A 57,297-nucleotide genomic window follows, 5' to 3' on the forward strand; every position below is an offset into this window, starting at 1 on the left:
GTCGAGCCCGGCGCGGCAAGCAGGCCGGACAGTGCTGCGATGCCCGCGATCGCAGCAAGGATGGCGCGCCGGGCAGCCGGCTGGCGACGGGCGGTGCTGATTGAACCCTTCATTGCAGATTTCCGTAGCTTAAGTGGGGTAGCGAATTTGTAGCATTGAAGCCGCGAGCGAATTTATTCCGGCTCTGGCTTATGCCGTTTCGCTAAAAGTTGGTCCGCTTTGCCTAGTTTTGCGCGCGCGTCAGCACAATCTGCGCGGCACGTTCGCCGCTCGCACAGGCGCCCGTCAACAGCGCCTGAGAGGTCCAGTCGCCGCAGTACACCACCGGCCGCGCTACGTTGCGCGCGGGGTCCTCCTGCCAGCGCCAGAACGCCTGCAGACGCGCGCCGTAGCCCGGCGCGAACACCGGCAGCTTGCGCGGTATCCACTGTGTCACAACCGCGCTCACATGGCGGTCGAAATCCGGAATGCGCGCGCGCAGTTCGTCGCGCAGCAGTACGTCGAGGTTGCCCGTCAAGCCGCGGCGCTCGGCTTCGTAGGCAGCTTCCGGCGTCAGTTGGCAATAAATTTGCGTGAGCGGGCGACCGCCCGCGGGCGACGCCGGCAACTGCTGGAACGTCGAAATGCGGCTGGGCGATCCCCGCGGCGCGAACTGCATCAGCGGCGCAAGCGGCTTCGAAAAGCCGTAATGGACGACGCCGAGCGTGTTGTACCGCACCGCCTCGAGCATCTCGCGCTCTTCGCGCTGCGGGTTGCAGATCAGCGCGCCCGCAAGCGAGCCCTCGGTTGCGCACACCACGTGGTCGGCGCTCAGCACCGTCCCGTCACGCAGCGTCACGGCGAACCGCTGTCCCCGTGCGCTCGCTCCCCCGGAAGCGGCCGTTGCGTCACCGCGGCCTGGCGCGCTGAGATCCTGCACTGCCTCGATCGAGATGACGGCCGCGTTCGTCCGCACATCCAGCTGCGCCGCGAGTGCCTGGCATACGCCGCCCATGCCGCCTCTGAGTGTGTAGACCGTGTCTTCGCCGATCAGATGCGGCACGGTACTCCGATAGAACAGCGCGGACAGCGTTTCCGGGTTGAAGCTGCGGGTGGAGCGAAACACCGGCTCGACCATGTTGGAAAGCGCCTGCGGTCCGATTGCGTCGCGCACGTATTGCGCAAGCGTCTGTAGATCGGCGGCCGGGTCAACGGCCATGGCGCTCATCGCCCAGTCCGGGTCGACGCGGCTGCGCTGCGCGCGCATCCTGAGCGCGTGCCCGACAAGCGCGACGCGCTCCAGCAAAGGTAGACCGGGCGTACCCAGCGAACGCACCGAAGGCATTAGCTCAATCGTATGGCTGCCGCCAGCCGAGACGCATTGCGCCGTCAGGTGGCGCAGCGGAATCAGCATGTCCTGAAGCGCCAGATCCGCGATCAACCGGTTGAATGCGCGTCCGAACGGATACACAAGACGCGCGCCGCTATTGAACGCAATATCGCCGACACGCCGGTCGCCCATGCGTCCGCCGACTACCTCGTTCGCCTCCAGCACGGTTACGCGCAGACCCGCGCGATCCAGGCGGTAAGCCGCAGTCAAGCCGGTGATGCCCGCACCAACGACGATCGCGCTGCCCCGCGCGCCGCGCGGCACGGTCCCGGCGCGCGACGCATGCTGATGCGCCGGCGCGGACGGGCGTGTCGCACTCGGGTCCGACCCAAGTGTTTGAATTGCTTTCATGAGCCTAAAAAAAGTATGGGGGTTTACACAATCCGTTTGAAGGGCATCGGCCGACTCACGCACCGCAACACCTCACGCGAGCGGCTTGCCGACCGAACGCGGCACGCGCAATTCGATCAGCCTGACGCCCGGCGCGGCCAGTGCGGCGTCGAGCGCGGGCGCGAACGCGGCCGTCTCGTCGACCGCCCAGCTCTTCACGCCGAATGCGCCCGCGAACGCGGCGAAATCGATGTTGCCGAGTTCGGTGCCCGCCGTGCGCCCGAAAAGCCGCCGCTGCGCGGCGTCGATGGCCCCGTACGCGCGGTTGTTCACGACCAGCACGAGCAGCGAGACGCCGAGCCGCACAGCCGTTTCCAGCTCTTCCGCGTGCATCATCAGGCAGCCGTCGCCGGCTATCGCGACAATCTGACGTCCGGGCTCCAGCACCAGCGCCGCGCCGATCGCGGCAGCAAGCCCGTAGCCCATCGCACCACTTTTCGGACCCAACTGGGTTCCCGGACGGTGGTGCGTTAGATAGCGTTGCGGCCAGATCGCATATGAGCCCGCGCCCGAAGTCACGATAGCGTTGTCAGCAAGCGCGGCGTCGAGCGTTGCATACACGGCGCGCAGATCGAGCGGGCCTTCGCAGTATCCGCTCGCGATATGCGCAAGCCGCTCTGCGCGCAACGTGCGCATCCACTCGTGACGGGCGTCGAACGCGTGCGAGTCGCACCACGGGACCACGTCCTCGCTCGCTTCCCGCCAGGAGTCGACTGCCGCGTTGCATTCCGCCAGCATCGCGATATCTGCCTGATAGACGGCGTTCAACTCACCCGCGTCGGCGTGTATATGGACGAGGCGCTGGGCGTGACCGCGCTGCTGAGCATCGGGTGCGATCAGCGCATAACCCTTGAAACCCTCGCCCAGTGTGTTCAGTTCACCGAGACGACCGTTCAGCACAATCAGCAGATCGGCTTCGCTCACGCGTTGCGCGAGCTGCGGGTCGATTCCGATGCCGATCTCGCCGACAAACACGGCGTCGTCATGATCCAGCAGATCCCGGCGCCGGTACGTTGTCGCGACCGGCACGAGATGCTGGCAGGCGAGTCTCGCGAGCGTTTTCAGCGATTCGGGCTGCCAGCCCGTTCCGCCCGCGATCATCAACGGACGCTGCGCCGTTTGCAGCATGGCGCGCAAACGCTCCATGTCGCCGCGCGCAATTGACGGCGCGAGCAATTGCGGCCTTGGCGGAATGACGGGCTTCGCGTGAGCGTGTGCCACGTCCTCCGGCAAAACCAGCACCACGGGTCCGCGCCGCCCGCTCATCGCCACATGCCACGCACGGGCGAACATCTCGCCGATGCGCTCGGGTGCGTCGATCAGACCCACCCATTTGGCAAGCGGACCGAACACGCGCTGGAAGTCGTCCGGATTGAGCATCGCCTCACGGCCGGAGATTGCCTGGCTCCCCTGCCCGACGATCAGGATCATCGGCGCACTATCCGTGTACGCCGTATGGACGGCCAGCGTGGTGTTCAACGCGCCGGGCGCGCGAGCGGCAAGACAGATGCCAGGCTGGTCGCGCAGTTGCCCGATCGCCTGGGCAGCGTAGGCCATGCCGGCCTCGTGGCGGAAACTCGCCAGCGCGATATGCGGCATGTGGAGGGCGAGTGCATCGACGATTTCGAGAATGCCTTCCCCGGGAATGAAGGTGACGGCGGGCACGCCGTAGGCGCCGAGCACTTCGGCGACGATCCGGGCACCGCTCACCCGGTCGGCATGACCGCCGGCTACGTGTCCTGACTGGCACGTGTCTGGGGGCTGCGATGAAGGCTGCACTGAACCTGTTGCCTGTTCACGACTCATGTGAATTGCGACTCCTCTGGCGGGACACGGTTCGCCGCGTCCTTGAACGCGACGAGCGCGGGGCCTCGTTTCATGTCTACTTCATTCGCGTCTGCTTCGGCGCAAGCCCGGCGCGACCGGGCCGCCCACGCTTCATCACCATTAGAACCGGTGAAAAATGCCCGCAGTAATTGCCACCTGCCGTTTGGTCGACGACGCACCGCCCGAACCGCTGGCATATTCGATATTAGCGTGCTGTGCATCGCCGGCTGCCAGCTGGAATATGCCGTCCAGGTAGAGCGCCGTGCGCTTGGACAGGAAGTAGTTGTTGATGAGCGAAAACTGGTGGTATTGCGGTTTGAAGTTGGTCGGTTGGATCGTGCCGGTGGTGTACACGTAGTCGAACGCGGCCTGATAGTCGGGCGCGAAGAAGTGACTCACATTGGCCTCGATGTTGGTGTAGCTCGCGCGGCCATGCGTGAGACCCAGTTGCGCGACGCCAAGATCATCATAACGGCTATGCGTGACGACAAGGCTCGCAAACGTCGTCTTCGTGAACGCATACTGGCCGCCCGCCCCGTAGATTTCCATACTGGACGGCGAGATCGCATACGAAAACGTCGGCGATTTGGCCGAAATCGACGCGAACAACGAGGTGTTCCACAGGCCTTCGCTCGAGGCCGATGCGGGGTGATTCATCCGCATGTAGGCCGCGGAGAGCTTCACAGGGCCTTGCGCGTAATTCACGCCTGCGCCGATCGCGCTCTGATTGCCGAAGCTCCCGGCCACGCCGCCGAAGCTGTACATCAAGCCCGCCTGCAAGCCCCGATACGACGGCGACACATACTTCACCGCGTTATTGGTGCGGAACTGGTAGTTGAAGTTGTTGTTATCGCCGATAGTCGCCGTGTAGCCGTTCCACATCAGCGGCGACGAATACTGCGCGAGCCAGTCCTGCGTCAGATCGTACTGGCGGCCGAAGGTCAAGGAGCCAAAGCGATCGTCGGTCAAACCTACGTATGCCTGACGGCCAAATTCGCGGCCCCCTTGCGCCGCCGAGCCGGTGTTCGGGTTGAAACCGCCTTCGAGCACGAAGATCGTCTTCGTGCCGCCACCGAGGTCCTCGACGCCCCGGACGCCCCAACGGCTCGGACCGTTCGCCGTGCCGATCGATGCGCCCTTCAGCGAGTTGTTGGAGTAGATCAGACCCGACATCACCACGCCATACAGCGTGACGCTGGAACTCGGCGCGCTCTGCGCGTGGGCGGCAGCCGCAAGGGAGAGGAGCAGCGCCGTAGTACAGATACGTTTCATCTCGAAGGTCCGTGGAGGGATCGATGGTTTGTGGGAAGTTCTGCTTCGTAGGATGTTGGGCACGTCCGTAACGCAACGCGCTTGCCACAGCGAAGACTAGAAAGGGCACAAACCAGTGACAACGCCCTCAAAATAGTTAGACCCGTTTTCCTTCAATTCTGAATCGCTTCACTAGAGCGCGACGCCTTACTCTGTTGTTCGCGCGCGCCGTGGCGAGCCGTTGCGATTCTTTGCAGGCCGGCATTCCGGCGGCCTGGCTCATTCAATAACATGGACTCCCCTGCAAAGGGACTTCGCCAGCGGCTTCAATTATTAGGCATTCGGAACTGTTTATTTTGACGCCGTGGGCCGAACGGAACGGCTCGATCAGAATGAGTTCGTTTCGACGGTGCGAAGACATCGCCGGTTGTCCCTCCCCACTCTCACATTGTCTTTCTATCAAGCAAATACGTTATGAAACTGCTCAGCGAGTGTGTTCAACGGTTCGGCAAACGCCGTGGCATGGCAACCGCGTTGTTGTCGATGGCACTCGGCCTTGGCACCATCCTGCCCACCGCCACACATGCACAAACCGTCTCCCCCGCACCCATTGTTGTGGGTATCGCCAACTTCGGCCCGCACCCGGCGCTGTCGCGCACCATTCAGGGCTTCAAGGACGAAATGCAAGCTCATGGCTACGTGGAAAATAAAACTGTGCGCTACGTTTACAGCGACGCGAACTTCACGCCGAGCCTGATTCCTCAGACCCTCGCGCAGATCGTCGCGCAGCACCCTTCCGTGATCCTGACCATCACGACGCCGGTTGCGCAGGCCGCCGTGCGCAACGTTAGCGACACGGGTACGCCGCTGGTGTTCTCGCAGGTGACGGACCCGGTGAAGGCAGGCATCGTGCCCGACTGGCAGCACGGCAGCGCCCGCATCAACGGCACCTCGAGCGTCACCGACTACAATGCCGTGCTCGATTTCGCGAAAAAGGTCTTTCCTATGGCGAAGAAATTTGGCGTGCTGTACAACTCCGGCGAAGTCAACGATGTCGCCGCCATTGCGAGTCTGAAGGAGGCTGCGGCAAAGGCAGGCCTCGATATGGTCGCGACCTCGGCGGATTCCTCCGTCGACGTGCCGCAACGCGCCGGCACGCTGCAAGGCATCGACTTCTTCTATGCGATCGGCTCCAGCCTGGTCCAGTCTTCGTTGCCAGCGGTCGCCTCGGTCACCGACCATATGCATGTGCCGATTCTCAGCGCCGAGCATGAACTGATCCGCAAGGGCGACATTATTGCCGTCGCCTATGCGCCGTCCTATGAATCGCAAGGGGCACACGCCGCGGATATGGCGCTGCAAATGATCAAGGGCGTCAAGCCGTCGGCGATGCCCGTATATCGCGCTGTGCCCGCCGACTACAAGGCTTTGATCAACCGCCGAAAGATGGCCGCGCTCAACCTGCCGATTCCCGCCGCGCTCGACGCGTGCAACTGCTTCGTCAACTGATTCATGACACTCCACTCGCTTCCCGACAACCAGGCCGCGAGCGACGCGCGCGAGCTCCGCCCGCGTCGTCGCACGATTCACGGCGTAAGCATCGGCATCCTGATGCTCGACACCGGCTTTCAGCGCTTGCCCGGCGACATCGGCCACGGCGCGACTTGGTCCTTTCCCGTTCAATACGGCCTCGTAACGGGGGTCACTGGCCCGCAGGTCATGGCGGCCACAAGCGGCGAAGAGAAGGCGGCTGTGCCTCTCATCGAACGCTTCGTCGAAGCTGCGCTGCAGCTCGTCGATCTCGGCGTGGACGGCATCACGACGAGTTGCGGCTTTCTCGTGGCCTTCCAGCAGGCGTTGACTGAACGCTGCGCCGTGCCAGTCGCTACCTCCGCGCTGCTGCAGATTCCGTCGGTCGCCATGCTGTTGCCGAAGCGGCAGCGCGTGGGCGTCCTCACCGCGCGCGCCGCTTCGCTGACGCCTCGACATCTGCTTGCCGCGAACGCGCCGACCGATCTGCCGGTGGCTGGTTTGCGCGAAGACAGCCAGTTCTTTCGCAACAATCTGGAGAATGCGCCGACGGTGAACTTCGACGAACAGGCCGCCGATCTGCTCGAATGCGCTGAGCGTTTGTTGTCCGCGCATCCGGAAACCGGCGCGATCATCAGCGAATGCAGCAACTTCGCGCCTTACTCTGCGTTGATCAGCGAACGGTTCGGCGTGCCGGTGTTCGATATCGTGACGATGGTCGAATGGTTTCAGGCGGGGTTGCGGCCCAAGCGCTTTCAGGCCTCGTTTCAGGCAGCCTTGTAGGCAACGAACTTCGAAAAGAAGTCAGCCGTGCGAGCGAGGACTCGCACGGCCTTCACGGCGGATCTCGAATCTGCCGGTTCTACAACATTGATCTCAAGCTCACGGTAGCGTCGGCGAGCAAGGCAGGATCAAGCGGCTTGGCGGACGCGATGAGCCGCTTCGCAGCGGCCATCTCACGACCAGCATTGATTGCTACGACCCCGCGCAAGCGCTGCGTTTCGTCGAACGCGAACAGGCAGAACGGACCCTGTTGCGCATCGCCACGCCCGATCACCGTGTGCAACGCCTCAATCGTGCCGAGCGTCTGGATATTGCAATCGAACTGATCGGACCACAGCCACGGCCACTCCGCGTACTCCTGCGTGTCGCCAAGCATGTTGGCCGCCGCAACCACAGGTTGATTCTCTGCGACCTGCCACGATTCGATGCGAACGTGCCGCCCGAGCAACGGGTTGAAATGCATCGTCACTTCACCGGCAGCGAAAATACGCGGGTCGGACGTGCGGCATTGCGTGTCCACAACGATGCCGCTTTTCACTTCAAGTCCCGCGTCGCCCGCGAGTTCGACATTCGGCAGCACGCCGATACCCACCACGACGAGATCGGCCGTAAGCGTGCCACGATCCGTTTCGATCAACGCCCGGCCATTCTCGTAGCCGATGGCTACCGGCGTCTCGCCGAGTCGCAGCACCACGCCGCACCGCGTATGAAGTTGCGCGACGAAGCGCGACGCCGCCTGCGGCAGCGACCGTTGCAGCAGCACAGGCGCCGGTTCGATTACCGTCGCCTCGCAGCCTGCTTGCCTCACGGCGGCGGCCACTTCGAGCCCGATAAAGCCGCCGCCGAGGATGGCAACCCGTCTGCCGGGCGCGAGCGCGGCGCGCAACGCCAGTGAGTCGGCCAGCGTCCGTACGTAGTACAGCGCAATTCGCTCATCCACTGTGCCCGAAAACTCACGCACGCGCGAGCCGGTTGCGAGCAGCAATCTGTCGTAGCCGAGCGCGCTACCGTCGGACAGTCGCACTGCGTTGCGAACCCGGTCAATCGACTCGACGGTCGTGGACAGCCGCAACTCGATATCCTGCGCGGCGTACCAGTCCGGCTCGCGAACGAACGCCTTCTGCTCGCCTCCTTCCACGATCAGCGCGTCTTTCGACAGCACAGGGCGATCATAGGGCGCATGCGGCTCCGCGCCGATCATCACGATGCGCGCGCCGGGATCGCGCTCGCGCAGCGTTTGCGCGGCGCGCCGCGCGGCATGTCCCGCCCCGACAATCACATGCCGCTCAGTCGACATGAACTTCCACCCGCGAATCGACGATACGGATCGGGAACGCGCGCACCGGTTCCGTGACCGGTGCGCAGCGCGGCGCGCCTGAACGAATGTCGATGAGCCCCTGATGCAGCGGACATTCGACGCAACCGTCTTCCACGTAGCCGTCCGACAGCCGCGCATGACCATGCGAACACAGATCGTTCAGCGCGAACACTTCGTCGCCGAGCCTGAATATCGCGATCTGCCGGTTGCCGGCCACGACCGCCGCCGGCTCGCCTTCGGTGAAATCGTCGAGCGTGCCGATGGCCTGCCAGTTCTCGAGTGCCTGTTCCATATTCGCTCCTTCAGATCGGCGTAGCGAGCAGCGTCTGCACGCGCGACGTGTCGTAGACCACGCGCTTGCTCTGATAGCGCAAACCTTCCGGCGTACGCACGACGCGGTCGTAATACTTGCCTGCCTGATACACGTCGGTTTCGCCGTTGGAGCGCGTTTGCACCACCACGTAGCTACTTTCCGTTTCGATCACGCCGTCCTTCTCGCTCATCACCGTCAGGCCTGATGTCATATGACGGTACGTGTGTTCCTCAAAAATATTCGCGTTGCGCAGCGACACCACGCGGTCGCGCAGCATGCGCTGGTTCGTGCAGTGAATGATGCCAATAGGCAAACCCATGTCAGCGTTTTCCTTCGGTACGATCTCGTACGTGCAGTCTTCGGTGAACAACGTGGGCCATGCTTCCAGCCGGTCGTTGTCCAGATTGCTGATGTACTGGCTCTGCAGCATATGCAACTCGAACCACAGTTTCATCGCTTCCATGTGCGTCCTCTGCTCAATAGCCCATCAATTTCTGATACCCGACCCAGAAGCGGCGGATCAGACTTTCAGTGATCACCGTGTCCTGCTGCTCCGGGTTGCCGCGCGACATTTCGATCACCGAAGTCGCATCGCCGTCGCGGATCGTGCCGCGTTGAACGAGTTCAGTCGCCTCGGTATCTTCCATGGAGATATACCCCGCCGGTCCCACCAGATTTGCCTGCTTGATGCGCAGCGCCCGCAGTTCCGGCGTGTCGTCCGCGTAGCCGAAAAAGTGGAAAATCAGCTCGAAATTGTTCGGGTCTTTCGGCAACAACTGGCGCGCCACCAGCGTGTTGTGGATCTGCTGGATCACGAGCTGCGGGAAGATCGGCTGGATATGGTTGGTCGTGTCTTCTTCGTACTCGGAAATATGACCAAGCACCGTGTCGTCTTCGAGCGAGAAGCCTTCGTCCATGGAACGGATGTTCTGCTGCTTGTAAGCCGCCGAGGTGTCCTCGCCCGTCTTGGTGACCGTGATGATGCTATGCAGGCCGTGTGTCGCGTCCGGAATGGAACGCGCTTTCATGCCGACACGGAAGATGTTGAAGGTCGTATGGAACAGATGAAGCATGCTCGCGTGATACGGGTCTTTCACGTTCTCGAAGTACAGCTTCCAGTTCGACTTCGAATACTGACGCGTGCAGCCGAGGTATTCGATCGGCTTGTGAAAGATGCGGTCGATCCACGGCCGCATTTCCGCGCCGAGATACTCGGGCAATGGCGCGACTTCGTCGCTGAACGTCGCGAACACAACACCGCGATAACTGTCCACACGCAGCTTGCGCAGGCTGTGGTTCTTAGGATCGAAGTCGGCCGGCATCCCGCTCATGCCTTTCTGCCCGCGGCGGAACGGCACGCCCAGCAAGTTGCCGCTGTTATCGAAGCTCCACTGGTGGTACACGCAGGTATGCGAGGTGGCGTTGCCGCGCGCCTGGCGACACACCGACGCGCCACGGTGCGCGCAGCGATTCACCCACGCCGAGAGCGAGCCATCGTCGCCGCGCGTGACGACAACCGGCGTGTCGCCCACGAAGGTGCTCTTGAAGTCGCCCGCATTCGGAATCTCCGCTTCGAGTGCGACGAAATTCCACGTCGGGCCGCGATAAATCCGTTCCTGCTCGCGCTCGTACACCGCTTGCGAGCTGAATACCTTGTACGGTACGCGCGAGCCGTCGTCGTGCGGAAACACGACATGATCGGACTCCATGTCCTTGACTATACGAACGGGCGTTTCGGCTATTTCCATGCTGATGACTCCGCTAGATTGCTGGGTGCTGCCTGTATGAGGGAACCGCCGTTGGCAGACTTGCTTTTTTGACGTCTGTTGAATTATTTTTGGAGATCCAAAATGGCGGGGCTATCCGCTTCTGGCAGTTGCCTGGTGAACTGTCCGATTCAGGCAGCTTTTTGAACGAAGTCCGTTTCGCGCAGCACGAGGTCTCTTATCTTTCCGTCATGAGCCGTACCGACTTCCGCCCCCATGCGCTCCGAGACCATCGCCTGTTCGAGTCGAAAGACCTGGACGAGACGCGCGAACTGATCTCCCGCGTGATGCAGCCGCATTCGCTCGTGCCGTTCGGCGACGGCGGCGGCCATTCCCACATGGATTTCGTGAAGCTCGGCCGGCTTGGCATTGGTACGATCGGCTTCGGCAGCGGCATGCAGGTAGATGTCGAAGCGGTGGACGGCTATTACCTGCTGATGTTCTGCGTGTCCGGCTATGCAGAGGTCAAGGCCTCCGGCCGCACCATTCATGTCGACGACAGGCAGGGCGTGATCCGCGCGCCTGGCGAGCCGTTCAGCGCGAAACTTTCGCCACAATGCGAGCAGCTCGTGCTGCGCATCGATCCCGTCGCGCTACCGGCAGACGTCGCGCTCGGTACCGAACGCAACGGCGCACTGATGCATTTTGCGAGCGGCGCGATGCGCGCCTGGCAAGAGCAGTTGAAGCTGATTGCCAGTTCGCCGGATCTGCTGGCCAGTGCGTGCGGCAACGCCCACGTAGGCGAACATGTCGAATCGCTGCTGGTCAATCTGCTCGCGGCGGGCTCCACCGAGTGGGACGCCTCGTTTTCATCCTCGCCGCGTAAAACGGCAACGCCCGGCTTCGTGCGCCGCGCGGAAGACCTAATGATCGCTAGCCTCGGCTCGCCGATGCAACTGGCCGATCTCGCCGAAGCGGCCGGCGTGCCGGTACGCACGCTATGCGACGGCTTCATGCGCTTTCGCCAGACCAGCCCGATGCAGTATCTGCGGCAGGTCCGGTTGGAGCGCGCGCGAGAGACCATTCTGGCGACGTCGGCGGAAGTACGGATTGCGCACATTGCACTGGACTGTGGCTTCACCCACTTCGGCCGCTTCGCGCAGAGTTACAAGGAACGCTTCGGCGAGTCGCCTTCGCAGACTGGGCGGCTGAGGTAGTCGGGTGGGTCAGTCGACAGGGTTAGTCGGTGCCCCTGGTGCGCTCCGAGCCGCGCAACTGCCGCGCGTCTTTCGGCGCGAAGCCGTAAAAGTCGCGGAACGAGGTCGTAAAGCTCGTTTGATGCTGGTATCCAACCGCCGCCGCCACCTGCCCCACCGATTGCCGTTCGTCCACCAGCAATCGCAGCGCCTCCTGCATGCGACCGCGCAGGCTGTACTCAAAGACCGTCACGCCATGCAGCAACTTGAATGCGCGCTTGAGCTTCGACGCGTTGGTGCCCACCGCGCGCGCAAGATCGGGAATGGTCATGTTCTTCTGCAAGTCCGCGTCGATCAGCGTGCGAGCACGTTCCATTAGCATCAGGTCGCGCGAGGACAGGATCACATCCTGCGCGCCGTCGCGCAAACTGTCGATCCATGCGCCCACGCTTGCGTACAGGATCTCCGTGCATTTCGCCTCGACGAACAGCAGGTCGCGCACACCTTCATGCGGGCTGGCGAGTAGTTGTTCAATGGCTTGCACCGCGTCCAACGCGAGGCGCATCTGGACGTTATAGAGTTCGTCGTCCTTAACGGCGGCGAGGCGCGCGCGGATCGTTTCGCCTTCCACGCCGAGTGCCTCGATGAGCCGCGCGAAATAGCGCGACGACACGTACAGGCCCAGCGCGCGACGCGGTCCTTGCGGACAGGTGATCTGATAGCGCAGCCCCGCGCCCTGGTAGCAGAGAATGAAGTTTGGCGCCCCGACCTGCACGGAGTCGCCATCCTGGCCGCCACCCACGCCGACGCTGGCGGGACCGGTCACGAGGTAGTGGAACTCGACGAAACCTTCGGGCGGCACGCTTTCCGTGCGGGCGCACGCGTGGTCACACTCGGACACCGCTACGAAAATCTCGTCCCGAATCGAGATCATCTTCCACGTGCCTTCGTCGACGTCGCCCGGCACCTCAACGCTGCGGCCGTACAGCCCCATGGCAGGGGCGCGGACACAGCGCGGATCGTCGTGCAGGCGGCGGTATGCTTCGGTGAGCGATGCACCTGGTTGCGCCAGCGCGGTACGAAACAGCCCGCAGCGCGCGTCGTCGCCCGGCTCGCTCGTCGGCTGCTTAGGCCTGGCGGCGGCCGAAAGAGCAGGCAACGGGGGAAGTCGGTCCATGAGAGCGGCGGCGCGGTCGCAACGTTGTACAGGATATCTTCGATTCTAGCGAGCCCACCCGCGCCGCCAATAATCGCATGGCGCCCGTGCAACAGCGCCTGCGGTTCCACATCTGAAAAAGAGCGGATTGCCTACGTTATGCACCCGATTGCCTGGCCTGCTGCACGCGCGTAGGCGTCACCGCCCGTCCGCAGTGCCTCAGCGCAAACCGTAGGCGTTTGCGGCGAGGTGTTCGCTGACATATCCGAGTCGCACATCTCGCGCGACCTTTTCCCGCTCGCGCTCGTGCGCGGCGCCGATACCCGCGCCGCCTGGCAAGTCCAGACACAGGCGCCGCCCGCGCGGCACGGTTTGCAGTCCCATCGCGGCCATCGGCGTGCCATCGTCGAGCGTGACCGCGCCGGGCGCGCCGGGACCGCCGCCGTCGCGGCCACGTGCCGCGTGGACGATGCGGTCGTACATGCCGAAGAACTGGAACGGCGCGCCATCCACGCTGGCGATTTCAAGGCGTTGGCCGAGCCCGCCGCGCCAGCGTCCAGGGCCGCCGCTATCGGGCCGCAATTCCTTGCGCCAGATCACGACCGGATACATGGATTCGACGATCTCGCAGGCAATCGCCCGCACGCCGCTCGGAAACGCGGTGCCCGACATGCCGTCGTCGCCGGCGCGGGCGCCCGAACCGCCACTATTGAAAAAGAGCGTCTCGAACGCGCGCGGCTGATCCAGCGCGGTCGCATCCGGTAACGCCTCGCCTGCCGCCATCCACGCCGCCGCGCCGCCGCGGAGTTGCGCGCCCCATACGCACGACGCGCCTTCGGCTGGCACGCGTTCAGGCAGCACGCCCGCCAACGCACCGAATACGACGTCCGGCAGGAACTGCCCGATGATGTGACGCGCGCACACCGGCCACGGACGCTGCACGTTGAGGATCGAACCTTCCGGTGCGGTGATGTCGAGCGGCTCCAGTGAGCCCGCGTTGTTCGGCACCTCCGGCGCGACCGCCGCGCGTACACCGAACGCTGCATACGCGCGCGTATAGTTCAGCACGACGTTGATGCCGCGATGGCTGGTGGGGGAAGTTCCGGCGAAATCGACGCCGACCCGACCGTTGCGCACCTCGAGTGTCGCGACGAGATCGACCGGTGTGTCAAATCCGTCGATCCGCATCGCGTACGGATAACGCCCTTCCGGCAGCTTTGCGATAGCCTGCTGCATTGCTGCGCGCGAACAGTCGATTATCGCGTCGGACACGTGAACCATGTCAGTCTGGCCGAACTCGTCGAGCATCGCCACGAGGCGCGCTGCGCTCGCCTCGTTGGCACTGACATACGAGAGGATGTCGCCTTCTACTTCGTCAGGCGTGCGCACGTTCGCGCGAATGATCTCGATCAGGTCGCTGTTGATGACGCCCGCGCGGGCTAGCGGTAGACGTGGAATGCACAGCCCCTCCTCGAAAACCGAGCGGCCGTCCGGCCCTTGTCCGATCCCGCCGATATCGACCTGATGGCACGTGCACGCGAAAAAGCCGATGACGTGTTCGCCGCGAAATACCGGCGAGACGACTGTCACGTCATGCAAGTGACCCGATGCGAGCCACGGATCGTTGGTGATGAAATGGTCGCCGGGACGCATCGTGTCGACCGGAAACACCTGCACGAAATGGCCGACGGCAGCCGCCATCGAATTGACGTGGCCCGGCGTGCCGGTGACCGCCTGCGCGACCAGACGCGCGCGCGAGTCGAATACGCCGGCGGACAGGTCGCCGGCTTCGCGCACGGTCGGGCTGAACGCGGTGCGCATCAGCAGCCGCGCCTGCTCTTCCACGACAGCGATGAGCCGGTTCCAGATCACTTGCAAACGGATAGGGTCGAGCATGTCCTGCCCGATGTCGCGCGGTGCGTTCATACGCTTTCCTTCACGGTGGCTTGGCGTTCGAGCAACAGATGGCCGGTCGCATCGACGCGTGCGCTGAAATTGGGCGGTACGCTCACTGTCGTCTCGCGATCAACGATAACGGCCGGGCCGCGCACAAACGCGCCCCGCGCGAGGTCGTCGCGACGATAGAAGCGCGAGGCGACACGCTCGCGCAGCGACTGGTCGAGCACGAGGCGTTCAGCGGTGGGAGTGGGTTCGGTTGCGGCTGTGGCGCTCGATGCATCGGGCGTTCGCTTCGCACTTGCGTGACTGGGCAATGCTGTGCGGCGCGGCGCGCTGAGGCGCATGCTCCAGCCGAGCATTTCAATCGGCGCGCGCGGCACAAGCCGCCCGAAGCGAGCCAGATACGCTGCTTCAAACCGTTCGCGCAACAACGCATGTGCACCGGCGTCGAGCCGCGCGGCGCCCAGCGCGACCTGCAATTCATGACCCTGACCGCGATATCGCATCGATACGGTGACTTTGGCGCTGCACATGCCAACTGGCACGACCTTGCCGACGATCGTCGCGGCCTCTGCTTCTAGCGTATCGAGCAGCGCATTGATCGCAGCGACGTCGACCTGTGCGAGCGGCTCGATACGGCTCCGGACAGCGTCGAACGCCACCGGTGCGAGCAGAAAGCCAAACGCGGAACCGACGCCCGCCGCAGTGGGAATCACCACACGACCAATACCCAGTTTGTCCGCTAGCCGCGCCGCATGGAGCGGCGCCGAGCCGCCGAACGCAATCAATGTGCGGCCCGCGACCGACTTGCCGAGTTCGATCGCATGTTCGCGCGCCGCGCAGGCCATGGCCTCGTCGGCGATTTCGCTGACGGCGTAGGCAGCGGCATCCGCGTCGACGTTGAGTGGCCCGGCGATGTCCGCCTCCAGCGCACGGCGCGCGGCATCCTGATCGAGCGCGAGCGTGCCGGCGGCGAACCAGGCGGGATCGAGCCGGCCTGCGAACAGATGCGCATCGGTGAGCGTGGGGCGCTCGCCGCCCTGGCCATAGCATGCAGGGCCAGGCACCGAGCCTGCGCTCACCGGCCCCACCTGCACGCGGCCGAGCGAATCGACGCGCGCAATCGAGCCACCGCCAGCGCCGATCTCGCACAACTCGACCACCGGAATGCGCAGCGGAATGCCACTGCCCGGTTTGAAGCGATAAAGCCGCGCCACTTCGAGTGAGCGCGACATATGCGGGCGGCCGTCGTCGATGAAACACAGCTTCGCCGTGGTGCCGCCGATGTCGAGCGACAACACCTGCGACAGGCCCAGTGTCTCGCTCACCTGCGCGGCCATCAGTGCGCCGCCCGCCGGGCCCGATTCGAGCAGCCGTACGGGTAGACGGCAGGCGGTTTCGACATCGCACAGACTGCCGTCGGACGTCATCAGCAAAAGCGGCGCGCGAATCAACATACTGGCAAGCGCGTCCGCGAGTCTCTCCAGATAGGACTGCATCAATGGACGGACATATGCATTCACGACGGTGGTCGAGAAGCGCTCGAATTCACGAACTTCCGGCGACACGTCAGACGACAGGCTGATCGACAGCCGGGGCAGCCGCCGCGCGAGCCAGCGCGCTGCCTGCTGCTCGTGGCAGGGGTTGCGATAGCCATGCATGAAGCCGATGGCGATGCTTTCAATCGAGCGAGCGTCGAGCGACTGCGCAATCGCCCCCAGCGCCCTCATATCAAGCGCCTGCAGTTCTTCGCCTTGAGCGCTCATCCGGCCGGCAATCGTGAAACGCAGGTCGCGGTCAATCAGTGGCTCGGGTTGTCGCACGCGCAGATCGTAGTGATCGGCGCGCGCCTCAAAGCCAGTTTCGATGACGTCGCGGAAACCTTCTGTGGTGAGCAGCGCCGTGCGCGCGCCACGCCGCTCGATGACCGCATTCGTGGCAAGCGTCGTGCCGTGAATAATCGCGCCGAGATCGGCAGCGGCGACGCCGCTCTCGCGCAGCAAATGGGCGATGCCTTCGAGCACTGCGCGCTCGGGCGCATCGGGCGTGGTGAGGCGTTTATGGGTAGTACGGTGGCCGCCGGCTTCGAGCACGAAGTCCGTGAACGTGCCGCCTATGTCGACACCGAGGCGCGGTTTCAGCAATGACGCGCCTGCTTCTGCAGATTGAATCATGACGTTTTTCAGGCAAGTGACGGGCGCGTTTCGATGCGCAACCAGAGCCTGAACGATACCTGGAACAAGTCACGGCGGCGTTGGATATCGGAAGCCTATTGTTCGATACTGGCCGGGAGCGGCGCTCAGATCACGACGCTAGCGTTAGACGTCAATTCCACACTGAACGTGAAGCGGCTCCCATCCATCTCGATGGTGGCCACATGTTGCCTTCAGAGTTTCGATCGCCGGTGACTCGAAAGATGCGCTATTAGTCAACGGCTTGGCCATTCGCCTGATCCTGTTCGCATTCAAATCGGACGAGTCTTAGTTGTGGAGAAGGTAGCGATCCAAGGCGTCGGATATTTGGTTTCGAGCCAAAGTTGCGCCGAGTCGCCACGCAACCGCGTCGAACCGCTCGCACTCTTCCGTTTCTGGTTCACTTGGCGATGTCAAACGTGCCGCGCCGTCATGAGCTTGGTGCGGTCAGCCATACTCACCGGGCACGATCCATACGCCTAGCTGCAGGCGACTTCACGGATCGCCCCGTAGCCCGATTGCGGAGCTACCTGGAACAGTTGAAACAGAGCGGCGAGTCGCTTCCCACATGTTGCGGCAGGCCAAACAAGAGCGTCATCGCCAGGAACGCCGGCGTCGACCGCGACCTCTTTCATCGGAGCATTGAAGCAGCGACGATGCTGGAGACGTTCGTGCACCTGAACCGGCGTAGATAGATTCGATTTTCCGGCACTCCTACGGCGAGCAAAAGCTTGCACCACATGCAATACTCACAGCGCGGTTCGGTTATTCCGAAATCGCCGCGCCTTACTGGGTAAGGCTTTGCGCCCGTTTTGGAGGAAATTTCACTTTATGGGGAAAAATGCGGTGAATATTTCACTTTATGCGGTCGGTTGATTTCAATTTATGGTGAATGGTCCCATCGTACGTCATTGATTTTATTGAAAACATAATTTCATTTTATGGTGTAGCCTACAGTTGCGGTGTGAGCCGCCGCATGAAATGAAATATCCGCCGCATAAAATGAACTATTGCATTTCGTGTAATGTTCAAGCGAATGTCCGTCCCGCGCCCGCCTGCTACGCAGGCGGGCGCTTTAAAATCGGCTTCCATCTCATCCGTTGTCACCGTTGCCGCCCATGCGACCGCAGATGCCACGCACCGTGCTTGATTAGGGAAGGTCTGCACAACACGTTCTCAGAGCCGATCTTTTCTCACGTCGGGCGTATTGGCTGCAGCGCCTGCTATCAGGTTGGCCGCCCGACTTTTGAAGCATGAGGGCCTTCGTTTGCCGAGACTGACTGCCTGATGCCCCGGGCGTTTCACGCTTTGCTTAAAGCCTTGCGCGCCATCCAGAGGTTGCCCAGCGCAAACAGTATCGTGATCTGCGCGGTGTTCTTCACCAATCCTCGGTAGCGGGTCACGTGCCTGAATTTCACGAGCCGCGACGAATGGAATATCTGGGCGCTTCGTGGACTAGCGGGCGGGCACCGGGTGAAAGGAGGACCCCTTGGTACAAACCAGGGCGAGAGGATGCTGGCCCTGGCCCGTCAGGGACTCGGCATCGTGCGGTTATCCGAGTATCACGTGGCCGGGGATCTGCGCGCCGGAAAGTTGCTTCGGCTGTTGGGTGAATACGAGGAGTCGGAGGCGGATCCAATATGCCTGACGTATCAGTCGCGACGGAATCTGAGTCCTGCCATCCGTTGCTTTCGCGATTTCATGATCGAAAAGTTCGCGGGGCCCAATCCATGGTGCACTGAGGCGCTCGTATGATTCCGGGCGGAGCGGCACGAGATCGTCGCGGCATCCGGCATCTCTTCTACTTTCCTTGCGCCGAGCTATTTCATGGAGCCATTGCAGAACGTGCTCGACGAGCACGCGCTCCAATTCACTCCCACCGATTTACGGACGAGCGGCAATGACCTTCAATTCAACAACCATCCCGGGCTTCGGTAGTGCCTGAACCGCGATCGTCGTACGGGCTGGCCCCGTTTCAATCTGGAAATGTTCCGCATAGATCCGGTTAAATGCCGGGAAGTCGGCCATATCGGTTAGAAAGGCGGTCACATCAAGGCACTTGTCGAAGCCCGAGCCATATTCCTGGAGCAATGCGTCCAGTTTGTCGAGAACGACTTTGGTTTGTATTGCCGCATCAGTCTTTATCTGTCCGTCAATCTGCTCTACTCCCGCGATGCTGTTGTCGGGCAGGCGCGCACTGATACCTGAAACAAAGATCAGATTTCCAAAAATCTTCACCGCGGGATAATTACCAAGCGGTGCTACTTTCTTCCCGGCTGCCATCATGCCTCCAGATACAATGGATTGGTGCTGACTTATTCGTGAGCGCGTCGTTAGAACATGTCCGTCCGCGACTTCTCCTCGCGGACGGTACCGGGACGCGCGTGTGTCCGCCCCGGAAACATTTCTCTGCAGCGGTTGCCAATGGGGCGCACATAAATCCGGCATAACCGCGCAACGGATCGCTTCGCCTCTGGCCAATAGCGCAAGCTGCCAATAAACGGAGGCGGCGCCGCGACGCTTCGCCAACCGGTGGACTGGCGTGGTTCCTTCTCTTAGGACACGCACTGGAACAGCGACCCGAACACGGACGCTGGCCGGCTCTCGTCCTTTCGTTTCCCACTTGCGCTGGCGGTACGCTCGAAAAAGAGCGTACGACGAGCTTCTGCGCCAAGCACTGAGTTCCCTCGTTCCCGTTCTGGCCTGAAGAAATACCCGCAGCGATGACCTGGCCGCGTTCTCTCCATCGCCATTATTCCGGTGCTCCCCGATGCTTCGCTACCGCCATCGAGGTAATGGGAATCAACGGTAGCAGCCATACAACCGCACATGCCACGGCCATCAGCATCGCGACTCCGAACAGCGACGTTTGGAGCGCATGTACGAGCGCCACACGCGCCGACGCCAGCACCGCCGCGCCATCGAGGCCCGCGCGATCGACCTGCGCGGCGAAGTGTGCCGCTGCCTGCGTCGACATGAGCGTTTGCGGATCCTGCAACGCAACGATCCAATGCTCCGGCAACGCAGATGTCTGCGCCGTCAAGACACGCTCGAGCCCTGATCTATACAGATGGCGCGCCGTCGTCCCCGCCACGGCCGTACCCAGCATGCCCCCCACCATCCGCGCCGACTGGATCAGCGCCGTGGCGATGCCGAGGCGCGTTTTCCCCGCGACCTGCTGCACGAATACGGTCAGGTTGGGCATCACGAATCCGATTCCGACGCCTGCCATCACCATCGCGGCGATGAACGGCACGCTCGCGCTGCTGGCACCGACAGAAGCAATAGCCGCGCAGGACACGCCCAGAAGGCCAAAGCCGAAATACAGCAAGAGGTTCGGCTTCTCCAGCCGGGTCACGATGCGGGTATTGGTAATGGTGCCCACCGTGATGCAGACGACCATCGGTGTGACGACGATGCCGGCCTTGCCGGCGTCGAGACCCAGACCGCCCTGCAACAGCAGCGGCACATAAAAGAGCAGCACGAACATCGCGACGCCCATCAGCAGCGACAGCACGAGCAGCACGACTGTCGCGCGATCCTTCAGCAAACCGGGCGGAATAACCGGATTGAGCGCGCGCCGCTCTTGCCGCACGAGCAATCCCATCGACAGCACGGCCACCGCTGCGTACAGCCCCGCATGCGCGTTTGCGCCACCGACTGCCTCGACGAGGAGCTGAAGCGAGCCCAGCGCGACTGTAACCAGGCATGCGCCCTGCCAGTCCGCGTTCAACCGTTCGAACCTGACATGCCGGATATGCGGCAGATGCCTCGCTGCAAGATAAAGACTCACAACGCCAACCGGTATGTTGACGAGAAACGCGGAGCGCCACCCATGATGCTGGCTCAGAAAGCCGCCGAGCGACGGCCCGATGGCATTGGCCAGACCAAAGGCGCTCGAGAACAGGACCTGCCAGCGCAGCCGCACCACCGGATCGGGAAAGAGGTCAGGTATGGAGGCAAAGCAGGTTCCGACCAGCATGCCGCCGCCTATCCCTTGCAATGCCCGGCACGCAATCAGCATCGGCATCGTCTGCGCAAAACCGCACAGCGCGGACGCGACGGTGAAGAGTACGATCGCAATGACGATGAGAGGCTTTCTTCCTAGCCAGTCTCCGAGGCGCCCGAAAATCGGCACGGTAATCACCGAAGTCAGCAGGTAGGAGGTAGCGACCCACTCATACAGATCGAAGCGACGCAGATCTGCGACGATAGACGGCAAAGCCGTGCCGACCACCGTCTGGTCGATCGCGACCATCATGACCACGCTCGATAGTCCCAGCATCGCAAGCAGTGACTGCCGGAACGACCGGATACTTTGACCGGTCGATACGCCGTCCTCCCGGACGCTGCCACGAGTCATGCTCATTGCGGCCCCTGCAGCGCTCCCCGCAATCTGACCGTGTTGCGGCTCACGTGCTTCTCCCATGCGATCCCCGCCAGAACAATATCCTGTAACCCGATGCCCACGGCCTTGTAGACGATAACGTCGTCGTCGCGAACCCGCCCTTTCGCACGTCCGGCGAGAACGTCGCCGAGCTCGACTGTATCCGCCCAGTTGAACGTGCCCGGTTTCGCGAGAACCAGGTCGCCCGCCTCCTCGCGCGCCTGATCTCGCAACTCGACGACGATTCGCGAAGCACGCGCGATCAGCGCGTCATCGAGTTCGCGCGTATGAGGCAGGCTCGAGCCAATGGCAGCGACGAGCGTGCCTTCGGTCACCGTTGTCCCGTCGAACAGCGCGCCCGTCGCGCGGGTCGCCGTCACGACGACATCGGCGCCAGGGACCGCGTCCGCTGGATCGGCAACGACGGACTTGACACCACGCGACGCGCCCACGGCATTGACCTCAGCCGCAAGCTCCTGCGTTCCCTCCAGCCCGACGATACGAAATGATCTGAGATCCGTATGTGTGGCCAATGCCAGCGCGTGCGCCCGTCCCTGGACTCCGGTGCCGAAAATGGCCGCGGTAGTCGCCTGTTTTCGCGCAAGCGCGCGGACGGCCACCACCGTCGTCGCAGCCGTGCGAAGACGCGTGATCGAATTCGCCTCCAGCGTCGCCAGCAGACTGCCGTCGACTGTCGAGAACAGAACAATCGAGAAGTTGAATTGTCCGGATAGCGTCGAATAGACTTTAGCGCCGGCAACACCCAACTCCGGCACCACCGCGCCCAACGTCGAGAGTTTTACGCCGCCCGCCTCGGTGCGGACCCGTCTCTGCACGGCCGCGTCGCCGCTGGCGAGCCCTCGAAATCCCCGCTCCAGTGCCGGGATCGCATCGTCGATGTTGATCAGTTCGTCGATCTGCGCATCCGTCAAATGAATCATGAAGCCTACCTTTTTCAGCCGGAATATGCGTGGCGGACAACCGCACTTCGTTCACCACTACGTTTTGTTTGGGCGACGCTCGAAGTAGCCAGGTGCGCGCCAGCAATCACGGCGCGCGTGAAGCAATCACCTGTTAGCAACGTTCACGCCCGGGTGTTCGCGAGCGCCTCGGCGTCGTGCTGAAAAGTGAAACTGTCCGCGTACAGATGATTGATGCTCGCCCCTTTCTCGAGAAAGTGACGCCGGGCATCGTTGATCATCGCCGGAGAGCCGCACAGATAAACAGAATGTTCGGACAGGTCCGCAAAATCCTCGCAGACCGCGTGTTGCACGTAGCCCTGTCTTCCCGCCCACCCATTGCCGGGACGGGAGAGCACCGGAACATACTGGAACTCATAGAGACGCGCGCCCCATTGCTGGATCTCGTCGTGCAGATAGAGGTCCGCCTCGGTGCGTGCGCCCCAGTAGAGCCACACTGGAGGGCAGTCCGGATCATCCATGAGCGACTCCAGGATCGCCTTGACCGGCGCCAGCCCGGTTCCCGTCACGACCATCAGAAGCGGACGATAGTCCTCCGCGTGAAAGCGGAAGCTGCCCAGTGGCAGTTCCACGTCCAGCCGGTCCCCGGCCTTCAGGGACGACAGCATGTTGTCGGTAAACCGGCCGCCCGGAACCCGCCGGATATGAAAATCAAGCACAGGCCCGGCAGTCGCCGAAGCCATCGAAAAGCTCCTGCGTTCGCCGTCGCCCAGCAGGACGTTCATGTACTGTCCGGGATTGAACGTCAGTTTCACCTGCTCAGGCAGCTCGATCGCCAGGCGTCGAACGTCCGGCCCCAACTGGCTGACGTCGACCACACGCGCTTCGATCTCCGCCGGCGCCGAGGCATCCCCTCCCACGTGCACCGCAGCGATTACCATGTCGCTGCTTGCCCGCGCCTGGCAGGCAAGCATGAAGCCGGCATCGGCCTCCTCCTGCGAGATGCCGAACGGGAACTCTTCATATTCGTGCGTTCCGCTGACAACCTTCACACGACACGTTCCGCATCCGCCCAGTTGGCAATCGTGAGGAATTGCAATCCCCGCACTCGTCGCGGCCTGCAGCAGCGACTCGTCGGCACGGGCCTCGAATCGCTCACCGGTCCCCGCTATTTCTATCTGATAGACCATCTTGCAATCTCTAACGAAACAATGGAGCAGCCTGCCACTGGGCGGCAGACGAAATTACTTCTTGATGTCGGCGTCTACAAGGACACGATGTCCGCTGGCTGAAAGCAGATCGTGCAACGCCTGCAGGGCCGCCAGGCCGCACTGCGTATCCTGCTCGCCATTACCGCCGCTCAGCCCCACTCCGCCAATCACCCGATCGTCAACCACGATCGGAAAGCCACCGACAAAAGCAGCAAAGCGGCCCTCGAAACTCAGCTGAATGCCAAACGCCTCGTTGCCCGGCAGCGCAGGGCCATTTGGAGCCTTGGTAAAGAGATGGGTCGAGCGCTTATGGCCTGCTGCCGTGAACGCCTTGTTCCATGCGATCTGCGGCCCTGTGATGCGTGCGTCGTCCAACCTCTCCAGGACGATTGGATATCCACCGTCATCCACAATGCAGACCGTCTCGGCTACGTTGATCGCGTTGGCTTTCTCCAGTGCTGCGCGCGCCATCGCACGCGCCTCGGCCAGCTCAAGCTTGAAAGAGCTCTTCATGATGCATTTTCCGATTTGAATTGGTTGTCGCCGCAGCGAACCACCGTTCGAGGTACCAGATCACAGCCCGCGGTAGACGGTCTTGATCTGGGTGTAGAACTCGAGCCCGGCACGTCCCGATTCCCGGAACGTGGACGTGCTCGACCGCTTCAGGCCACCAAACGGCGCATTGATCACATTGCCGGTGGTAGTACGGTTGATCTTGACAGTACCCGCTTCGATCTCGTCGGCGAACCGGTGCATGTAGCGTGGATTTGAGGTGGCGATAGCGGCTGACAGGCCGTACTCCGTATCGTTCGCCTTGGCGATCGCATCGTCGTAGCTCGACACGGAGACGATGGCGAGCACGGGCCCGAAGATTTCCTCGCGGTAAATGCGCGCGCTTTCCGGAACATCCGTGAATACCGCGGGCGTGACGTAGTAGCCATGCTCGAAGCTCTCGCCCGTCAGTTGCTCGCCTCCGACCAGATGTGTCGACTGTTCCTTGCCGGACGCGACATATCCGAGCACGGTCTCAAGCTGCTTGCGGTTAGCCAGAGGACCAAGATCCATGCCGGGAGTCAGGCCACTGCCGATCTTGAGATTCTTCACCCGTTCAACAAGCCTGGCCGTGAATGTTTCGCGCACCGACTCCATCACGAGGATCCGGCTCGTGCCGGTACAAGCTTGTCCACTCAACGACAGCCCGCCCTTGACTGCGAGATCCACAGCGCGGTCAAGATCCGCGTCCTCCATCACAATCAGCGGATTCTTGCCGCCTAGCTCCATCTGCGTGCGCGTGGTGATCGGCACGGACCGGTGGATATGTTCACCTGCGGCCGTTGACCCGGTGAAAGAGATCGCACGCACGACCGGCGACTCAGTGATCGCAGCACCGACATCCGACGCACGCCCGGTGATGAAGTTGAGCACGCCAGCGGGAATACCCGCGTGAGCGAACGCTTCCGCCAGCCGGTAGCCGATCAACGGAGCGTCTGACGACGGCTTGAAAATCACCGTGTTCCCGGCCATCAGCGCAGGCGCTATCTTGCGGGCCGGAATTGAAATCGGGAAGTTCCACGGCGTGATGACAGTAACCACGCCCAGCGGCTCGCGCTGCGTGAATACATGCTGGTCCGGGTCGTCGCTCGGAAACGTCTCCCCGGTAAATGACTGCGTTTCGACCGCGTAAAAACGCAGTACCTGGGCGGAGCGGAGAATTTCGTCCCGGCTTTGCGCGAGTGGCTTGCCCTCTTCGCGCGTCAGTTCCTGCGCGAACGCATCCACGTGTCCCTCGAGCCAGTCCGCCGCCTTGTTGACGATCTTTGCCCGCGCTGTGACCGACGTGCGGCGCCATTGCGGGAAGGCCGCCGACGCGGCCTGAATCGCCGCCTGCGCATCCGCGACCACCGACGCCTGAAATTGACCGACGACATCGCGCGTATCGGCCGGATTGATATTCGCGAAGGTCTGCCCGCTGACGCTGTCGGTCCACTCTCCCGCGATCAGGTTCTTGAATACAGTTGCGGATTCGTTCATCACACATCCTCTTTTACGCGGCGGCAACTTCACTGCCGCCGTACGAACAGAACAACCGGGCCGTAGCATCCGGTCCCGACAGGTTCAGGCGGCGAGTCCGAGTTCCGGCAGCGGGATTTCCTTCTCGACATAGTCGTAATAAAGCGCCGTCGTGTAGAGCAGGCGCATCTGCGCGCCGATTTCGCAGATCTTTAGACAGCGCTGCTGGAGTTCCACCGTGTTCGCGTTCTCGAGCACAATCTGGTAGCCACGTTCGCCGTGGATCTCATCCGACACGATGTGCAGGTCGAAGAATTCCACCTCCTCGTCCGTGAACTGGTACTTCTCGCGCAGCGTCGGCGTCTGCTTGCGGTAGATGGACGGCACCTGCGATTCGAGACCGACTACGAGCGCAGCAACGGCGACGACCGGATCCTCTCGCATGGCAACCGAATAGCACCAGGCCTGCAGGCCACGCGTGGTCGGCGACATGTTGTCGGGATTGATCACGCGCTCACGCGTCGTACCGCACGCCTCGGCAAAGCGGATCAGCAGGTCGGTATGGCGATCGCCGCCGATTTCTTCCTCGTACATGTTGGCCAGCAGAAAATCCTTGGCCTCAGTCATGTGATCGGGAGTTCGCGCGTAAAGATAGCCAAGGTAGTCGGCGAACGGACCCACATAGTGATAGTGGTTCTCCGCCCAGCGGGCGAGGTGCGCGCGGGTGAGCTTGCCGCTCGCCCACGCGATGCTGAACGGCGCCTTGTTGGCGCTCTTGCCCTTGATCGCTTCTTCAAGCGCCTTACGGAAATCGTCTCGATTCAACAATTCGGCCATTTCTCTGCTCCTGATCTTGGTGGGAACGACGTCCGCAGTGCGTGGCCTGTGGCCCGAACAGCAGACAGTGGACATAGAATAGAACAAACATAAGAATACTGTATACTTAAAACTTTTAGCGTTTACCCGGATCAGCATCCGCCTAATTCCTGTATATCCCCGCTGGCGCTGGATTCGGCGAAAATCTCGAGAACCGCGCGGACACGCTCAATGATAGCGAATTCATCGCGCGTTCTGCGATAAAAGTATACAATGTACCAACGACCTGAGAGAAGTGGCGCTGCAATGTCATGCGCCGAAGGTCCGGGACTCATCAGATGGAAAGGAAGAGACAGTAATGCCTATGGTCACATTTCACCGGGACGGACAGACCTACCGGGACGAAGTCAAGGAACACACCAACCTGGTCGTCCGCGCCGGGATCAAGCAGTTTCCCTTCCCGCATCTGCGGTACGAGTGCGGCATGGGGAAGTGCTCCAAATGCGCATGCGTCGTCCGCGCCGGCGGCGAACATCTTCCGCCGCCCAACTGGAAGGAAAAGAAGCAGCTCGGCGAGCGACTTGAACAAGGCTATCGTCTCGCCTGCCAACTCTGGATCGAGCACGACATCGAGCTCGAACAAGCGGACATGGAGACAACATGAACGAGATCACAATCAAGCCGGTCAGCTACGTAATTCTCACCAGCAAACCGGGGCAATACCGGACCGAAGCTACCGGCAAGCTCACTCCGACCGAGGCCTGGGACTATGTGTATTGCGGGCGCCACCTCGCCACCTTCGTTATCGCGACTCTTTATGGTGAGGCGCGAATTCGCGTCGTCGACGAATCTGACGACCTGGTCGTCAATGACATGCCAGTCCGGTTTCTCGAAAAGTTCTGCGACCGCGACACTGCCCTTGAGGCACTCCATGTCCTCGTCGGCAAACGCAACTCCGAAGCGCAATTGCTGAGGCGTTTGGACATGCCCGCGCCGTGACCTTTCGCAACGATTCAATTGATTGAATATACAGGCTCTCTGAATGATCCAGATCACTTTCCTTACAAACGGCAACAAGTGCGTCAGCGCTCCTGCCAATAGCAATCTGCTTCGTGTTTCCCTGCGCGAAAAAGGTGGAATCCCTTTCAAATGCGGTGGCGGCCTTTGTGGAACGTGCAAGTGCAGGGTAGAACAGGGCATTGAGAATACCGATGCCGTGAAAGACAAGGAAAGGCGCCACCTTAGCGCAGCCGAAATCGCGGCAGGCTACCGTATGGCCTGCCAAACATTCGTCAATGGGGACGTTGGCATATCATGGTGACATCGAAGTTGACCCTCGAGCCACTGGGCTCTCTACCCGAGAACCAGCGTCGCCTGCTGCTGGATATTGGGCCCCGCTGGGGAGAGGATATTCTCGGCCACCGGCAGACAGTCATCGATTGCTATACCCCGCTCGTTGCCAGCGCGCCTAAGGATGGAATCGTGGTTGAACGCGACGTGCGCTACGGTCCGCACGAGCGTCACTTGCTCGATATATTTCTGCCCGCCGAGAATCAGGCAGAAGGACGCGGCTCGACGGCAACCCGAAAACTGGATGCAATCGTATTCGTGCACGGCGGCGCCTTTGTTCGAGGGAACAAGAGCGTCAACGGAGAGATATACGACAACGTCTGCTATTGGTTCGCATCTCAGGGGCTGGCCGCCATCAATGTCGAGTACCGGCTTGCCGGCGCCGCGCCGTATCCTGGAGGGGCCGAGGATGTCAGTTGCGCCCTGGCGTACGTCCATGAGAATGCAAACAGTTTCAATATCGATCCCGGTCGCATCTTCGTGGTCGGTCATTCGGCAGGAGGTGCGCATGCCGCCACCTGCCTGTTCGATCCTGCCGTCACGGACAACTCGCTGCCACCGCCCGTCGCTGGACTCGTATTGATCAGCGCACGGCTTGTCGCTGATGTTCGCGCGGGCAATCCAAACGCGAATCCCGTGCGGACCTACTTCGGCGACGACGAGGAACTCTACCCTGCACGATCGCCGCTGACACATGTGGAGCGGTCAACCACGCCGCTGATGATCGCCGTAGCCGAATTTGAAAACCCCTACCTCGACGAGTATGGCGCGCAGTTCTTTCTCGAAGCCCTACGCCATCGCGGTGTCCCGCCACGCTTCATCCAGATGCGGGGGCACAACCATACCTCGATCGTTGCGCACTTCAATTCCGGCGAGGAATACCTTGGACGGGAGATTCTGCATTTCATCGCGACTGTGACCCGTTCCGGGGAATCATAAATTCTTTTTCGGGGTGTCTGGGGCCGAGGGGCTCTATAGCCCCCTTTTGGTATACGACTTACCCGAAAAACCGCTGGCAATGTCCCGAAAGCCGCCAATGGACAGGGCCTCCGCCCCTCCGTCACTGTGTACCGTCTACAAAAAACCGGGAGTGCGCTAAAATCCTTTATGAGCGTGGTTCGCACGCCAACCCGCATCGACGAGTGTAAAAAATACCTATGAGTATCCGGTCGGAAATTTCAGGCACGACGGCAGACTCTCGCGAGCCGTCTAGTTCCAGTCCCATCCTTCACCGCCAGCTCTCCGAACTGGTAACAGCACGTATCAGGGACTCCATTACCACGGGGGCGTATGGTCCAGGCGCGCGCCTGATCGAAGGCCGTATCGCTGAAGAACTGAACGTGTCACGTGTGCCTGTGCGGGAAGCGTTGCGCGCCCTTGCCGCGGAGGGTCTGGTGGAAGTGCGGCCTCGCCTCGGAGCAGTCGTTGCATCGCTTGACCCCGCGTCTGCCCGCGAGATGGTGCAGATCCGGGCCACGCTTGAAGGACTGAACGCTCGGCTGGCCGCTGAGCATTGCACACCGGAGCTCGCCCGCAAGGTCACCGATGTGCTGGCCGAAGGCAACGCGAAGGTGGCAGCCGGAGAAACGGAGAAACTGCTAGAGCTCAATGCCAGATTTCACGACCTTCTTTACGCAGCCGGCGCCAATACGATGCTCGCGGATCTGATGCGAACCTTGCGTGATCGAACGCGGATGCTATTCGTGAATGCGACGCAAGACGAGATCCGGCAGACGTGGGAAGAACACGCGGCCATTTTGCGTGCCGTCCAGTCGGGCGACGCCGCACTGGCCGCCCTGCTGGCAGAGCGGCACGTCATCCGAGCGGCACAACATTACCTCGACAAGCTCTCCAAATAGCGCCGCGCCGATTTCCAAGTACCTGGACGCGGCAGACGTCAATGAGTCGGGAGTTAACGTCGGTGCCGCATTCATGCATTACAGTGGCTGGTTTGCCTTAGCCAAGCCCGGTCTCGTCAAAAGCGATGGCGCATGCCGATGGCGATGGTTGCCTGCTCATTGGTGGTAGAAGCCGAGAGAAACTGGCTGACTTGAGCAAACTTGGCAGAGCCAAGTGCCCGCTGCCCGGCGCCCATCATATACACATCGGTCCGTTTGGACAGCGCATAGTCGAGGATCAGATTTACCTGTTCGTAACGTGGATGGATACCGCCTGCGTCTGCCAATCCGTTCGTGTAGACAAATGCGCCGCCCAGCAGCAACGCAGGCGTAAAGCGGTATGAGGCGTTCAGCTCGTAGTTCTGGAAACGCACATTCTCACCTTCGAATCCCCCCTTGAAGGTCGACTGGGTGAATGCCCCACCCACCTTGGCGGCGCCGACCGCATAACTCGCACCAACGCCAAAAACTTCATAAGCGTCAGCCGCGAGTGCATAGCTGCCAGTGGCACTATTCGACGTTGTCCAGAAGGTGCCGCTCGCGAGGGCGCTGGGATGATCAACGTGCGTGAACGCGGCGCCAGCATAAAGACCACCCTGCTGGTAATGCGCCCCAAGGCTCCACACACTATCGGAGGCAATGGATCCCGGCTGACCGCCAGGGGCGTACAGAGCGGTGAACTGGGCGCCTCCCAGCGTTGGGCTCGTGTACTTGACGGTATTGTTCACGCGGAACCCACGGTTGGTGTTGTCGTTGTCGCCGGGATGCTCGAAGAGAACACTCCACTGGTCTGTGGTAACGGGTGAAATCTGTTCGACCATTTCCTCATACTGCCGGCCAAGAGTCACACTGCCATAACGATCACTGGCAAGCCCGACGTAGGCCTGCCGGCCGAACGCGAGGCCACCCTGCCCCAATGTGCCGTTTGCGATTGAATAGCCGCTCTCCAGCACGAAGACCGCGTGCAACCCGTTGCCCAAATCCTCGCTGCCGCGCAATCCCCATCGGGAGCCTTGGGTAATGCCACTCATCATCTGCCAGGTTTGACCGCCTTTCTGATTGGTGGTGAACGTTAATCCCCCATCGATAATGCCGTATAACGTCACGCTCGACTGCGCATGCGCCACGCTCGTCAGGACTGAAGCTGCGGACAGGGTAAGCATGACCTTTATTTTCGTATTCATACTTCGTTTTCCTTATTATATTGGGGGAGGATAAATGGATTTTTGAGGCTATGCGGTACTTCAACTGTGTGACTTCGGAGAAATCGCGGCGGCGCTGAACCGTTGCCCCGCTTCAAACGGCGCGGGGATTCAGACTGCTCACCAGAGAACAATCGCGACGAGGGTCGACACCAGCAATCCGGTCAGGACAGGAATCATGAGGTGACGTACAGCCTGCAGCACCGGAACTCGAGCGAAGCTGGCTACTGCCGCTAACGCGGACCATGCCGTCATGGTTTTGCCCGTCCAGACCGATCCCATCTGGCCGATGGCCGCGAGAGTGGAAACGTCAAGGCCCACCGCCCGCCCAAGCGCTCCCGACAGTGCGCCTGTCAACGGAAGCCCGGCGAATCCAGAGCCATCGATGCCGGTGACCATACCCGCGAGCAATATGCCGTATGAGACAAAGAATTTGTCATGCGGGATCAAATGCTCCCCGGCTTTCACGAGGTCCGCCAGCAGTCCAGGTGCAGGTACGCCCGCCGGAAGTCCGAGGATTGGCGCAGCCGTACCGGCGACACCGATGAAAAAGAATCCCGCAATAGGCAAGACTGAACTCATGGCGCGAAACGAGAATACGAAGCCTTCGGTGATGTGTTCGGAGGTGCGCCGGCAGACGGAACGGTAATCGCGGGCTGCAGCGACCGCGACCATGAGGAGCCCCGCAACGCCACCCACAAGGGCTGCTGCCGCATTGCCGCTGGCGCCCTTGAATCCGGGTATCACATGCGGAAGGACCATGTAGGCCACGATGCTCAAAAACGATACAGGGATCACGATGGCAAAAAGCCGGGACCAGCGCTCTTGCGTCGGCGTCAGAAGATCACGGGGCGCAACTCCAACGGGGCGAGATGTCGAGCCACCGTGGCCGCCGTCACCCACTGATGCGTGCTGCGGTTTGTTACGACGGATGCGCGCACGGCCGCCCTTCGTTGACAATAGCGTCGAGTTGGCGGTGACCTCGAGTGATTCCCAGCGTTCCAAATTCCGCACATCCGGCGCCTCGATGTACCGGCGAATCCTGACGTAGGCAATCAGAAACGCTACTACGCCGGTCACGAGCGAAAGGACCAACGCCTTGTCTGCGACCAGCGGCATCGGTACCGCCGCCGCTTTAGCACTTATGCCAGGAGCAACCTTGATCACGTAATCGGACGACAGCGCTGTTCCGAGCCCTGCAATTCCAATGCACATAGCGGCACCGAGCGGAGGTACACCGGCGTAGATCGCGGCTGGCAGCAGAATGCCCGCTATGAGAGGCACTGCCGGCGTCGGCCAGAAGAACAGCGACAGCACATAACTCACAAAGCCAAGGACGAAATACCCGACGTGACCGTTCACCATCAACGCCTTGAATGGCTGCACCATCCTGACGTCCGCGTTAATGCTTTTCAGTGCATTAAGCAATGCGGTCATCAGGGAGATGACCAAAAAGATGTTGAACAGCTCCCGAGCCGCAGTCAACGGCGCGAAGAACACGGCTTCGAGTGCCGTCGAGAAGTGTCCCGAAAAGGCGAATACTGTCGCAAACGTTGCGAGGATTGCCGGCGCGACCACGTTTGCCCTGCACACGAGCGTAACAATGATCGCGATCACCCCACAAAGATAAACCCAATGCGTCAAGCCAAGTACAACAGGCGATTCCATTGCATCTCCCGGAGCGCGCATACGCGCGCGGAGTAACGTTTGAAAGGTGTGTAACTGTTGGTATACTATATTCCATCAAAAAAGCCGACAACCGATAAAATCATGCAGGTTTACCCGTATCGATCGTGCTTTTTTGTGAATTATTTATATCGTATACAATTTAGGATTGGCAATGATCAATGGCGGTGCGGGCTCCAAACAGCCCAACGTACGCTCAAGCTTCCTTTTGTGAACCAGAGGAAGCCGATGGGACAGCAAGGTATGCGACACCCCACTAGCGCCATGCCGGTTGATGGTCTGATATCTGCGGAAACGACAGTCGGATCGTCGGAATACTGAACAATGTGATCGATCAGGACCATCGAAACATCACGTGAGAACGGATGTGATGCTCGGCTACACACGGTTCGGCAGTGCTGCGACCGCGATTTCAGGCATCTGGTTGATGCGTCGCGTTCGCAAGCGCAATTCGATTCGCCCTCTCGGACTCGAAGATACCGCCGCGCCCGCTGCCTGGAATGCCGTCCTTTTCAATCGGGAAGGTATCCTCACTTGTCAGAATTGACTCGACCTGGCCACCTGTGTGCACCAAGCCCAGCGCGCACTGTACTGGTCACGGTGATGAAAATAGTCTTCGTAAAATATCGATCCAGCTTCGGAGGAGCTGGGGATCGTTGATTACGTCTCTTCGATGCGTGCGACGCTCGATGCGATTGGATACAACGAGCAACGCGCAGAATAGTTGCGCCAACCAGCCGCGTCCAGGAGCCGGGACGAACCGGCGGAACATCGTCGATACTGAATCGATTGCTTTGCCGCCTGGGCCCCAAAGAAATGAGATCCTCGGAGAGCGCCAGGCAGCCGCCTGGATAGGAATACCGGTGAGTGTCCTCGAGCGCTTACGGGACCTGGGCCAGTTCCCTATGCGTCATCATCTTTCATTCCGATACGGTTATCATCGGCCAGATCTGATGGCATTCAGGAACCGCCTGATCGATCGTAGCCGCCAATCGCACAGGCGGCTTTACCCGATCAGGTGATTAGTCTGAGTCAGATGTTGCGCACGTTACGGCTCCATAGCGTGGAACATAAGGCGCAACTCCTTATCGGCTACCTGAATGGAGATCTGTCGTATTTGGGCAGAACAGAGTAGCTGCAGGCGACTTCACGGATCGCCCCGTAGCCCGATTGCGGAGCTACCTGGAACAGTTGAAACAAAGCGGCGAGTCGCTTCCCACGTGTTACGGAAGGCCAAACAAGAGCGTCATCGCCAGGAACGCTGGCGTCGACCGCGACCTCTTTCATCGCAGCATTGAAGCAGCGAGGATGCTGGAGACGTTCGTGACGCTTCAACGCGTCACCCGGAAGCGTCCCCGTCGCCCTGCTCGGCCAGCATGCGCAACGCGGCCTTTTCCGCGTTCAACACGTGCTGGCGGGCCAGTTGCTGCGCCTCGTCCGCGTCGCGGGCCTTCAGCGCCTTGTGAAGCTTGTCGATTTCGCGCAGGCTGCTCGGCAGCCGGTCGGGATGCATCAGCGACGTCGCGCGCAGCAGATTCACGCGCGAGTAGAGGCTGTTGAGAATTTCCTTCACGAGATGGTTGCCGCAGTTGTCGAGCAGCACGTCGTAGAGCGCCGCCTTGGCCTTGAGCACGCCGTCCTGGTCCTGCGCCGTCGCCTGGGCGCGCAGCCTCTTCGCGGCCTCGCCGAACTGTGCGATGGCGTCGTCGCTGGCAAGCCGCGCGAATTCGTGCGCCGCAAATCCCTCCAGCAAGGCGCGCAGCGCATAGAGTTCGACGGCCTCGGCACGCGACATCACCGCGACCACGGGCCCCTTGTGCGGCACGTTGCGCACGAGCTTTTCGGCCTCCAGCTTGCGCAGCGCCTCGCGCACGGAAGTCCGGCTCACGCCCAGCGTTTCGCAAAGCTCGCGCTCGATCAGACGCGCGCCCGGAGCGAAGCGCCCGCTCATGATCGCCTGCCGCAGCACGTTTTCGACCTGGTGACGCAGCGTCTCAGGCCGGATCAACCCCATATCAGTCGACATTATTGTCTTCCCGTCCGACAAAAATCCAACCCGTATGATACTTCATGGCCGCCCGTTTCAAGCGTTTGGCGCGCATCCGGTTCGTGCTGTCGTCTGGGCCCGACGGGTCAGGGCGTCGCCGCCAGACGCTGTTTCGCCAGCGCCGCCTCGAGCAGCGGCGCGCCGAGTTCCGCGCCATGAATGCCCGTGGTGCTGACGACCTCGAGCAGTTCCATCAGCTCTTCCGCGGTCGCACCGTAGCGCAGCGCGTTGCGCATGTGCAGCTTGAGCCCCGGCACGTATAGATGCGTCGACGACGCGTCGAACGCGCAATACATGAATTCCTTGACCTTCGGGCTCAGCACGCCCGTACGCCACGGCACCGACGAAAACGCCACATACGCCTCGAAGAAATCGGGATCGAATTCGAGCAGCCCTTCCCATGTCGGATGCCAATAGCCGCGATTCTTTTCGAATGCTTCCTTCAGCGCGCGGCGGCGTTCGTCGAGCGGCGCGGGTCCCGCGCGCAGCCCTTCTTCTTCGAGCACTTCGAGCAGGACGGGCACGCCGACATTGCTCGTATGGATGCCAATCGTGCTGATCAGCTCCAGCACTTCCATCAGTTCTTCGCGCGTCGCGCCGAATGCGAGCGCGCGCTCCAGATGATGCGCGACACCGGGCCCGTATAGCTGCGTGGCGCACGCGTCGGCGGCAAGCGCGATGAAGGCGCGTACTTTATCGTCGAGATGGTTTCTGCGCTGCGGCACCGCGCAGAGCTGAACGTAGGCATCGACGAAGCCCGCATCGAGACGAAGCATGCTGTCCCATGCGGCGTTCCAGCCGCCGTGCACGCGCATGAAATCGTCCTTGATCTGCTGCGGCTTGCGTGGCTCGCGCGCCGGCTGGTCTCCCTGCTTCATTGCGTCGTTCCTTGTGATGGCGATGGTCAAACCTCTGCACGCGGAACGCGGCCCGCGCCGCGTTCCGCGATTTGCATCAGCGTGCGTCGAGCCCCTTCGGGTAGTCGGCCTCCGACACTTCTTCCTGCCACATCGACTTGCCGATCGACGTGGCGATATGGACCATGTAGCTGCCGTCGCTCGCGCCGTGCCAGTGGCGCTCGTTGGGTCCGATGAACACGATGTCGCCCTGGCGGATTTCCTGCGGCGCCTCGCCGTCCTTGCAGATCCAGCCCTTGCCCGCCGTCACCTGCAGCACCTGGCCGTGTTCGTGCGTGTGCCAGTAGGTGCGGCCGCGCGGCGCGAAGAACACGGTGTTGATCGTCACGCCATCGGTCGCCGGCATCACGGGGTCGGCCCACACCGTCCCCGAGAACGTTTCGCCGCGCTGCTCCGACATCTTGCCTTCCGCCCTGCCGTGAAAAACCTTCATGATTGCCTCTCCTCTTCTCGTCAAACTTTCCGCTTTCCGTCGAACAGCCGCACGCCGCCCGAAACGTCGCCGATCGCATCGACGACGCGGTTGCTGATCACGTCGCCATAGCCGAGCGCCGTGCCAAGGCCGAAGCTCGCGAGCGGTCCCGACGCGTTGAGCGACACCACGCCCAGTTCGCGCACGCGATCGACATAGAGCACGACATCCTTCGTCATGAGCTTGCCCGTCAGGCCGCCTTCCAGATAATCGCCGTCGACGATCTTCGGAAAGCGATTGAGCGTCGCGAAGTTCACGCCGCTGCTGCTGTTGAGCACGTCTAGCAGCAGATGCAGGTCGAGCCCCGCCTTCTTGCCGGCCACCATCACCTCCGCGCTCGCCGCGAGGCTCACCGCATTGAGGAAGTTGTTCAGCAGCTTGGTCGTGTGGCCCGCGCCGCTTTCGCCCATGTGCGCGACCTTGGTGGCGATCGGCGCGAACGCCCATTGGAGCGCTTCGACGGCGCTCGCCTGGCCGCCCACCATCAGCGTGAGCGTGCCCTTCTCCGCCGCGGCCGCGCCGCCCGAAATGCCCGCGTCGACATACTGCACGCCGCCTTGCGCGAAGCGCTGCGCGAGCCGTATGGTCGAACTCGCGGCCGCCGTGCTCAGGTCGACCACGATCTGCCCCGCGCGGCAGTGCGCCAGCACGCCGCCCTCGCCTTCGACCACGGCCTCGACCACCTTGCTGTCCGGCAGTGACAGCATCACGACGTCGGCGAACTTCATGACGTCCGCTATCGTGGACGCGGGCTGAGCGCCCGCCGCCTCCACGCGAGCGGGCACGGTGTCGTAGCCGAGCACTGCGATGCCCGCATCGACGAGGCGCCGCGTCATGCGGCCGCCCATGTTGCCGAGGCCGATGAATCCGATCCGTTCCTTGTTCATTTCCACTCTTCCCTTCCAGTCAGGTCATTCGTCAAAAATCGACATCCTTCGTTTCCGGTCCCATCAGCGCGCCGACGGCGCCGATCAGACCGCCGAGGCACAGCAGCACCACCGAGGTCAGCCGCAACGGCATGAACGCGCTGAGCCAGTCCATGTAGAACGCGTAGAACGACGGGATGATCACCGAGAGGCTGAAGCCCACGCCGAAGCCCGTTGCGCGCACATCGGTGACGAACCGTTCGTTGATGTACGTGACGATCACGCCCCACGGCGACGTGACGAGCACGGCGAGCACGCAGACCAGCCCGATGATCGCCGCGAGCGACAGCCCGTCGACGTTCGCGAGCACATACAGCAGTGCCGCGCCGACCGTCGCGATCAGCGGACCGACGATCGCGAAAAAGCGCCGCCGGCCGATCACCTGCGCGAGCATGCCCGAGCCGATGTAGCTGAAGAACAGCACGAAATAGGTGATCATCAGCGTGAACGTCATCTGGAAGCCGGACAGATGCAGCGTCTTCACGAGCAGCCCCGTGGGCAGGAAGATCGTGATGATGTTCTGCGTGAGCCAGAAACCCGTCATCATGACCAGCACCTGAAGCAGGTTGCGTCCGCTCTTGCCGCGCAACAGGTCCGTCAGCGGCAGCTTTTCGGGCTGATCGGCCTTCTCGGCGGCTTCGCTCTTCCAGATCTCCGATTCGGCGACCTTGTGCACGTAGTACATTGCCAGCGCGCCCGCAAGCACGGCGCCCAGCACGAACGGAATGCGCCAGCCCCATTGCGCATACGGCGAGTGCATGCCGCTGAGCGGAAAGAACCAGAACATCAGCATCGCGACCAGATTGATCGACACATACGCGGCGGGAAAGCCCGCGATGATGAAGCCGCCCACGAAGCCGCGCTGCTCCTTCTTCGAATACTCGATGGCAAGCGGCATCGCACCCGTGTAGCCGCCGCCGAGAAAGATGCCGTCGACGAAGCGCAACAGCACGAGCGCCCAGTACGACACGATGCCGATGCTTTCGTAACCCGGCAGCAGCGCGATCAGCAGCGTAACGACGCCGAAGCCCGACACCGACCAGATCGACGCCTTGCGGCGGCCGATGCGGTCCGCCACCATCCCGAACAGCAGCGCGCCGATCGGACGCCCCAGCAGCGTCGTGATGAACACCAGCGACGCGAGAATCGTCTCCATCCCGCCCGACAGATGCGGCGGCTGGAAAAACGCCAGCACCGGCGACAGTACGACGACGGGCAGGTAAATATCGAACATGTCGATGTACTCGGAGAAGAACGCGCCTTTGATGGCGTTGCGTCTTTTCGTTTCGATCGTCTGCTCGCCTTCGGACTGTACGACGTCATTCGCGGTCAGTGTCTTCATCGTTGTCTCCTGTTGTCGACCGGAGTCGGTGCTCTCGCGCCCGCTCCGGCCGCATGCAAGTTCGTTGCATTGATTGCCCGCATCGCGCGGTGCGTGGTCTGCGTAGGTTGATGTTGCGCCGTGCGCCCTGCTGCCGGCGCATGCCGGCGCGGCGTGCGCCGCTATGTCAAACCGTCGAAGTCTCCGCTTCGTACGCCTTGATCGCGTCCGTCGCCACGCGGAACGCGGCCAGCGCCAGCGGCACGCCGCAGTAGATGGCCGCCTGCATCAGCACCGCGCGGATTTCTTCCTTCGTCACGCCGTTGCGCAGCGCGCCCTTCACGTGCACGGACAGTTCGTGATGCTGGCTCATCGCCGTGAGCATGCCGAGGTTCAGCAGGCTGCGCGTCTTGAAGGGCAGCGTCTTGTCGCCCCAGATGTCGCCCCAGCAGCACTCCGTGACGTACTTCTGCATCGGCCGGTTGAAGTCGTCGGCATTGGCCCACGACTTCTCCACGTGCGCCGCGCCAAGCACTTCCTTGCGGTTTTCAAAGCCTTTGTCGAAACGTTCGTTGCTGTCCATCTTCAAGGTCCTCCCAGTTGCCCGATTCGTTCAGTTGCTCCACGCATGCCGATTGCCAGACGCGATGATTGTCCGACAATCAAAACGCGCAAAATTTTTTGGCGCGCCTGCGGCTCAGGTCCGCCCGCGCGCCGCTCAATCCGCGCCGTACCCGACCAGCGCCTTCGTTTCCAGGTATTCGCGCAAGCCCGCTTCGCCCCACTCGCGGCCGTTGCCCGAGCGCTTGTAGCCTCCGAACGGCGCGTTGAAATCGGCGGGCGGATAGTTCAGATGCACGCCGCCGGCACGCAACGCACGGCCCACCTTGCGGGCGCGCGCGATGTCGCCCGATTGCACGTACGCGGCAAGACCGTACTCGGTGCCGTTGGCAATCGCGATGGCTTCCTCTTCGCTGTCGTAAGGCATCATCGAGAGCACCGGTCCGAAGATTTCCTCGCGCGCGATCGTCATGTCGGGCGTGACGTCGGCGAAGATGGTCGGCTGCGCGTAATAGCCTTTTTCGATGCCGGCGGGCAACCCCGTGCCGCCCGTCACGAGCCGCGCGCCTTCGTCGATGCCCTTCTGGATCAACGTCTGCACGCGCTCGAACTGGTTGCGGTTGACGAGCGGCCCGAGCTGCGTGGACGGCTCTTCGGTCGGCCCTACCCGGTATGACTGTGCCGCGCGCTTCGCGATCTGCACGGCATCGCTCATCAGCTGGCGCGGCACCAGCATGCGCGTGGGAATCGAGCACGACTGGCCCGAGTTCGTGAAGCACGCGGCAACGCCGCGCTTCACGGCCTCTTCGAGGTCGACGTCATCGAGCAGGATGTTCGCGGACTTGCCGCCCAGTTCCTGCGCCACGCGCTTGACCGTCGGCGCGGCCGACTGCGCGACCAGCACGCCTGCGCGAGTCGAACCCGTGAACGACACCATATCGATATCCGGGTGCGCAGCAATCGCCTCGCCGACACCCGGCCCGTCGCCGTTCACGAGATTGAACACGCCCGCGGGCAGTTGCGCTTCGTCCAGGACTTCGGCGAACAGCAATGCGCTAAGCGGCGAATATTCGCTGGGCTTGAGCACCATCGTGCAACCGGCCGCCAGCGCCGGCGCGATCTTCACGACGATCTGGTTCACGGGCCAATTCCACGGCGTGATCAGTCCGCACACGCCGATCGCTTCGAGCACGACACGCGTGTTGCCGCGCTGCTCTTCGAATTCGAAACGCTCGAGCACGTCGATCAGCGCGTTCAGGTGCGCCGGGCCGCGCGCTGCCTGGCCGCTGCGCGCGAACGCGATAGGCGCGCCCATCTCGCGGCGCATCGCCTGCGCGAATTCTTCATAGCGGCGCTCGTAAATGCCGAGCACGCGCCGCAGCATCGCGACGCGCCCGGCTACGCTCGTCGCGGACCACGCGGGAAACGCGCGGCGCGCAGCGGCCACGGCGCGATCGACGTCTTGCGCGTTGCCGAGGGCGAGGCGCTCGAACGGCGCTTCTGTGGACGGATCGACGACGTCGAACCATCGGGGGGACGCGGGCTCGACCCAGCGTCCATCGATATAGAACTGCGCTGCATGTGACATGGCAGGCTCCAAAGCAGAAAGATCAGGACGCGTCGCCATCGAGCAGGCGGTACATTTCGGTGTGGTCGGTCGCGGGCGTCGAACGTTGCGCGGCTTCGTCCCACATTGCCGTGCAGGTCATGCCGAGCGTCATGGGATAGCCGACCGACTGCGCGAGCGCGCGGGCGATCTTCAGATCCTTGTTCATCAATTGCAGCGCGAAGCCGGAGGCGAACGTGCCGCTCAGCATGAACGGCTTCACCTTGTTCTCCGAGGTATTGCTGCGTCCCGACGATGCGTTCAGCACGTCCGTCATCACGTCCGGCTCGATGCCGAAGCGTTGCGCGACGTGCAGTGCCTCGACCGTGGCGGCCAGTCCCGCCGCCGACACGTAGTTGTTCAGCGCCTTGGCCGCATGCCCCGCGCCCGCGCCGCCGATGTGCAGAATGCTCTTGCCCATCGCCTCGAGCACGGGCTTGCATCGCACGAGCTCCTCCGCGCTGCCGCCGACGAGAATCGCCAGCGTGCCCTCCTTCGCTTTCTTCACGCCGCCCGACACGGGCGCATCGAGATACGCGAGGCCGCGCTCTTCGAGCACCGAGCCGAGCTTGCGCGAGCGTCCGGGCTCCGACGAACTCATGTCGATCACGACGGCGCCTTTCGCGAGCCGGCTTGCCCAGCCATCCGCGCCGCCGCCGAGCAGCACGCTTTCGACGATGGCCGAATTCGGCAGCATCGTGATCAACGCGTCGAGCGACGCAGCATTGTCCTTGCCCAGACGCTGCGCGCCCGTTTGCGCAGCGAGCGCGTCGGCGCGCGCGGCGTCGGCGTCGTCGATGAAGAGGCCGAAGCCGGCGTTGACGAGACATTGCACCATCGGCGCGCCCATCATGCCGAGCCCGATGAAACCGATTCGCTGAGGTTGTGTCATGACGTCGATCTCCTAGCGCAACGCGGAAAACGCGGTCGGAGTGAGGAAATGGTTCTCGACGCGCTCGACGATCGGCTTCTCCGCTTCGGTGGCGGAGCGCTTCGCGATCCATTCGGCGTCGGTCTGAAACGCGTTCCACTTCTGCTCGCGCTCGGCGAGGCTTTTCCATTTCAGCATGTACGTGAGTGCGTGATTGCTGGGGCCGATCAGCGTGGTCCAGAAGCCGATCTGCTCGATGCCATACTTTTCGAAAAAGCCCAGCGTGGTGGACGTGAAACGGTCGAGCAAGGCCGGCAGGCGGGTCGGCGCGCAATGATAGATGCGCATTTCAACGATCATGGGATTCTCCGTGGTGAAGTTTGGGGCTCGCATGTTTTGGGCTCGCATGGCGAGCCACCCGGGCGGCTCAGTCCGCGAGTCCGTCGACGGACGACCAGCGCTCGACGTACTTGACGAGTTCCGTCATGTCGCGTGCGCTGCCGTCCTGCATCGCGGCGTAATTCCATACCTGGCGCGCGACGCTGCCCACCCACATCGGCACGCCGAGCGCCTGGCATTCGTCGACGGCAAGACCGATGTCCTTGCAGACGCTGCCGACGGGAAAGCCGAAATCGAACGTACGCGGCAGCACGTGCTTCGGAAACTTGTCGAGCGTCGCGCCGTTCTTGCCGCTGCCCGCATTGATCACCGACATCATGACGTCCGGATCCAGGCCGCCGCGCAGGCCCGCGACGAACGCCTCGGACGTGATCGCGAACGCCGTGGACGACAGCATGTTGTTGAGCAGCTTCAGCAACTGCCCTTGCCCGGGCCTGTCGCCCACGACGAAGACCTTGCCCAGCACGTCGAACAGGCCGCGCACTGCTTCGAGCGCGGCGGGATTGCCCGCCGCCATGATCGCGAGCGTGCCCTTCGTTGCGCCCGCCGCACCGCCGCTCACCGGCGCGTCGACGGTTTCGATTCCCTTGGCCAGCAGCCCATCGGCGACTTCTTTTTCGATGCGCGAGCCGACCGTCGAAAGATCGACCAGGATCTTGATCGCACCGCCATCGACCAGGCCTGCGTCGCCGAGCGCGACCTGCTTGAATATCGCGGGCGTGGGCAGGCTCGTGAACACGGTATGCGCGTTGTCTGCCACTTCGCGCACCGATGCGGCCGCTCGCGCGCCCAGCGCCTCCAGTTCCGCAACGGCCGCCTGATCGCGGTCGTACACGATCAGGGCGTGACCGGCTTCGATCAGCCGCCGCGCCATCGGCCGGCCCATCGTGCCGACGCCGACGAAACCGAGCAGGCGACCGCTCCGTTGACTTGATGCCTGACTACTCGACATGACAATCCTCGTAAATTAAAGCGTCTCTGTTAATCCAAGCCCCGGGCGCGCGTGAGACGCACCACGGCGCCCGCATCGGGCTCGGCATCGAACTTCCATAGCGCGTCGGCGAGCGGCCCCGCATCGACGCCCGAGCGGCCATAGGCCGCGAGCCGATGCAGCTTGTCCGCCAGCTCGACGTTGGCGAGCGGCGCGGCGAGACTGCCGCGCGCCGCCTGCACGCGATGCGACAGGCGCTCGCCCGAGCGCAGCACGATCGTCACTTGCGCCGATTCCACGGGCCACGCAGCGTTATCGACGAAGCGCAGCCGGCTCGCCAATGCGCGCAGCGACGCATCGGCGACTGCCGCATCGGTGAACTCGTCGAGTCCCGCCTTGCCGCGCGACAGCGCCACGGCCACGGCATGCTGCGCGCTGACCTGCGATTCGCGGCCCGTACGCACGCCCGGCCGGTCGGTGCGCTCGCGCAGCAGCGGATGCCCCGTGAGCTCGATCTCTTCGATATCGTCGATGGACCAGCGCGCGTCGCGACGCAGATCGAGGCACGCGTCGATCACCGGATTGAGCACCACGCCGCACGGATACGGCTTGTAGGTGTTCTTCAGCAGCGCCCACTCGCGCCCGAGGTCTTGCGTGAGCGCATGCCAGTGCGGTTTCGAGGCCGTCACGCGCAGAAAGCCGCGTTCGCCTTCGAGCGGCGCGACGGGGCCGGAAAAGCCGTCTTCGGCGAGCAGCGCCGACAGCAGCCCGTTGCGCGCCGCGTTGCCGACACTGATGCTCTTCGACATCGTGCCGAGCGTTTCGACGAGGCCGCCCGTCTGAGCGGACGCATTGCCGAGCGCCCACACGATGGCCTCCTCACCGAGTCCGCGCGCCTTCGCAACAGCCGCAGCCGCGCCGAACACGCCGCACGTCGACGTGATGTGCCAGCCGCGCTGATAGTGCTCGGGCGACACCGCGTCAGCGATGCGGCATTCCACTTCCACACCGATCACGAACGCGAGCAGCATCGCCTCGCCGCTCATCGCGTGCGACTCGGCGAGCGCGAACAGCGCGGCGGCAACGGGCGCCGTGGGATGGAGGATGGTCGGGATATGCGTGTCGTCGAAGTCGTAGACGTTCGCGCTCATCGCGTTGAGCGCGGCCGCGTTCAGCATGTCCGTACGTTCGCTGCGGCCGACGAGCGTCGCGTCGTTGCCGGCGCGAAAGCGGCCATAGACGGACACGGCCTTGTCGAGTGTCGGATCATGCGAGCCTGCCAGCGCGACGGCGAAGTAATTGACGAGCGAGCGTTTCGCTTCGCCGCGCACGGCGGCGGGCACGTCGCGCCACTGCGTGCCGGCCACGAAGCGCGCGAGCGCGCGGGTCAGTGCGCCGTTTTGCAGCGCGCGTGCGTCGATGGGATCAGCCTGCAAGCCAGCCTCCTTCGATCGGCATCATCGCGCCCGTGATCTGGCTGGCCGCCGGCCCGCACAGAAACACGACCATCTCGCCCACGTGCGCCGCCTCGACGAGTTCGCCAGTCGGCTGCTTGCCTTTGAGGAATTCGCGCACCGCGTCGCTGCGGTTCAGGCCTCGCTCGTCCATCAATGCGTGGATGCGGCCGTCGATGTTCGGCGTGAGCACCGAGCCCGGACAGATCGCGTTACAGGTGATGCCCTGACTCAACGTTTCGATCGCCACCGAGCGCGTGAGCCCGAGCAGCGCCGTTTTGGTCGTCACGTAATCGACGCGATTGGCGACGGCGCGCGCGCCGTACACCGACGTCATGTTGAAGATGCGCCCCCAGCCGCGTTCGCGCATGCCGGGCAGCACCAGTTGGATCGCGCGGAACGCGGCCGTGAGGTTGACGGCGAGCGCATGGTTCCAGTGATCGAGCGGTAACGCTTCGATGGCCGCGAAATGCCGGACGACGGCATTGTTGACCAGCACGTCGAGCGCGCGCACCCTTTCCTGCGCCGCGCCGATCAGCGCATCGACGCCGGCTGGCGTCGCGAGATCGGCTTGCACATAGGCCACGTTCACGTCGAACGCATCCTCCAGCTCGTCGGTCGTGCGCATCATCTGCCCCGGCGTTTCGAGCCCGTGCAATACGAGGTCGCATCCCGCGCCCGCCAGCGCCCGCGCCATCGCGAGACCGAGGCCGTTCGACGAACCCGTGACGAGCGCGCTCTTGCCTTTCAGGATCATCTTGCCGCCCCGTTCAGCGTGCTTCTGCATCGAGCCGCACGATCCAGCCCTCCGTCTCGCGGTCGTGCGACGGATAGCGCGTCAGCACGGCGGGATCGTGGCCGGGAACCACATGGTTCGGCGAGCTCGCCAGCCGGTGGGCGGCTTCGTAGCCTTCGATCATGTCGCCGACGTTGTAGACGACGGGGAACGGCCGATGCTCCTGCATGTTCGCATAGAAGTGCGAAGCGTCCGACGCCAGCACGACCCAGCCGCGCTGCGTATGCACGCGCACGATCTGCAGGCCGTTCGTATGTCCGCCGACCCAGTGCACGCTCAATCCCGGCGCGATCTCCGAGGCGCCGTCATGGAACTGCACGCGCCCTTCGAACAGGCGGCCGACCATCGACTTCACGTCCTCGGGTTCGAACGGGTGACTCAGTGCGTGATGACACATGCAGCGGCCCGTGCAATACGCCATCTCCCGGTCCTGGAGGTGATAACGCGCGCGCGGGAACAGCGAGTGATTGCCCGCGTGGTCGTAATGCATGTGCGTGATGATGACGTCTTCGACGTCGCCGGCGCGAATGCCGATCTGCTTGAGCCCGTGCTCGACCGTGTTCGTGATCGTGCGGCCGCGCTTGTCGGCCATCGCCTGGTCGAAACCCGTATCGACGATGAACGTGCGCGTGGGGCCCACCACGGCCCAGACGAAGTAATCGAGCGGCATCGGCACGTCATGGGAGTCGCCGCCGATAAAGTTGTCGCCTGAGCGGCGCTCGAAATGCGCGTACTTGACTGCGTAGATCTGGTAGTTCTCAGCGGGCGATGACATGTCTCATGTGTCCTTTAGTCTGGTAATCCGTTTGGAAATCCGTGCGGCGTCCTTCACTCCGCCGCGGCCCTCGCGCCGCCTTGCAGCGCTTGTTCGCTCGCGGCGTCGGCAGCGATCGCTTCGAGCGAGCGTTGCTTCGTTTCCACCCCGAGCACGCCGACGATCAGCGCCTGTATCAGCAGCGTGCCGACGATCAGCGTCAGCACGCCCGATATGCCGAAGCGCATGAACGCACCCGCCACCGCATACGGCACGACAATGCTGACCGCGCGGCCCACCGTGTTGGCCAGCCCCGAGCCGCGCAGCCGCAGCTCCGTCGGGAACAACTCCGGCACATACGTGGCGACGCTGAACGACGACAGCACGTAGATGCCCGCCGTGATCGCAAAGCCCAGCGCCGTGATCGCCACCGCCGATTGCGCGAACGGATAGGCGATGCCAAAGCCCGCGCAGACGAGCGAAAACAGGACAATGCCCCACTTCCGGCCAACGCGCTCGGCGAGGACGAATGCGATGAGCGAACCCACGGGACCGCCCGCGAACATCAGCGCCGTGATGCCGAGCGAATTCGATACGCTGTGTCCCTGCTTCACGAGGAACGTCGGTATCCAGCTGACGAAAGCGTAGTTGACGGTGAAGAGCGCGACGAGAACCGTGATGGCCGTGATCGTGCGCGTGAGCAGCCGGCGCGAGAACAGATCGCCGAGCCGGCCCGAATCGTCGGCATCGCTCGCATGGAACTCGCGCGTGAGGGACGCCGTGCCGCTCGCCGGACGGTCCACGGGGCTGCCGCACGCCGCCTCGATGCGCTCGACGATTTGCCGCGCTTCGCCGGCGCGTCCGCGCGATGCGAGCCAGCGCGGCGATTCCGGCATCGACTTGCGCAGGAACCATACGAACAGCGCGCCGCATCCCGCGATCGCGAACATCCAGCGCCAGCCGTACTGCGGGACGATCAGCCAGCCGAGGAAGGTCGAGAGAAACAGCGACGTGTTGATGATGAGATTGAGGATCGTGCCAAAGCGGCCGCGCCAGCTGGCGGGAATGAATTCGCTGAGCGTGCCGTATCCGACGACGATTTCCGCGCCCATGCCGATCCCCATCACGAGACGGAAAAAGATCAGCCAGTCGATCGACGGCGCGAGCGCCGCGGCAATCGACGCGAAGCCGTAAATGCCGAGGTTGAACTGATAGCAGAAGCGGCGGCCGAACCGGTCGCCGAGTACGCCGGAGAGCCACGCGCCCGTCATCATGCCGATGAAGGTGACGGAGACGAACGTCGCGTTCTGACCCAGCGTGGACTCGCCGCTGTGAACCATCGCTGCAAGCACCGTGCCGGCAATGTAAATGTCGAACGAATCGAAGTACATGCCGGCCGCGATCAGCCCCAGCAGGCGCCAATGGAAGCCTGACAGGGGAAGTCTGTCCAGGCGCCCTCCAATGCTGGCATCCATCTGCATGGTGCTGTCTCCGTAAGGTTGGCTTATTTGGCCGGCTCGCGGCCGCCTTCTCCAGACGGCAGACCGTCCGCTTGTCGACGGATTATATTCCTGTCATACAATCCGTCAAGCAGACTATTTACGGAGGGGCCGGTGAGGGCGCCGTTCACTGGATCCGTTTTTGGTGCCACTCACGGGCGTGGCGTCCCCCCTGTTTTCCCTTCGCCCCCGAGATAGCCCGCAAACCCCTGCGCCAGTGCATTCGCCTCGCCGCTGCGCAAGAGCCTTAGCACCTGCGATTCATAAGGATTGCTAGACAGCTGGCGGAATACCACGCGCCCGCCGCCCGTAGCCCCGAGCGCGGCGGGTACGAGCGCGACGCCCATGCCGAACTCCACCATCGTCACGACGGTTTGCCAGAGCCGCGCTTCGTGGCGAATCTGCGGGCTGAATCCGGCCTCCACGCAAGTCGCGATGATCTGGTCGTGATAATGCGGCGACACCGAGCGCGGGAACAGGATGAACGGTTCGCGCGCGAGCGCGCCAAGTTCGATGCGGCGCCTGCGCGCAAGCCGATGCCCTTGCGGTAGACAGCATAGAAACGGCTCGGAAAACAGCCGCTCCGACTGCACCTCGGCCGGAAAGCGCCCCCAATGCGCGAAGCCGAGATCGATCTGCAGGCGCTGGAGCGCGTGCACCTGCTCGGCCGTGTTCATCTCGCGCAGCACTACTTCCACGGCGGGATGCTCGGCCTCGAAACGCCGCACCGCTTCCGGCAGCCCGCGATACAGCATCGAATTGACGAAACCGATGCGCAGCCGCCCCGCCAGCCCGTGCGCGGAGCGCGCCGCGATGCGCCGCACTTCGTCGGCCTGCTCCAGCAGCCGCCGCGCCTCTTCGAGCAGCACATTGCCGGCGTTGGTCAGCGCGACGGCCTTGTTGGTGCGTTCGAGCAGTTGCACGCCTAGCTGCTCCTCGAACTTGCGGATGTCGAAGCTCAGCGCCGGCTGCGAAATGAAGAGCCGGCGCGCCGCGCGCCCGAAGTGCAGCTCTTCGGCCACCGCCACGAAATAGCGCAGTTGCTTGAGTTCCATGGAGGGCTCCTTCGGCGTTCCATCGATAGATGGGACTTATCGTACATGACATCGGTTGTATTGGACGGTTATCGAAGCCGTGCCTAAGCTACGCCGAATCGCAACGTAAAACAGCATGGAGACAGCACACGATGAGCGATCGCCCCGCCTTTGCCACCCAGGCCGCGCCGGCCCCGCAGGCCCCCGCGGCAAGCGGCTCGGCCAACATCCCCGACAGCCGCGGCATCAACTTCTACACGAGCGACCCCGGCTTTGCGCCCCTTTTGCGCAGCTATCTCGGCGAGGCTGCATTCGGCGCAATCGAAACTCGCCTCGTCGCGCTCGGTCAGCGCGCCTCCGAAGAGCTCGACGCGCTCGCGCTAGTCGCCGACAAGCACCCGCCCACGCTCGAACAGCGCACGCGCAGCGGCGCAGCGATCCAGCGCATCGACAAGCATCCCGACTACGTGGCGCTCGAACGCGTCGCTTACGCGGAGCTTGGCTTCGCGGCCATGAGCCATCGCGCGAACGCACCCGCGCCGCTCGTCAAATACGCGCTCACCTATTTGTTCGTGCAGGCCGAGTTCGGCCTGTGCTGCCCGGTGAGCATGACCGACTCGCTCACGCGCACGCTGCGCCGCTTCGGCTCGCCTGAACTGGTTGCGCGCTATTTGCCGATGCTCGCCTCGCAGGACTTCGACACGCTCTACCAGGGCGCGATGTTCATGACCGAGCAGGCAGCGGGCTCGGACGTCGCGCGGATCGCCACCCGCGCCACGCGTGAGCGCGACGCAAATGGCGAAGACGTGTGGCGTCTATACGGCGACAAGTGGTTCTGCTCGAACGCCGACGCCGATCTCGCGATGGTGCTCGCGCGCCCCGACGACGCGCCGCCCGGCATCAAGGGCCTCGCGCTCTTCCTGCTGCCGAAGACGCTCCCCGGCGGCACGCGCAACGCCTATCGCATCGTGCGCCTGAAGGACAAGCTCGGCAGCCGCTCGATGGCGAGCGGTGAAATCGTGCTGGAAGGCGCGCAGGCGTATCTGATCGGCGAGGTGGGTCGCGGCTTTCATCAGATGGCGGACATGATCAACATGTCGCGGCTGTCGAACGGCGTGCGCGCGGCAGGCCTCATGCGCCGCGCCGTGACCGAGGCGCTGCACGTGGCGCGCAACCGCGAGGCGTTCGGCCGCAAGCTCATCGAAATGCCGCTGATGCAGCGTCAATTGCTCAAGATGATGCTGCCCGCCGAACAGGCGCGCTCGATGTTCATGCGCATTGCTACGCTGCTCGCACGTGCCGATACGGGCGACGAACTCGCGGCGAAGTGCGTGCGCATCCTCACGCCGCTCATCAAGTTCCGCGCCTGCCGCGACGCGCGCCGCGTCACCGGCGACGCCATGGAAGTGCGCGGCGGCGCGGGCTATATCGAGGAGTGGAGCGATCCGCGCCTCGTGCGCGACGCGCATCTGGGCTCGATCTGGGAAGGCACGAGCAATATCGTCGCGCTCGACGTCGCGCGTGCGGCGAAGCGCGAAGGCGCGTTCGAGGCGCTGACGCAGCACGTGCATGCGGAGCTGGCGCAAAGCGGTCTGCCCAGGACAAGTACCGCACTTCTGCGCGACGTGTTCGACCGCGCGGGCGCGGCGCTCGCGAGCGTGGCCGAATGCGGCCGCGACGAATCGGTGCGCCAGGCCGCGAGCGCGCTCTATCACGCCACGACGGCGGCCCTCATGGCCTGCGAAGCCGCGCAGATTTCGCACGACGCCCCGGACTACCGGCGCCTCGCATTCGCGCACCTGCTCGTGCGCCACAAGCTGCTGCCGCGCGACCCGCTCGCGCTCGACGAACGCGGCGAACACGCCGCGACGCTGCGCGCGCTCGTGGACGAACGAGCGCTGACGCTCGAGCAGGCCATGCAACTGATTCCTGCACACCGGGGCGGCGCGCAATGAGCACAACAAAGGAGTCCGCAGCAACCACGGTGAACGGCGCGCTGCACGGACTGCGCGTAATCGATCTGAGCCGCGTGCTGGGCGGTCCGTACTGCACCCAGACGCTCGCCGATCACGGCGCCGAGGTCATCAAGCTCGAGCCGCCCGACGGCGACGAAACGCGCGGCTGGGGCCCGCCCTTCGTCGGCGATACGGCGTCGTACTACGTTGGCGTGAACCGCAACAAGCAGGGCATCGCCGTCGATCTCTCGCGCGAAGAGGGCCGCGCGATTCTGTGGCAGCTGCTCGAAGGCGCGGACGTGCTGGTCGAAAACTTCAAGCCGGGCACGCTCGCGCGCTGGGGCATGGACTACGAGCGCGATCTGCGCCCGCGTTTTCCTCGCCTGATTCACTGTGCGATTTCGGGCTTCGGTCCGGACGGCCCGCTCGGCGGCCTGCCGGGCTACGACGCCGTGATTCAGGCGATGGCGGGCCTGATGAGCGTGAACGGCGAGCACGACGGGCCCGCGCTGCGCATCGGCCTGCCGATTGTGGACATGGTCACGGGTCTGAACGCGCTTGCCGGCATTCTGCTCGCGCTGGCAGAACGCGAAAAGAGCGGCCTCGGGCAGTCAGTGGATATCGCGCTTTACGACTGCGGCGTGTCGCTCCTGCATCCGCATTTACCGAACTATTTCGGCAACGGCCGCACGCCGCAGCGCAGCGGCAACGCGCACCCGAACATCGCGCCGTACGACAGCTACGCGACGCTCAGCGCGCCCATCTTCCTCGCGGTGGGTAACGACCGCCAGTTCGCAAAGCTCTGCGCGCACCTCGGCGTGCCCAGCCTCGCCGACGACCCGCGTTTCGCCGACAACCGCAGCCGCTGTGCGCATCGGCCGGAACTCAAGGCCGCGCTCGAAGCGCGGCTCACCGCGCACGACTGCGAGCCGCTCGCGCGCGACCTGATCCGCGCCGGCGTGCCGTGCGGCCCCGTGCAGACCGTCGACGCCGTGGCCGCGCACCCGCACACGCTGCACCGCCGAATGATCGTCGAGATGGAAGGCTATCGCGGCACGGGCGCGCCCGTGAAGCTCTCGCGCACACCGCCGACCTATCGCACGCGAGCGCCCGCGCTCGGCGCCGACACGCGCGCCGTGATGGACGCGCTGGGTATCGACGCCGATACCCAGCAACGGCTTATCGAAGCCGGCATTGTCAAGGATACCGAAACGACGCAAAACGCCTAGCATTCCATCCGACCTCAACGGAATACAGACCGCGGAATACAGACCGGCCCAAGCCGGCTCACCCCGATCAAGGAGACATGCATGACCCGCACCGGCACCACCCCTGCGCGCCAGCCCGCCCGCGCTTCGCTCGCCGCATTTGTCGGCACCACCATCGAGTGGTACGACTTTTATATCTATGCCACCGCTTCGGCGCTCATCTTCGGCAAGCTGTTCTTCCCCTCCCACGAGCCGTTCTACAGCACGCTCGCGTCGTTCGGCACCTTCGCCGTGGGCTTCTTCGCGCGCCCCTTCGGCGGGCTCGTGTTCGGGCATCTGGGCGACCGGATCGGCCGCAAGAAGGCGCTCGTCGCGACACTGTCGATTATGGGCGTCGGCACCGTGGGCATCGGCTTTTTGCCGACCTATGCGAGCGCCGGCGCGCTCGCCCCGGCGCTCCTCGTGCTGCTGCGCGTGGCGCAAGGCATTGCGATCGGCGGCGAATGGGGCGGCGCGGTGCTCATGGCGGGCGAGCACGCGCCGAGAGAAAAGCGCACGTTTCTCGCCTCGTTTGCACAACTCGGCAGCCCGGCCGGCCTGATTCTCGCGCTGCTGGTGTTTCGCGGCATCGCGCAGCTCGACCGGGACGCGCTCTTTTCCTGGGGCTGGCGCTTGCCGTTCATCGCGAGCGCGGTACTGCTCGTGGTGGGCCTCTTGATCCGCTCGGGCGTAGGCGAGTCGCCGGAATTCGAGGCGATCAGGACGCAGCGCCGCACTGCCGCGATGCCAATCGTCGAAGTGCTGCGCGATTCGTGGCGCGCCGTGCTGCTATGTCTCGGCGCGAATGTGATCGGCGTGGCGGGTGCGTGGTTCGTCAACACCTTCATGCTCAACTACACCACGCAAACGCTCGGGCTCGACCGCGGGCTGATTCTCGACTGCCTGTTCGTCGTCGCGTTCATCCAGCTTTTTACCCAGCTCTTTTCCGGCTGGTTTGCCCAGCGCGTGGGCACCGGGCGGTTCCTCGTGCTGGCCGCCGCGCTGGCCATGATTTCGCCTTATCCGATGTTCGTGCTCGTCTCCACCGGCCGGCCGGTCGCCATCGTGGTCGGCATTGCGATTGCCGTGATGTGCATGTGCAGTTCGTACGCGGTGATGGCGGGCTTCATGACGAACGCGTTCCCGGTGCGCATTCGCTACTCGGCTATTTCGATATCCTACCAATGTTGCGCGGCGCTCGCGGGCGGTCTCACGCCGCTCGTCGGCACGCTGCTCGCGCATGATTATCCAGGCCAGTGGTGGCCGCTGGCCCTGTTCTACAGCACGCTTGCGGCCATTTCGCTCGTGTGTATCGCGGTGCTGCAGCGCAAGCAGTCGTCGGCCACGCAAGGCGATGCGGCGCTCGCCTTGCAGGATTAACGCTCTGCTACCCGGCCGCCGCAATGGCCTCGATCAGCCCGTTCAGCGCAACGCGCCATGCTTCGCTGTTCGGGCCTTCGGTCAGCAGCGCGCCAATCACCTCCCGATGCAACGCATCGCGTTGCGAGCCAGCCGGCAAAATATCGCCGAAGCCCGCCAGCGACTGTGCGAGCGGTTCGCGGCCGCCCTCGCCTGCTTCGCGCGTCAAGGCGCGCAAGAGGTCTTGTGCCGCTTCGGGCACGGCCGCGATCATGAGCATGCGCTCTTCCCAGATCACGAAGCGGGCGAGCCGCGCAAGCAGGCTCTCCGTTGCGGCGCCGCCTGCGACGTTCGCGGTCGCGGCAAAGGCCGGCGTCGTGTCGAGCCATTCGATGAGGCGCGCGCCTTCCATCGGCCTCGCGATGCCATAGCCTTGCGCGCCGTCCACGCCGAGAATGGCGAGCGCGCGAAGGAGGTCGAGCGTATCGACGCCTTCGGCAAGCACGCGTCTTCCCAGCGAATGACCGAGGCGCGTCAACTGGAAGATCACGCGCAGCGTATTGAGCGCGTCGCCGCCGCTCACCTTCACCATCTCGCGGTCGAGCTTGATCCAGTCGAACGGCAATTCCCGCAGACGCGTGAGGCCGCTATGCCCGGCACCGAGATCGTCCTGCGCGAGCAGCACGCCCAGCTCCCGGAACTTCGCGAGAATGGCGCGCTGCCCCTGGCTCAGCGACAGGGCTTCGTTCTCCAGAACTTCCAGCGTGAGCCGCGCGGCCGGGCAACGGTGCGCGGCCAGCGCGGTGCGGGCGGCTTCGAAATAGCGGATGTCGTTGAGTGCCGCCGGCGGCAAGTTGATCGAGACATCGAGGTCGCGGCCCTGGGCGCACCAGCGTTCGCGGTCGGCGAGCGCCTGGTCGATGCCGCGTGCGAAGAGCGCGAGCAGATCGTCGGAGGAGAGCGCCGAGAGAAACTCGTCGGGCACGAGCAGACGCTCGCCGTCGCGCAGACGCGCCAGCGCTTCGACCTTGGCCGCCTTGCCCGTTGCGAGGCTGAGCAGCGGCTGATAGTGCATTTCCAGCGCGCCGGTGCGCACAAGCGCTGCCCAATGCTGGCGCACGCTCACCGGCACCGCGGCGCCGAGGCCGTCGCTGGCGGAGATGCGCATCGCGGCGCAACCGAGCAGTGTTTGCAGCAAATCGACGAAGGCCACCTGATCGGGCCCGACGAAGCCACCCGGAAACGCGCTGTACAAACTCAGCACGGCGAGCGGCGGCTTCCCGGGCGCCGCCAGCGGTATCGCCACCGAAGAGCGCACGCCTTCGCGCGCGGCGAGATCGCGCCACAGCGCGACGAGCGGATCGGTCTGGTAGTTGACCACGCGCTCGGGCTTGCCGCTGCGCCACGCGCGCCCAATGCCCCCCTGCCCTTGCGGATGATCGGCGCGCACGCTGATTTCCTGATTGTGCGCGGCGAGCACGTTGAGCATGCCGCCTTCCGTCTTGCCGCCCGCGCCGGCCTCGAAGTGAAAAATGCCCGCTTCATCGGGGCGGCCGATGGTGCAGGCGCTCACTTCGTCGTGCGCCGCCAGTGCGGCGATCACCTGGTCGATGAAATTCGTGTAGCTGCCCGCTTCCCACACAAGGCGCGTGATGCGCAACAGCACTTCCTGCTGCGAGTCCTGGACGGCCTGATACGCCTTGAGTTGCCACGCGAGGTCGGCAGTCAGCCGGCGCGCGTAGAGCGAGAGTTGTTGCGTGCTCACCGTGCGGCCAATGTCCGCGTAGATCAGCTCCTGAAGAATGCCGCGGCTGCGCACGAGTTCTTCCTTGTCGAGCCCGACAATGGCGTGAATGCGGCCAATGCGCTGCGCCATGTCCTCGTGCTCGCGGGCGCTCAGGCCGACACTGGCGAGAGCAAGAAGATTCTGGATCTGCCGCGCCTTGAGGTGCGCGAGTTCCGCAGCCGAAAGCATTTCGAGGATGCGGCGGGATTTGGGCAAGCGGCCCAGCTCCTCGTAGAACCGGTTCACCACGTGGGCCGCGTGCTCGTGCAGCGCGCCAATCAGCGTTTTCATTTTTGAGCCTTCGATATCACCGCCCTGGCGTCACAGCCCAGATCGGCAAACTGGGCCGGGTGGCGCGCCAGGTTCATGGCCATAGTGGTCATTAGCGGCCGCTCGGACAGCGAATGTGGCTCGCACAGAAGGAATGATACGTCATGCGCCGCCGGCGTCCGCGCACGGCGCGCATACACGAGGCGGCGGACGCGGGCGCTAAAAGCCCCCCGACGCCCGCCTTCAAAGCGGAGTGAGCAGCGCCTCGCCCGCGAAGTGCCGCGCCGCGTTTTCGGCGAAGTGACGCAGCGTGGCGAAGCGCACGTCGGGCGACGCGCCGGCCACGTGCGGCGTGAGCACGATGTTCTCTAACCCGACGAGCGCAGCGGGCGGCTGCGGCTCGCCCTCGTAGACGTCGAGCCCCGCGCCGCCCAGCGTCCCCGCCTTCAGGGCGAGGGCAAGCGCGGCCGTATCGACCACGCTGCCGCGCGACACGTTGACGAGAAAACCCTGCGGCCCCAGCGCGTCGATCACGGCGCGGTCGATCAGATGCTTCGTTTGCGCGCCACCCGGCGTCGCGATCACGAGAAAGTCGCTCCATTGCGCGAGCGCCGTCACACTCTCGAAGTGGCGCGCCTCTACGCCTTCGCGCGGCTTGCGGTTGTGATAGCCGAGTTCCATGCCGAAGCCCGCGGCGCGTCGCGCGACCTTCTCGCCGATATGCCCGTAGCCGACAATGCCGAGCCGCCGCCCAGAAACCGTGGGACGCATGGGCAGCGCGTCGCGCCAGACACCCGTGCGGCAGGCGGCATCGAACTGCGGCACGGCTCGCACGGCCGCGAGCAGCAGCGCGAGCGCATGGTCGGCCACACAGTCGGCGTTGACGCCCGCGCCATTGCACAGCGCAATGCCGCGCTCGCGGGCGTGGTCGAGCGCGATATTTTCGTAACCGGCGCCAAGCGCGCCCGCCAGTTCGAGCGCGGGCATGCAGTCGATTTCGTCCGCGGTGAGGCCCGTCGTGCCGTTGGTGAGCACCACGCGCACGTCCTTGCCGCGCTGCGCGACCGCTTTGGCGCGCGCATCGGCATCGGGCGCGTAGATCACGTCGAATTGTTCGCCAAACCCGGCGAGCTCTTCATCGGCAAGCCGTATCAGGATCAGCAGGCATGGCTTCATGGTCGTGTCGCCCTTCCGTCATTGTTTCGATATGCGAATTGAATGCCGCAACGCCCGCGCGCAGACTTCACACGGCCGTCACATAGCGCGGGGGCAACGCCTCGACGCGCGGCGCGGCCGCCGCCGCTGCCGCGTCGCGCGCCCGGCGCATCTGGTCGGCAGGGCTCATGCCAAAGAGGCGCTTGAACTCGCGGCTGAACTGCGACGCGCTTTCGTAGCCCACGCGCGTGGCCGCCGCGCTCACGGTCAGGCCGTCGTGCGTGATCAGGAGGCGCGCATGATGCAGGCGCGTGGTCTTCACGTACTGCATGGGCGACGTCGAGGTGACGGCCTTGAAGTGCGCATGAAAGACGGCAAGGCTCATGCCCGCCTCGGAGGCAAGCGTTTCGACGTCGAGATCGCCGCGGTAGTCGGTGTGAATGCGCCGCAGCGCCTTCGCAATACGCCCGAAGTGATGCTGATGCGTGAGCGCCGCGCGAATCGCGTCGCCCTGCTCGCCCATGAGCACGCGGTAGCAGATCTCGCGCACGATCGAAGGGCCGAGAATGCGCGCCTCGTACGGCTGCGCGAGCGCTTCGAGCAAGCGCAGCACGGCGTTCGAGAGCGTGGCGTCGAGCGGCGTGGCGTAGATGCCCGAGGGTTCGGACACGGCGCGGCGCGGGTCGTCGAGCGCCATGAGCAGTTCGGCGACGGTCGTGAGATCGACGCGGATCGAAATGGCGAGAATCGGCTTTTCGGGGCTCGCCTCGGTCTCGCACTCGAACGGCATCGGCACCGAGAGGACCAGGTATTGCTGGGCGTCGTAGATGAACACCTGATCGCCGAGAAAGCCGCGCTTGCGCCCCTGGCAGACGATGAAAATGCTCGGTTCGTACATGACCGGCTGGCGCGGATGGCTTTCGCTGCCGCGGTAGAGCCGCACGCCTTCGACCGCCGTGGCGTGCACGCCGTCGCCCTGCGTGAGTTGCATGAGCAGGTCGACCGTGCGCGCCTGCGTGGCGGCCGCCGGCGCGATGGCCGCCGCGGCGAGGGTTTTGACGTAGCCCATATCGGTTGTGCCCCAAAAGATGAAGTCAGGCAGAGAAACAGGCTTGCCAATCTATCACCGAACCCGTGGATCTGCTGCGCGCCAGGAGAATCAGGCAAGCCTTCGATAGCTTCAGGTATTCCCTGGGTAGGTCCCGATCCTTACGATGGGAACCCTGCCGCAACCCCCAGGCACCAGAGGAGAGCCAACCCATGTACCCAACCTACGGATACGCCGCCCGCGACGCCGCCTCGCCGCTCGCCCCGTTCGAATTCCAGCGCCGCGACCTGCGCGAACTCGACGTCCGTATCGACGTGCTGTTCTGCGGCGTGTGCCACTCCGACCTGCACCAGGCGCGCGACGAATGGCGCAACACGATTTACCCGGTGGTCCCGGGCCACGAAATCGTCGGCCGCGTGACCGAAACCGGCAAGGGCGTCACGAAGTACAAGGTGGGCGAACTCGTTGGCGTGGGCTGT

51 protein-coding genes and 1 pseudogene (2 of these 52 running past the window's edge) are annotated in these 57,297 nt (G+C 63.4%); 13 read left to right on the forward strand and 39 right to left on the reverse strand.

Annotated features, from left to right (window positions below):
* The 4 genes from C7411_RS15495 to C7411_RS15510 all read right to left on the reverse strand — a co-directional run.
* Window positions 1-113: the 5' end (the start) of an ABC transporter substrate-binding protein gene (locus tag C7411_RS15495; RefSeq protein WP_110385149.1), read on the reverse strand. The gene continues 919 nt to the left of window position 1, outside the view; only the first 113 of its 1,032 coding nucleotides appear in the window; it begins with the start codon at window positions 111-113; its stop codon lies beyond the left edge, outside the window.
* A gap of 110 nt (window positions 114-223) precedes the next feature.
* Window positions 224-1,720, reverse strand: a complete 1,497-nt coding sequence (locus C7411_RS15500; RefSeq protein WP_110385150.1) for a protoporphyrinogen/coproporphyrinogen oxidase — start codon at window positions 1,718-1,720, stop codon at window positions 224-226.
* Window positions 1,721-1,792: 72 nt separating this feature from the next.
* Complete coding sequence (locus C7411_RS15505; RefSeq protein WP_243413176.1) at window positions 1,793-3,469, reverse strand: thiamine pyrophosphate-dependent enzyme; 1,677 nt, start codon at window positions 3,467-3,469, stop codon at window positions 1,793-1,795.
* A 237-nt stretch (window positions 3,470-3,706) separates the two neighbouring features.
* Entirely contained in the window at window positions 3,707-4,858 is a 1,152-nt protein-coding gene (locus C7411_RS15510) for a porin (protein WP_110385152.1), read from the reverse strand.
* A 453-nt stretch (window positions 4,859-5,311) separates the two neighbouring features.
* On the opposite strand from C7411_RS15510, the gene C7411_RS15515 reads away from it, so the two are divergent.
* Window positions 5,312-6,346 carry an ABC transporter substrate-binding protein gene (locus C7411_RS15515; protein WP_110385153.1) on the forward strand — a complete coding sequence of 345 codons (1,035 nt, stop codon included), beginning with the start codon at window positions 5,312-5,314 and terminating at the stop codon, window positions 6,344-6,346.
* A gap of 3 nt (window positions 6,347-6,349) precedes the next feature.
* Entirely contained in the window at window positions 6,350-7,150 is an 801-nt protein-coding gene (locus tag C7411_RS15520; protein ID WP_110385154.1) for an aspartate/glutamate racemase family protein, read from the forward strand.
* Between the two features lie 79 nt (window positions 7,151-7,229).
* Here C7411_RS15520 and andAa read toward each other — a convergent pair whose 3' ends face one another.
* From andAa to andAc, 4 genes are read right to left on the reverse strand one after another with little or no spacing between them, the layout of a single operon-like run.
* On the reverse strand, window positions 7,230-8,447 hold the full coding sequence (gene andAa / locus C7411_RS15525; protein ID WP_110385155.1) for an anthranilate 1,2-dioxygenase system ferredoxin--NAD(+) reductase: 1,218 nt from the start codon (window positions 8,445-8,447) through the stop codon (window positions 7,230-7,232).
* A complete protein-coding gene (gene andAb, locus C7411_RS15530; RefSeq protein WP_110385156.1) occupies window positions 8,437-8,760 on the reverse strand; it encodes an anthranilate 1,2-dioxygenase ferredoxin subunit AndAb in 324 nt (107 codons plus the stop codon). The genes andAa and andAb overlap by 11 nt, the downstream gene beginning before the upstream one ends.
* Before the next feature lie 10 nt (window positions 8,761-8,770).
* Window positions 8,771-9,244, reverse strand: a complete 474-nt coding sequence (gene andAd, locus C7411_RS15535) for an anthranilate 1,2-dioxygenase small subunit AndAd (protein ID WP_110385157.1) — start codon at window positions 9,242-9,244, stop codon at window positions 8,771-8,773.
* 13 nt (window positions 9,245-9,257) lie between these two features.
* On the reverse strand, window positions 9,258-10,529 hold the full coding sequence (andAc, locus tag C7411_RS15540; protein WP_110385158.1) for an anthranilate 1,2-dioxygenase large subunit AndAc: 1,272 nt from the start codon (window positions 10,527-10,529) through the stop codon (window positions 9,258-9,260).
* A gap of 209 nt (window positions 10,530-10,738) precedes the next feature.
* Here andAc and andR point away from each other — a divergent pair, with 209 nt between their 5' ends.
* A complete protein-coding gene (gene andR, locus C7411_RS15545; RefSeq protein WP_110385246.1) occupies window positions 10,739-11,704 on the forward strand; it encodes an anthranilate 1,2-dioxygenase regulatory protein AndR in 966 nt (321 codons plus the stop codon).
* A gap of 22 nt (window positions 11,705-11,726) precedes the next feature.
* On the opposite strand, the gene C7411_RS15550 is transcribed toward andR, so the two are convergent.
* From C7411_RS15550 to C7411_RS38160, 4 genes and pseudogenes are all read right to left on the reverse strand, one after another.
* Window positions 11,727-12,860 carry a helix-turn-helix transcriptional regulator gene (locus C7411_RS15550; RefSeq protein ID WP_110385159.1) on the reverse strand — a complete coding sequence of 378 codons (1,134 nt, stop codon included), beginning with the start codon at window positions 12,858-12,860 and terminating at the stop codon, window positions 11,727-11,729.
* 198 nt (window positions 12,861-13,058) lie between these two features.
* Window positions 13,059-14,765: a hydantoinase B/oxoprolinase family protein gene (locus tag C7411_RS15555; RefSeq protein WP_110385160.1), complete on the reverse strand. Its 1,707-nt coding sequence runs from the start codon at window positions 14,763-14,765 to the stop codon at window positions 13,059-13,061.
* Entirely contained in the window at window positions 14,762-16,912 is a 2,151-nt protein-coding gene (locus C7411_RS15560; protein ID WP_110385161.1) for a hydantoinase/oxoprolinase family protein, read from the reverse strand. The genes C7411_RS15555 and C7411_RS15560 overlap by 4 nt, the downstream gene beginning before the upstream one ends.
* A gap of 1,319 nt (window positions 16,913-18,231) precedes the next feature.
* Window positions 18,232-18,336: pseudogene (locus tag C7411_RS38160) on the reverse strand (IS5/IS1182 family transposase); the annotation flags it as partial.
* 31 nt (window positions 18,337-18,367) lie between these two features.
* Between C7411_RS38160 and C7411_RS38910 the strand changes: the two are divergent.
* Window positions 18,368-18,685: a LysR substrate-binding domain-containing protein gene (locus tag C7411_RS38910; protein WP_423802797.1), complete on the forward strand. Its 318-nt coding sequence runs from the start codon at window positions 18,368-18,370 to the stop codon at window positions 18,683-18,685.
* A 129-nt stretch (window positions 18,686-18,814) separates the two neighbouring features.
* Here C7411_RS38910 and C7411_RS15570 read toward each other — a convergent pair whose 3' ends face one another.
* The 7 genes from C7411_RS15570 to C7411_RS15600 all read right to left on the reverse strand — a co-directional run bounded on the left by C7411_RS15570 (window position 18,815) and on the right by C7411_RS15600 (window position 26,295).
* A complete protein-coding gene (locus tag C7411_RS15570) occupies window positions 18,815-19,216 on the reverse strand; it encodes a RidA family protein (RefSeq protein WP_207786533.1) in 402 nt (133 codons plus the stop codon).
* 466 nt (window positions 19,217-19,682) lie between these two features.
* Entirely contained in the window at window positions 19,683-21,299 is a 1,617-nt protein-coding gene (locus C7411_RS15575; protein ID WP_110385163.1) for an MFS transporter, read from the reverse strand.
* On the reverse strand, window positions 21,296-22,258 hold the full coding sequence (locus C7411_RS15580) for an ornithine cyclodeaminase family protein (RefSeq protein WP_110385164.1): 963 nt from the start codon (window positions 22,256-22,258) through the stop codon (window positions 21,296-21,298). Before C7411_RS15580 ends, C7411_RS15575 begins: the two co-directional genes overlap by 4 nt.
* Before the next feature lie 143 nt (window positions 22,259-22,401).
* Window positions 22,402-23,427: a 2Fe-2S iron-sulfur cluster-binding protein gene (locus C7411_RS15585; protein ID WP_110385165.1), complete on the reverse strand. Its 1,026-nt coding sequence runs from the start codon at window positions 23,425-23,427 to the stop codon at window positions 22,402-22,404.
* Between the two features lie 54 nt (window positions 23,428-23,481).
* On the reverse strand, window positions 23,482-23,961 hold the full coding sequence (locus tag C7411_RS15590) for a GlcG/HbpS family heme-binding protein (protein ID WP_110385166.1): 480 nt from the start codon (window positions 23,959-23,961) through the stop codon (window positions 23,482-23,484).
* A 60-nt stretch (window positions 23,962-24,021) separates the two neighbouring features.
* Window positions 24,022-25,479 carry an aldehyde dehydrogenase family protein gene (locus C7411_RS15595; protein WP_110385167.1) on the reverse strand — a complete coding sequence of 486 codons (1,458 nt, stop codon included), beginning with the start codon at window positions 25,477-25,479 and terminating at the stop codon, window positions 24,022-24,024.
* Window positions 25,480-25,563: 84 nt separating this feature from the next.
* Window positions 25,564-26,295, reverse strand: coding sequence for an iron-containing redox enzyme family protein (locus C7411_RS15600; RefSeq protein WP_110385168.1), 732 nt, complete (start codon window positions 26,293-26,295; stop codon window positions 25,564-25,566).
* A 337-nt stretch (window positions 26,296-26,632) separates the two neighbouring features.
* On the opposite strand from C7411_RS15600, the gene C7411_RS15605 reads away from it, so the two are divergent.
* The 5 genes from C7411_RS15605 to C7411_RS15625 all read left to right on the forward strand — a co-directional run bounded on the left by C7411_RS15605 (window position 26,633) and on the right by C7411_RS15625 (window position 29,483).
* Window positions 26,633-26,938: a 2Fe-2S iron-sulfur cluster-binding protein gene (locus tag C7411_RS15605; protein WP_110385169.1), complete on the forward strand. Its 306-nt coding sequence runs from the start codon at window positions 26,633-26,635 to the stop codon at window positions 26,936-26,938.
* Window positions 26,935-27,273 (forward strand): hypothetical protein, encoded by a 339-nt coding sequence (locus tag C7411_RS15610; protein ID WP_110385170.1) that lies wholly within the window; start codon window positions 26,935-26,937, stop codon window positions 27,271-27,273. Before C7411_RS15605 ends, C7411_RS15610 begins: the two co-directional genes overlap by 4 nt.
* 43 nt (window positions 27,274-27,316) lie before the next feature.
* A complete protein-coding gene (locus C7411_RS15615; RefSeq protein WP_110385171.1) occupies window positions 27,317-27,595 on the forward strand; it encodes a 2Fe-2S iron-sulfur cluster-binding protein in 279 nt (92 codons plus the stop codon).
* On the forward strand, window positions 27,589-28,563 hold the full coding sequence (locus tag C7411_RS15620) for an alpha/beta hydrolase (protein ID WP_110385172.1): 975 nt from the start codon (window positions 27,589-27,591) through the stop codon (window positions 28,561-28,563). The genes C7411_RS15615 and C7411_RS15620 overlap by 7 nt, the downstream gene beginning before the upstream one ends.
* Before the next feature lie 218 nt (window positions 28,564-28,781).
* Window positions 28,782-29,483, forward strand: coding sequence for a GntR family transcriptional regulator (locus C7411_RS15625; RefSeq protein WP_110385173.1), 702 nt, complete (start codon window positions 28,782-28,784; stop codon window positions 29,481-29,483).
* Window positions 29,484-29,599: 116 nt separating this feature from the next.
* Here C7411_RS15625 and C7411_RS15630 read toward each other — a convergent pair whose 3' ends face one another.
* From C7411_RS15630 to C7411_RS15710, 17 genes are all read right to left on the reverse strand, one after another.
* A complete protein-coding gene (locus C7411_RS15630) occupies window positions 29,600-30,706 on the reverse strand; it encodes a porin (RefSeq protein ID WP_243413177.1) in 1,107 nt (368 codons plus the stop codon).
* Window positions 30,707-30,844: 138 nt separating this feature from the next.
* Window positions 30,845-32,392: a hypothetical protein gene (locus C7411_RS15635; RefSeq protein WP_110385174.1), complete on the reverse strand. Its 1,548-nt coding sequence runs from the start codon at window positions 32,390-32,392 to the stop codon at window positions 30,845-30,847.
* Window positions 32,393-33,749: 1,357 nt separating this feature from the next.
* Window positions 33,750-34,436 carry a GntR family transcriptional regulator gene (locus C7411_RS15640; RefSeq protein ID WP_110385175.1) on the reverse strand — a complete coding sequence of 229 codons (687 nt, stop codon included), beginning with the start codon at window positions 34,434-34,436 and terminating at the stop codon, window positions 33,750-33,752.
* 107 nt (window positions 34,437-34,543) lie between these two features.
* Window positions 34,544-35,335 carry a carboxymuconolactone decarboxylase family protein gene (locus tag C7411_RS15645; RefSeq protein WP_110385176.1) on the reverse strand — a complete coding sequence of 264 codons (792 nt, stop codon included), beginning with the start codon at window positions 35,333-35,335 and terminating at the stop codon, window positions 34,544-34,546.
* A 76-nt stretch (window positions 35,336-35,411) separates the two neighbouring features.
* Window positions 35,412-35,807, reverse strand: a complete 396-nt coding sequence (locus C7411_RS15650; RefSeq protein WP_042265192.1) for a cupin domain-containing protein — start codon at window positions 35,805-35,807, stop codon at window positions 35,412-35,414.
* A 20-nt stretch (window positions 35,808-35,827) separates the two neighbouring features.
* Window positions 35,828-36,733 (reverse strand): NAD(P)-dependent oxidoreductase, encoded by a 906-nt coding sequence (locus C7411_RS15655; protein WP_110385249.1) that lies wholly within the window; start codon window positions 36,731-36,733, stop codon window positions 35,828-35,830.
* 31 nt (window positions 36,734-36,764) lie between these two features.
* Window positions 36,765-38,114, reverse strand: a complete 1,350-nt coding sequence (locus C7411_RS15660) for an MFS transporter (protein ID WP_110385177.1) — start codon at window positions 38,112-38,114, stop codon at window positions 36,765-36,767.
* A 166-nt stretch (window positions 38,115-38,280) separates the two neighbouring features.
* Complete coding sequence (locus tag C7411_RS15665; RefSeq protein ID WP_042265184.1) at window positions 38,281-38,676, reverse strand: carboxymuconolactone decarboxylase family protein; 396 nt, start codon at window positions 38,674-38,676, stop codon at window positions 38,281-38,283.
* A gap of 135 nt (window positions 38,677-38,811) precedes the next feature.
* The gene (locus tag C7411_RS15670) at window positions 38,812-40,242 is read right to left on the reverse strand and encodes an aldehyde dehydrogenase family protein (RefSeq protein ID WP_110385178.1); all 1,431 of its coding nucleotides are present in this window, start codon (window positions 40,240-40,242) and stop codon (window positions 38,812-38,814) included.
* A gap of 22 nt (window positions 40,243-40,264) precedes the next feature.
* A complete protein-coding gene (locus C7411_RS15675) occupies window positions 40,265-41,152 on the reverse strand; it encodes an NAD(P)-dependent oxidoreductase (RefSeq protein ID WP_110385179.1) in 888 nt (295 codons plus the stop codon).
* Window positions 41,153-41,164: 12 nt separating this feature from the next.
* Complete coding sequence (locus C7411_RS15680) at window positions 41,165-41,491, reverse strand: NIPSNAP family protein (RefSeq protein WP_110385180.1); 327 nt, start codon at window positions 41,489-41,491, stop codon at window positions 41,165-41,167.
* A gap of 67 nt (window positions 41,492-41,558) precedes the next feature.
* The gene (locus C7411_RS15685) at window positions 41,559-42,482 is read right to left on the reverse strand and encodes an NAD(P)-dependent oxidoreductase (RefSeq protein WP_110385181.1); all 924 of its coding nucleotides are present in this window, start codon (window positions 42,480-42,482) and stop codon (window positions 41,559-41,561) included.
* 29 nt (window positions 42,483-42,511) lie between these two features.
* Window positions 42,512-43,897, reverse strand: a complete 1,386-nt coding sequence (locus C7411_RS15690) for an MmgE/PrpD family protein (protein ID WP_110385182.1) — start codon at window positions 43,895-43,897, stop codon at window positions 42,512-42,514.
* Window positions 43,887-44,672, reverse strand: coding sequence for an SDR family oxidoreductase (locus tag C7411_RS15695; RefSeq protein WP_110385250.1), 786 nt, complete (start codon window positions 44,670-44,672; stop codon window positions 43,887-43,889). Before C7411_RS15695 ends, C7411_RS15690 begins: the two co-directional genes overlap by 11 nt.
* Before the next feature lie 13 nt (window positions 44,673-44,685).
* Window positions 44,686-45,486, reverse strand: a complete 801-nt coding sequence (locus tag C7411_RS15700) for an N-acyl homoserine lactonase family protein (protein WP_110385183.1) — start codon at window positions 45,484-45,486, stop codon at window positions 44,686-44,688.
* Window positions 45,487-45,539: 53 nt separating this feature from the next.
* A complete protein-coding gene (locus C7411_RS15705) occupies window positions 45,540-46,946 on the reverse strand; it encodes an MFS transporter (RefSeq protein WP_110385184.1) in 1,407 nt (468 codons plus the stop codon).
* Between the two features lie 170 nt (window positions 46,947-47,116).
* Window positions 47,117-48,019 (reverse strand): LysR family transcriptional regulator, encoded by a 903-nt coding sequence (locus C7411_RS15710; protein ID WP_110385185.1) that lies wholly within the window; start codon window positions 48,017-48,019, stop codon window positions 47,117-47,119.
* Window positions 48,020-48,150: 131 nt separating this feature from the next.
* Between C7411_RS15710 and C7411_RS15715 the strand changes: the two genes are divergently transcribed.
* The 3 genes from C7411_RS15715 (at window position 48,151) to C7411_RS15725 (ending at window position 52,580) form a co-directional block, all read left to right on the forward strand.
* Window positions 48,151-49,953 (forward strand): acyl-CoA dehydrogenase family protein, encoded by a 1,803-nt coding sequence (locus C7411_RS15715; protein ID WP_110385186.1) that lies wholly within the window; start codon window positions 48,151-48,153, stop codon window positions 49,951-49,953.
* Entirely contained in the window at window positions 49,950-51,182 is a 1,233-nt protein-coding gene (locus C7411_RS15720; RefSeq protein ID WP_110385187.1) for a CaiB/BaiF CoA transferase family protein, read from the forward strand. Before C7411_RS15715 ends, C7411_RS15720 begins: the two co-directional genes overlap by 4 nt.
* Window positions 51,183-51,263: 81 nt before the next feature.
* Window positions 51,264-52,580, forward strand: coding sequence for an MFS transporter (locus C7411_RS15725; protein ID WP_110385188.1), 1,317 nt, complete (start codon window positions 51,264-51,266; stop codon window positions 52,578-52,580).
* A gap of 7 nt (window positions 52,581-52,587) precedes the next feature.
* Here the strand turns inward: C7411_RS15725 and C7411_RS15730 are convergent, their stop codons facing one another.
* From C7411_RS15730 to C7411_RS15740, 3 genes are all read right to left on the reverse strand, one after another.
* Entirely contained in the window at window positions 52,588-54,636 is a 2,049-nt protein-coding gene (locus C7411_RS15730) for an EAL domain-containing protein (protein ID WP_110385189.1), read from the reverse strand.
* A gap of 222 nt (window positions 54,637-54,858) precedes the next feature.
* Window positions 54,859-55,791: a 2-hydroxyacid dehydrogenase gene (locus C7411_RS15735; protein WP_110385190.1), complete on the reverse strand. Its 933-nt coding sequence runs from the start codon at window positions 55,789-55,791 to the stop codon at window positions 54,859-54,861.
* Window positions 55,792-55,858: 67 nt separating this feature from the next.
* Entirely contained in the window at window positions 55,859-56,839 is a 981-nt protein-coding gene (locus C7411_RS15740) for an AraC family transcriptional regulator (RefSeq protein WP_110385191.1), read from the reverse strand.
* Window positions 56,840-57,030: 191 nt separating this feature from the next.
* On the opposite strand from C7411_RS15740, the gene C7411_RS15745 reads away from it, so the two are divergent.
* On the forward strand, window positions 57,031-57,297 hold the 5' end (the start) of the coding sequence (locus C7411_RS15745; RefSeq protein WP_042265159.1) for an NAD(P)-dependent alcohol dehydrogenase. The gene runs 786 nt beyond the window's last position; the window shows 267 of its 1,053 coding nt (coding positions 1-267); it begins with the start codon at window positions 57,031-57,033; its stop codon lies beyond the right edge, outside the window.

It is taken from the genome of Paraburkholderia silvatlantica (genome assembly GCF_003096715.1).
In the GTDB taxonomy this organism is placed as follows: Bacteria; Pseudomonadota; Gammaproteobacteria; order Burkholderiales; family Burkholderiaceae; genus Paraburkholderia; species Paraburkholderia silvatlantica.

Excerpts from the sequence above, each read along its gene's own strand:
- C7411_RS15660 (WP_110385177.1), bottom strand. The coding sequence starts at position 38,114 with ATGAAGACACTGACCGCGAATGACGTCGTACAGTCCGAAGGCGAGCAG.
- C7411_RS15680 (WP_110385180.1), bottom strand. The coding sequence starts at position 41,491 with ATGATCGTTGAAATGCGCATCTATCATTGCGCGCCGACCCGCCTGCCG.
- C7411_RS15740 (WP_110385191.1), bottom strand. The coding sequence starts at position 56,839 with ATGGGCTACGTCAAAACCCTCGCCGCGGCGGCCATCGCGCCGGCGGCC.
- C7411_RS15550 (WP_110385159.1), bottom strand. The coding sequence starts at position 12,860 with ATGGACCGACTTCCCCCGTTGCCTGCTCTTTCGGCCGCCGCCAGGCCT.
- C7411_RS15615 (WP_110385171.1), top strand. The coding sequence starts at position 27,317 with ATGATCCAGATCACTTTCCTTACAAACGGCAACAAGTGCGTCAGCGCT.
- andAc (WP_110385158.1), bottom strand. The coding sequence starts at position 10,529 with ATGGAAATAGCCGAAACGCCCGTTCGTATAGTCAAGGACATGGAGTCC.
- C7411_RS15650 (WP_042265192.1), bottom strand. The coding sequence starts at position 35,807 with ATGAAGGTTTTTCACGGCAGGGCGGAAGGCAAGATGTCGGAGCAGCGC.
- C7411_RS15655 (WP_110385249.1), bottom strand. The coding sequence starts at position 36,733 with ATGAACAAGGAACGGATCGGATTCATCGGCCTCGGCAACATGGGCGGC.
- andAb (WP_110385156.1), bottom strand. The coding sequence starts at position 8,760 with ATGGAACAGGCACTCGAGAACTGGCAGGCCATCGGCACGCTCGACGAT.
- C7411_RS15685 (WP_110385181.1), bottom strand. The coding sequence starts at position 42,482 with ATGTCGAGTAGTCAGGCATCAAGTCAACGGAGCGGTCGCCTGCTCGGT.
- C7411_RS15645 (WP_110385176.1), bottom strand. The coding sequence starts at position 35,335 with ATGAAGCAGGGAGACCAGCCGGCGCGCGAGCCACGCAAGCCGCAGCAG.
- C7411_RS15515 (WP_110385153.1), top strand. The coding sequence starts at position 5,312 with ATGAAACTGCTCAGCGAGTGTGTTCAACGGTTCGGCAAACGCCGTGGC.
- C7411_RS15560 (WP_110385161.1), bottom strand. The coding sequence starts at position 16,912 with ATGATTCAATCTGCAGAAGCAGGCGCGTCATTGCTGAAACCGCGCCTC.
- C7411_RS15725 (WP_110385188.1), top strand. The coding sequence starts at position 51,264 with ATGACCCGCACCGGCACCACCCCTGCGCGCCAGCCCGCCCGCGCTTCG.
- C7411_RS15735 (WP_110385190.1), bottom strand. The coding sequence starts at position 55,791 with ATGAAGCCATGCCTGCTGATCCTGATACGGCTTGCCGATGAAGAGCTC.
- C7411_RS15635 (WP_110385174.1), bottom strand. The coding sequence starts at position 32,392 with ATGGAATCGCCTGTTGTACTTGGCTTGACGCATTGGGTTTATCTTTGT.
- andAa (WP_110385155.1), bottom strand. The coding sequence starts at position 8,447 with ATGTCGACTGAGCGGCATGTGATTGTCGGGGCGGGACATGCCGCGCGG.
- C7411_RS15510 (WP_110385152.1), bottom strand. The coding sequence starts at position 4,858 with ATGAAACGTATCTGTACTACGGCGCTGCTCCTCTCCCTTGCGGCTGCC.
- C7411_RS15585 (WP_110385165.1), bottom strand. The coding sequence starts at position 23,427 with ATGGTCTATCAGATAGAAATAGCGGGGACCGGTGAGCGATTCGAGGCC.
- C7411_RS15700 (WP_110385183.1), bottom strand. The coding sequence starts at position 45,486 with ATGTCATCGCCCGCTGAGAACTACCAGATCTACGCAGTCAAGTACGCG.
- C7411_RS15575 (WP_110385163.1), bottom strand. The coding sequence starts at position 21,299 with ATGAGCATGACTCGTGGCAGCGTCCGGGAGGACGGCGTATCGACCGGT.
- C7411_RS15625 (WP_110385173.1), top strand. The coding sequence starts at position 28,782 with ATGAGTATCCGGTCGGAAATTTCAGGCACGACGGCAGACTCTCGCGAG.
- C7411_RS15730 (WP_110385189.1), bottom strand. The coding sequence starts at position 54,636 with ATGAAAACGCTGATTGGCGCGCTGCACGAGCACGCGGCCCACGTGGTG.
- C7411_RS15590 (WP_110385166.1), bottom strand. The coding sequence starts at position 23,961 with ATGAAGAGCTCTTTCAAGCTTGAGCTGGCCGAGGCGCGTGCGATGGCG.
- andR (WP_110385246.1), top strand. The coding sequence starts at position 10,739 with ATGAGCCGTACCGACTTCCGCCCCCATGCGCTCCGAGACCATCGCCTG.
- C7411_RS15500 (WP_110385150.1), bottom strand. The coding sequence starts at position 1,720 with ATGAAAGCAATTCAAACACTTGGGTCGGACCCGAGTGCGACACGCCCG.
- C7411_RS15620 (WP_110385172.1), top strand. The coding sequence starts at position 27,589 with ATGGTGACATCGAAGTTGACCCTCGAGCCACTGGGCTCTCTACCCGAG.
- C7411_RS15640 (WP_110385175.1), bottom strand. The coding sequence starts at position 34,436 with ATGTCGACTGATATGGGGTTGATCCGGCCTGAGACGCTGCGTCACCAG.
- C7411_RS15570 (WP_207786533.1), bottom strand. The coding sequence starts at position 19,216 with ATGATGGCAGCCGGGAAGAAAGTAGCACCGCTTGGTAATTATCCCGCG.
- C7411_RS15580 (WP_110385164.1), bottom strand. The coding sequence starts at position 22,258 with ATGATTCATTTGACGGATGCGCAGATCGACGAACTGATCAACATCGAC.
- C7411_RS15555 (WP_110385160.1), bottom strand. The coding sequence starts at position 14,765 with ATGAACGCACCGCGCGACATCGGGCAGGACATGCTCGACCCTATCCGT.
- C7411_RS15595 (WP_110385167.1), bottom strand. The coding sequence starts at position 25,479 with ATGAACGAATCCGCAACTGTATTCAAGAACCTGATCGCGGGAGAGTGG.
- C7411_RS15695 (WP_110385250.1), bottom strand. The coding sequence starts at position 44,672 with ATGATCCTGAAAGGCAAGAGCGCGCTCGTCACGGGTTCGTCGAACGGC.
- C7411_RS15705 (WP_110385184.1), bottom strand. The coding sequence starts at position 46,946 with ATGCAGATGGATGCCAGCATTGGAGGGCGCCTGGACAGACTTCCCCTG.
- andAd (WP_110385157.1), bottom strand. The coding sequence starts at position 9,244 with ATGGAAGCGATGAAACTGTGGTTCGAGTTGCATATGCTGCAGAGCCAG.
- C7411_RS15630 (WP_243413177.1), bottom strand. The coding sequence starts at position 30,706 with ATGAATACGAAAATAAAGGTCATGCTTACCCTGTCCGCAGCTTCAGTC.
- C7411_RS15520 (WP_110385154.1), top strand. The coding sequence starts at position 6,350 with ATGACACTCCACTCGCTTCCCGACAACCAGGCCGCGAGCGACGCGCGC.
- C7411_RS15675 (WP_110385179.1), bottom strand. The coding sequence starts at position 41,152 with ATGACACAACCTCAGCGAATCGGTTTCATCGGGCTCGGCATGATGGGC.
- C7411_RS15710 (WP_110385185.1), bottom strand. The coding sequence starts at position 48,019 with ATGGAACTCAAGCAACTGCGCTATTTCGTGGCGGTGGCCGAAGAGCTG.
- C7411_RS15665 (WP_042265184.1), bottom strand. The coding sequence starts at position 38,676 with ATGGACAGCAACGAACGTTTCGACAAAGGCTTTGAAAACCGCAAGGAA.
- C7411_RS15720 (WP_110385187.1), top strand. The coding sequence starts at position 49,950 with ATGAGCACAACAAAGGAGTCCGCAGCAACCACGGTGAACGGCGCGCTG.
- C7411_RS15605 (WP_110385169.1), top strand. The coding sequence starts at position 26,633 with ATGCCTATGGTCACATTTCACCGGGACGGACAGACCTACCGGGACGAA.
- C7411_RS15715 (WP_110385186.1), top strand. The coding sequence starts at position 48,151 with ATGAGCGATCGCCCCGCCTTTGCCACCCAGGCCGCGCCGGCCCCGCAG.
- C7411_RS15600 (WP_110385168.1), bottom strand. The coding sequence starts at position 26,295 with ATGGCCGAATTGTTGAATCGAGACGATTTCCGTAAGGCGCTTGAAGAA.
- C7411_RS15610 (WP_110385170.1), top strand. The coding sequence starts at position 26,935 with ATGAACGAGATCACAATCAAGCCGGTCAGCTACGTAATTCTCACCAGC.
- C7411_RS15670 (WP_110385178.1), bottom strand. The coding sequence starts at position 40,242 with ATGTCACATGCAGCGCAGTTCTATATCGATGGACGCTGGGTCGAGCCC.